57 protein-coding genes and 4 tRNA genes (2 of these 61 only partly in view) are annotated in these 56,061 nt (G+C 64.3%); 22 read left to right on the top strand and 39 right to left on the bottom strand.

Going from position 1 to position 56,061, the window contains the following annotated elements; all coding sequences use genetic code 11:
- Positions 1-713, top strand: the 3' portion of a protein-coding gene (locus AC1DQQ_RS19465; protein ID WP_478031773.1) for a PepSY-associated TM helix domain-containing protein. 496 nt of this gene lie to the left of the window's left edge; only the last 713 of its 1,209 coding nucleotides appear in the window; its start codon lies beyond the left edge, outside the window; its stop codon occupies positions 711-713.
- A 6-nt stretch (positions 714-719) separates the two neighbouring features.
- Here the strand turns inward: AC1DQQ_RS19465 and AC1DQQ_RS19460 are convergent, their stop codons facing one another.
- Positions 720-1,391, bottom strand: a complete 672-nt coding sequence (locus AC1DQQ_RS19460) for an FMN-binding negative transcriptional regulator (RefSeq protein ID WP_478031772.1) — start codon at positions 1,389-1,391, stop codon at positions 720-722.
- A 180-nt stretch (positions 1,392-1,571) separates the two neighbouring features.
- Between AC1DQQ_RS19460 and pdxR the strand changes: the two genes are divergently transcribed.
- Complete coding sequence (gene pdxR / locus AC1DQQ_RS19455) at positions 1,572-3,044, top strand: MocR-like pyridoxine biosynthesis transcription factor PdxR (protein ID WP_478046427.1); 1,473 nt, start codon at positions 1,572-1,574, stop codon at positions 3,042-3,044.
- Here the strand turns inward: pdxR and AC1DQQ_RS19450 are convergent.
- A complete protein-coding gene (locus AC1DQQ_RS19450; RefSeq protein WP_478046425.1) occupies positions 3,029-4,690 on the bottom strand; it encodes an amidohydrolase in 1,662 nt (553 codons plus the stop codon). The genes pdxR and AC1DQQ_RS19450 overlap by 16 nt on opposite strands.
- A 261-nt stretch (positions 4,691-4,951) precedes the next feature.
- On the opposite strand from AC1DQQ_RS19450, the gene AC1DQQ_RS19445 reads away from it, so the two are divergent.
- Both AC1DQQ_RS19445 and AC1DQQ_RS19440 read left to right on the top strand, forming a co-directional pair.
- Positions 4,952-7,213 carry a TonB-dependent receptor gene (locus tag AC1DQQ_RS19445; protein ID WP_478046423.1) on the top strand — a complete coding sequence of 754 codons (2,262 nt, stop codon included), beginning with the start codon at positions 4,952-4,954 and terminating at the stop codon, positions 7,211-7,213.
- Positions 7,214-7,224: 11 nt separating this feature from the next.
- Positions 7,225-9,309 (top strand): S9 family peptidase, encoded by a 2,085-nt coding sequence (locus tag AC1DQQ_RS19440; protein ID WP_478046422.1) that lies wholly within the window; start codon positions 7,225-7,227, stop codon positions 9,307-9,309.
- Between the two features lie 362 nt (positions 9,310-9,671).
- Here the strand turns inward: AC1DQQ_RS19440 and AC1DQQ_RS19435 are convergent, their stop codons facing one another.
- Entirely contained in the window at positions 9,672-10,031 is a 360-nt protein-coding gene (locus AC1DQQ_RS19435) for a hypothetical protein (RefSeq protein ID WP_478040719.1), read from the bottom strand.
- A 111-nt stretch (positions 10,032-10,142) separates the two neighbouring features.
- On the opposite strand from AC1DQQ_RS19435, the gene AC1DQQ_RS19430 reads away from it, so the two are divergent.
- Positions 10,143-10,481: a hypothetical protein gene (locus AC1DQQ_RS19430; RefSeq protein WP_478040718.1), complete on the top strand. Its 339-nt coding sequence runs from the start codon at positions 10,143-10,145 to the stop codon at positions 10,479-10,481.
- Between the two features lie 101 nt (positions 10,482-10,582).
- Here AC1DQQ_RS19430 and AC1DQQ_RS19425 read toward each other — a convergent pair.
- From AC1DQQ_RS19425 to AC1DQQ_RS19410, 4 genes are all read right to left on the bottom strand, one after another.
- Positions 10,583-10,659 (bottom strand) — tRNA-Met (locus tag AC1DQQ_RS19425).
- A gap of 55 nt (positions 10,660-10,714) precedes the next feature.
- Positions 10,715-11,236 (bottom strand): 2'-5' RNA ligase family protein, encoded by a 522-nt coding sequence (locus AC1DQQ_RS19420; RefSeq protein ID WP_478040653.1) that lies wholly within the window; start codon positions 11,234-11,236, stop codon positions 10,715-10,717.
- Between the two features lie 106 nt (positions 11,237-11,342).
- Positions 11,343-13,280 (bottom strand): potassium transporter Kup, encoded by a 1,938-nt coding sequence (locus AC1DQQ_RS19415; protein WP_478031686.1) that lies wholly within the window; start codon positions 13,278-13,280, stop codon positions 11,343-11,345.
- Positions 13,281-13,419: 139 nt separating this feature from the next.
- Positions 13,420-13,863: an Lrp/AsnC family transcriptional regulator gene (locus AC1DQQ_RS19410; protein WP_478031685.1), complete on the bottom strand. Its 444-nt coding sequence runs from the start codon at positions 13,861-13,863 to the stop codon at positions 13,420-13,422.
- Between the two features lie 126 nt (positions 13,864-13,989).
- Here AC1DQQ_RS19410 and ald point away from each other — a divergent pair, with 126 nt between their 5' ends.
- Positions 13,990-15,096 carry an alanine dehydrogenase gene (ald, locus tag AC1DQQ_RS19405; protein ID WP_478046420.1) on the top strand — a complete coding sequence of 369 codons (1,107 nt, stop codon included), beginning with the start codon at positions 13,990-13,992 and terminating at the stop codon, positions 15,094-15,096.
- Between the two features lie 40 nt (positions 15,097-15,136).
- Here the strand turns inward: ald and AC1DQQ_RS19400 are convergent, their stop codons facing one another.
- Together AC1DQQ_RS19400 and AC1DQQ_RS19395 are read right to left on the bottom strand one after the other, a co-directional pair.
- Positions 15,137-15,781: a tetratricopeptide repeat protein gene (locus tag AC1DQQ_RS19400; protein ID WP_478040650.1), complete on the bottom strand. Its 645-nt coding sequence runs from the start codon at positions 15,779-15,781 to the stop codon at positions 15,137-15,139.
- Positions 15,781-16,164 carry a cytochrome c-type biogenesis protein gene (locus tag AC1DQQ_RS19395; RefSeq protein WP_478046418.1) on the bottom strand — a complete coding sequence of 128 codons (384 nt, stop codon included), beginning with the start codon at positions 16,162-16,164 and terminating at the stop codon, positions 15,781-15,783. The genes AC1DQQ_RS19400 and AC1DQQ_RS19395 overlap by 1 nt, the downstream gene beginning before the upstream one ends.
- Before the next feature lie 207 nt (positions 16,165-16,371).
- Between AC1DQQ_RS19395 and AC1DQQ_RS19390 the strand changes: the two genes are divergently transcribed.
- On the top strand, positions 16,372-16,680 hold the full coding sequence (locus AC1DQQ_RS19390; protein ID WP_478046481.1) for a GIY-YIG nuclease family protein: 309 nt from the start codon (positions 16,372-16,374) through the stop codon (positions 16,678-16,680).
- A gap of 47 nt (positions 16,681-16,727) precedes the next feature.
- Here the strand turns inward: AC1DQQ_RS19390 and AC1DQQ_RS19385 are convergent, their stop codons facing one another.
- The 4 genes from AC1DQQ_RS19385 to ccmC form a co-directional block, all read right to left on the bottom strand.
- Positions 16,728-17,255 (bottom strand): redoxin family protein, encoded by a 528-nt coding sequence (locus tag AC1DQQ_RS19385; protein WP_478046416.1) that lies wholly within the window; start codon positions 17,253-17,255, stop codon positions 16,728-16,730.
- Entirely contained in the window at positions 17,252-19,183 is a 1,932-nt protein-coding gene (locus AC1DQQ_RS19380) for a heme lyase CcmF/NrfE family subunit (RefSeq protein ID WP_478046414.1), read from the bottom strand. The genes AC1DQQ_RS19385 and AC1DQQ_RS19380 overlap by 4 nt, the downstream gene beginning before the upstream one ends.
- Positions 19,180-19,614 (bottom strand): cytochrome c maturation protein CcmE, encoded by a 435-nt coding sequence (ccmE, locus tag AC1DQQ_RS19375; RefSeq protein WP_478040646.1) that lies wholly within the window; start codon positions 19,612-19,614, stop codon positions 19,180-19,182. Before ccmE ends, AC1DQQ_RS19380 begins: the two co-directional genes overlap by 4 nt.
- A 106-nt stretch (positions 19,615-19,720) precedes the next feature.
- Entirely contained in the window at positions 19,721-20,443 is a 723-nt protein-coding gene (ccmC, locus tag AC1DQQ_RS19370) for a heme ABC transporter permease CcmC (protein ID WP_478031677.1), read from the bottom strand.
- A 128-nt stretch (positions 20,444-20,571) separates the two neighbouring features.
- Between ccmC and AC1DQQ_RS19365 the strand changes: the two genes are divergently transcribed.
- Both AC1DQQ_RS19365 and AC1DQQ_RS19360 read left to right on the top strand, forming a co-directional pair.
- A complete protein-coding gene (locus AC1DQQ_RS19365) occupies positions 20,572-21,120 on the top strand; it encodes a hypothetical protein (protein WP_478040645.1) in 549 nt (182 codons plus the stop codon).
- A gap of 5 nt (positions 21,121-21,125) precedes the next feature.
- Positions 21,126-21,998, top strand: coding sequence for a hypothetical protein (locus AC1DQQ_RS19360; protein WP_478040644.1), 873 nt, complete (start codon positions 21,126-21,128; stop codon positions 21,996-21,998).
- An 89-nt stretch (positions 21,999-22,087) separates the two neighbouring features.
- Here the strand turns inward: AC1DQQ_RS19360 and AC1DQQ_RS19355 are convergent, their stop codons facing one another.
- Both AC1DQQ_RS19355 and AC1DQQ_RS19350 read right to left on the bottom strand, forming a co-directional pair.
- The gene (locus tag AC1DQQ_RS19355) at positions 22,088-23,140 is read right to left on the bottom strand and encodes a Leu/Phe/Val dehydrogenase (protein ID WP_478046412.1); all 1,053 of its coding nucleotides are present in this window, start codon (positions 23,138-23,140) and stop codon (positions 22,088-22,090) included.
- 103 nt (positions 23,141-23,243) lie between these two features.
- Positions 23,244-23,320 (bottom strand) — tRNA-His (locus tag AC1DQQ_RS19350).
- Between the two features lie 81 nt (positions 23,321-23,401).
- On the opposite strand from AC1DQQ_RS19350, the gene AC1DQQ_RS19345 reads away from it, so the two are divergent.
- The 6 genes from AC1DQQ_RS19345 (at position 23,402) to arsH (ending at position 29,441) form a co-directional block, all read left to right on the top strand.
- Positions 23,402-24,082 (top strand): prolyl hydroxylase family protein, encoded by a 681-nt coding sequence (locus tag AC1DQQ_RS19345; protein ID WP_478046410.1) that lies wholly within the window; start codon positions 23,402-23,404, stop codon positions 24,080-24,082.
- A 293-nt stretch (positions 24,083-24,375) separates the two neighbouring features.
- Positions 24,376-27,018: a TonB-dependent receptor gene (locus tag AC1DQQ_RS19340; RefSeq protein WP_478046408.1), complete on the top strand. Its 2,643-nt coding sequence runs from the start codon at positions 24,376-24,378 to the stop codon at positions 27,016-27,018.
- A gap of 130 nt (positions 27,019-27,148) precedes the next feature.
- Positions 27,149-27,496, top strand: coding sequence for an ArsR/SmtB family transcription factor (locus AC1DQQ_RS19335; protein WP_478046406.1), 348 nt, complete (start codon positions 27,149-27,151; stop codon positions 27,494-27,496).
- The gene (gene arsC, locus AC1DQQ_RS19330; RefSeq protein ID WP_478046404.1) at positions 27,493-27,963 is read left to right on the top strand and encodes an arsenate reductase (glutaredoxin); all 471 of its coding nucleotides are present in this window, start codon (positions 27,493-27,495) and stop codon (positions 27,961-27,963) included. Before AC1DQQ_RS19335 ends, arsC begins: the two co-directional genes overlap by 4 nt.
- Positions 27,960-28,628 carry an aquaporin gene (locus AC1DQQ_RS19325; protein ID WP_478046402.1) on the top strand — a complete coding sequence of 223 codons (669 nt, stop codon included), beginning with the start codon at positions 27,960-27,962 and terminating at the stop codon, positions 28,626-28,628. The genes arsC and AC1DQQ_RS19325 overlap by 4 nt, the downstream gene beginning before the upstream one ends.
- Before the next feature lie 90 nt (positions 28,629-28,718).
- Positions 28,719-29,441: an arsenical resistance protein ArsH gene (gene arsH / locus AC1DQQ_RS19320; protein WP_478046400.1), complete on the top strand. Its 723-nt coding sequence runs from the start codon at positions 28,719-28,721 to the stop codon at positions 29,439-29,441.
- 36 nt (positions 29,442-29,477) lie between these two features.
- On the opposite strand, the gene AC1DQQ_RS19315 is transcribed toward arsH, so the two are convergent.
- The 14 genes from AC1DQQ_RS19315 to lon form a co-directional block, all read right to left on the bottom strand.
- Positions 29,478-31,838, bottom strand: a complete 2,361-nt coding sequence (locus AC1DQQ_RS19315; RefSeq protein ID WP_478046398.1) for a hypothetical protein — start codon at positions 31,836-31,838, stop codon at positions 29,478-29,480.
- A 41-nt stretch (positions 31,839-31,879) separates the two neighbouring features.
- Positions 31,880-32,197 (bottom strand): hypothetical protein, encoded by a 318-nt coding sequence (locus tag AC1DQQ_RS19310; protein ID WP_478031667.1) that lies wholly within the window; start codon positions 32,195-32,197, stop codon positions 31,880-31,882.
- On the bottom strand, positions 32,194-33,387 hold the full coding sequence (locus tag AC1DQQ_RS19305) for a hypothetical protein (protein ID WP_478040635.1): 1,194 nt from the start codon (positions 33,385-33,387) through the stop codon (positions 32,194-32,196). Before AC1DQQ_RS19305 ends, AC1DQQ_RS19310 begins: the two co-directional genes overlap by 4 nt.
- 13 nt (positions 33,388-33,400) lie before the next feature.
- Entirely contained in the window at positions 33,401-33,754 is a 354-nt protein-coding gene (locus AC1DQQ_RS19300) for a hypothetical protein (RefSeq protein ID WP_478031665.1), read from the bottom strand.
- A gap of 19 nt (positions 33,755-33,773) precedes the next feature.
- Positions 33,774-34,343 (bottom strand): RebB family R body protein, encoded by a 570-nt coding sequence (locus AC1DQQ_RS19295; RefSeq protein WP_478031663.1) that lies wholly within the window; start codon positions 34,341-34,343, stop codon positions 33,774-33,776.
- 1 nt (position 34,344) lies between these two features.
- Complete coding sequence (locus AC1DQQ_RS19290) at positions 34,345-34,554, bottom strand: RebB family R body protein (protein ID WP_478031662.1); 210 nt, start codon at positions 34,552-34,554, stop codon at positions 34,345-34,347.
- A gap of 32 nt (positions 34,555-34,586) precedes the next feature.
- The gene (locus AC1DQQ_RS19285; RefSeq protein WP_478031661.1) at positions 34,587-34,865 is read right to left on the bottom strand and encodes a RebB family R body protein; all 279 of its coding nucleotides are present in this window, start codon (positions 34,863-34,865) and stop codon (positions 34,587-34,589) included.
- An 82-nt stretch (positions 34,866-34,947) separates the two neighbouring features.
- Complete coding sequence (locus AC1DQQ_RS19280) at positions 34,948-35,199, bottom strand: RebB family R body protein (protein WP_478031660.1); 252 nt, start codon at positions 35,197-35,199, stop codon at positions 34,948-34,950.
- Between the two features lie 44 nt (positions 35,200-35,243).
- Complete coding sequence (locus tag AC1DQQ_RS19275; RefSeq protein ID WP_478031658.1) at positions 35,244-35,525, bottom strand: RebB family R body protein; 282 nt, start codon at positions 35,523-35,525, stop codon at positions 35,244-35,246.
- Positions 35,526-35,603: 78 nt separating this feature from the next.
- A complete protein-coding gene (locus AC1DQQ_RS19270) occupies positions 35,604-35,906 on the bottom strand; it encodes a RebB family R body protein (protein WP_478031656.1) in 303 nt (100 codons plus the stop codon).
- 197 nt (positions 35,907-36,103) lie between these two features.
- Entirely contained in the window at positions 36,104-37,729 is a 1,626-nt protein-coding gene (locus AC1DQQ_RS19265; protein ID WP_478031654.1) for a helix-turn-helix domain-containing protein, read from the bottom strand.
- A 638-nt stretch (positions 37,730-38,367) separates the two neighbouring features.
- Positions 38,368-38,442 (bottom strand) — tRNA-Val (locus AC1DQQ_RS19260).
- A 119-nt stretch (positions 38,443-38,561) separates the two neighbouring features.
- Positions 38,562-38,834, bottom strand: coding sequence for an HU family DNA-binding protein (locus AC1DQQ_RS19255; protein WP_066585106.1), 273 nt, complete (start codon positions 38,832-38,834; stop codon positions 38,562-38,564).
- Between the two features lie 243 nt (positions 38,835-39,077).
- Positions 39,078-41,474 carry an endopeptidase La gene (gene lon / locus AC1DQQ_RS19250; protein ID WP_478040632.1) on the bottom strand — a complete coding sequence of 799 codons (2,397 nt, stop codon included), beginning with the start codon at positions 41,472-41,474 and terminating at the stop codon, positions 39,078-39,080.
- Positions 41,475-41,568: 94 nt separating this feature from the next.
- On the opposite strand from lon, the gene AC1DQQ_RS19245 reads away from it, so the two are divergent.
- Complete coding sequence (locus AC1DQQ_RS19245) at positions 41,569-43,266, top strand: M1 family metallopeptidase (protein ID WP_478046479.1); 1,698 nt, start codon at positions 41,569-41,571, stop codon at positions 43,264-43,266.
- 41 nt (positions 43,267-43,307) lie between these two features.
- Complete coding sequence (locus tag AC1DQQ_RS19240; RefSeq protein WP_478031650.1) at positions 43,308-43,913, top strand: methyltransferase family protein; 606 nt, start codon at positions 43,308-43,310, stop codon at positions 43,911-43,913.
- Between the two features lie 278 nt (positions 43,914-44,191).
- Here AC1DQQ_RS19240 and AC1DQQ_RS19235 read toward each other — a convergent pair whose 3' ends face one another.
- The 5 genes from AC1DQQ_RS19235 to clpP form a co-directional block, all read right to left on the bottom strand.
- Positions 44,192-44,773 carry a GNAT family N-acetyltransferase gene (locus tag AC1DQQ_RS19235; RefSeq protein ID WP_478031648.1) on the bottom strand — a complete coding sequence of 194 codons (582 nt, stop codon included), beginning with the start codon at positions 44,771-44,773 and terminating at the stop codon, positions 44,192-44,194.
- Positions 44,770-45,015 carry a DUF1272 domain-containing protein gene (locus tag AC1DQQ_RS19230; RefSeq protein ID WP_478031646.1) on the bottom strand — a complete coding sequence of 82 codons (246 nt, stop codon included), beginning with the start codon at positions 45,013-45,015 and terminating at the stop codon, positions 44,770-44,772. Before AC1DQQ_RS19230 ends, AC1DQQ_RS19235 begins: the two co-directional genes overlap by 4 nt.
- 124 nt (positions 45,016-45,139) lie before the next feature.
- Positions 45,140-46,411, bottom strand: a complete 1,272-nt coding sequence (clpX, locus tag AC1DQQ_RS19225; RefSeq protein WP_478031644.1) for an ATP-dependent Clp protease ATP-binding subunit ClpX — start codon at positions 46,409-46,411, stop codon at positions 45,140-45,142.
- A gap of 104 nt (positions 46,412-46,515) precedes the next feature.
- Positions 46,516-46,827, bottom strand: a complete 312-nt coding sequence (locus AC1DQQ_RS19220; RefSeq protein WP_478031642.1) for a ribosomal protein L7/L12 — start codon at positions 46,825-46,827, stop codon at positions 46,516-46,518.
- A gap of 21 nt (positions 46,828-46,848) precedes the next feature.
- Positions 46,849-47,526, bottom strand: a complete 678-nt coding sequence (clpP, locus tag AC1DQQ_RS19215) for an ATP-dependent Clp endopeptidase proteolytic subunit ClpP (protein WP_478031640.1) — start codon at positions 47,524-47,526, stop codon at positions 46,849-46,851.
- Positions 47,527-47,690: 164 nt separating this feature from the next.
- On the opposite strand from clpP, the gene AC1DQQ_RS19210 reads away from it, so the two are divergent.
- Positions 47,691-48,716: an SDR family oxidoreductase gene (locus AC1DQQ_RS19210; protein WP_478031639.1), complete on the top strand. Its 1,026-nt coding sequence runs from the start codon at positions 47,691-47,693 to the stop codon at positions 48,714-48,716.
- Entirely contained in the window at positions 48,713-49,102 is a 390-nt protein-coding gene (locus tag AC1DQQ_RS19205; protein WP_478046397.1) for a DOPA 4,5-dioxygenase family protein, read from the top strand. Before AC1DQQ_RS19210 ends, AC1DQQ_RS19205 begins: the two co-directional genes overlap by 4 nt.
- 89 nt (positions 49,103-49,191) lie before the next feature.
- On the opposite strand, the gene AC1DQQ_RS19200 is transcribed toward AC1DQQ_RS19205, so the two are convergent.
- The 4 genes from AC1DQQ_RS19200 to AC1DQQ_RS19185 all read right to left on the bottom strand — a co-directional run bounded on the left by AC1DQQ_RS19200 (position 49,192) and on the right by AC1DQQ_RS19185 (position 52,665).
- Positions 49,192-49,647 carry a hypothetical protein gene (locus tag AC1DQQ_RS19200; RefSeq protein WP_478031635.1) on the bottom strand — a complete coding sequence of 152 codons (456 nt, stop codon included), beginning with the start codon at positions 49,645-49,647 and terminating at the stop codon, positions 49,192-49,194.
- Between the two features lie 69 nt (positions 49,648-49,716).
- On the bottom strand, positions 49,717-50,643 hold the full coding sequence (locus tag AC1DQQ_RS19195) for a glycosyltransferase family 2 protein (RefSeq protein WP_478046396.1): 927 nt from the start codon (positions 50,641-50,643) through the stop codon (positions 49,717-49,719).
- A gap of 216 nt (positions 50,644-50,859) precedes the next feature.
- The gene (tig, locus tag AC1DQQ_RS19190) at positions 50,860-52,518 is read right to left on the bottom strand and encodes a trigger factor (RefSeq protein ID WP_478046395.1); all 1,659 of its coding nucleotides are present in this window, start codon (positions 52,516-52,518) and stop codon (positions 50,860-50,862) included.
- Between the two features lie 62 nt (positions 52,519-52,580).
- A tRNA-Leu gene (locus AC1DQQ_RS19185) sits at positions 52,581-52,665 on the bottom strand.
- Between the two features lie 528 nt (positions 52,666-53,193).
- Here AC1DQQ_RS19185 and AC1DQQ_RS19180 point away from each other — a divergent pair.
- The 3 genes from AC1DQQ_RS19180 to AC1DQQ_RS19170 all read left to right on the top strand — a co-directional run bounded on the left by AC1DQQ_RS19180 (position 53,194) and on the right by AC1DQQ_RS19170 (position 55,495).
- Entirely contained in the window at positions 53,194-53,805 is a 612-nt protein-coding gene (locus tag AC1DQQ_RS19180; RefSeq protein WP_478046394.1) for a hypothetical protein, read from the top strand.
- 23 nt (positions 53,806-53,828) lie between these two features.
- Complete coding sequence (locus AC1DQQ_RS19175) at positions 53,829-54,494, top strand: hypothetical protein (RefSeq protein ID WP_478046393.1); 666 nt, start codon at positions 53,829-53,831, stop codon at positions 54,492-54,494.
- 248 nt (positions 54,495-54,742) lie between these two features.
- Entirely contained in the window at positions 54,743-55,495 is a 753-nt protein-coding gene (locus AC1DQQ_RS19170; RefSeq protein WP_478046392.1) for a hypothetical protein, read from the top strand.
- Positions 55,496-55,504: 9 nt separating this feature from the next.
- On the opposite strand, the gene AC1DQQ_RS19165 is transcribed toward AC1DQQ_RS19170, so the two are convergent.
- Positions 55,505-56,061, bottom strand: partial view of a peptidylprolyl isomerase gene (locus tag AC1DQQ_RS19165; RefSeq protein WP_478046391.1) — the 3' portion only. The gene runs 97 nt beyond the window's last position; only the last 557 of its 654 coding nucleotides appear in the window; its start codon lies off the right edge, out of view; the stop codon is at positions 55,505-55,507.

Genomic DNA, 56,061 nt, shown 5'->3' with positions numbered 1-56,061 from the left:
GCATCTATCTGACCTGGCCGCTCAAGCGCCCGTATCTGCGCAACTGGAAGAGGACCTGGACCTTCAAATGGTCGAGCCCGCTGCCGCGTCTGTTGCTCGACCTTCACCGGTCGAGCGGCTTGTGGCTGATGCTGCCGCTGGCGGTGCTTGCCTTTACCTCGGTGGCGATGAACTTCTTTGGGGAAGCGTTGATCCCGGCTGTGAAGCTTCTGTCGCCGGCCCGGCCCTCGCCGTTCGACGGCCCTGCATTGGCGGCGCCCGTCGCGCGCACGATCGATTATCGCCAAGTGCTGGCCCAAGGCGCCGCGCTTGCCCAACGCAACCATCTGAGCTGGGCACCGTCGACGCTGCAATACGAACCCGATCGCGGGCTGGTCGGGCTGCGCTTCAGTCCGGGTGGGATCGAGAATTACCGCGCGCTCGGGCCGGTGACCTATTGGTTCGACGGGCGCGATGGCCGCTTGGTGAATGAAGACAATCCGTACAGCGACAGCGCCGGGTTCAAGCTGATGCGCTCGCTCTATCCGCTTCACACTGGCGAGATGATCGGAACGGTCGGCGTCGCGCTCGACCTGGTGCTCGGTATCGTCACGCTCGGCATGTGCGTCACCGGGGTCTATCTCTGGCTCAAGCGCCGCCGTCCGCGCGTTTCCGCCCGTAAGACCCGACGCAAACGCGCCGCCGCGGCACGAGCAGCCAAGACTAGCGCCTAAAGTCCGTTAAGCTTCCAGCCGCTTGCGGTTGATCCGCCGCATCCAGCGGACCAGCGTTGGGTCGGGGTGCCGGTCGAGTATTTCGCGCAACGTCCCAATATTCTCGTCCTGCCCCAATTTGAAGCGCGGCTCGATCCGGGTGACGTCGGCGCGAAAGGCGATGATCGCCTGCTCCATCGCGCGGTAGCGTGGGCCGGCGTCCGCCGGACGCCATCCGGTCTTCTCCTCGGCATCCATTGTCTCGACCAGTTCGAGCAAGGCGGCGTCACCGCCGGCCGGCTCGAGCGTGATCCTGGCCTCGACGCGCACTTGCCCGTAATTCCAGGTCGGCGCCCAGCGTGGGTTGGTGACATGGGCGTTGGACACATAACCCTGCGGCCCGGTGAACAGGATCAGCGCCTCGGGCGATGTCTCGAACGCCGCGACCAACGGATTGCGGCGGCCCATATGACCGATCAACGTGACAACCCGCCCCTCCGCATCGGTCCGCGCGAGCAAGGGCAGCAGATGCGGCTGGCCGGCGTCGGCGCAGCGCGGCAGCACCCAGGCCAGCGGATAGTCGGCGATCAGCGCCGCGATAACTTCATTCTCGATCGCGTAGATCGAGAAGTCGACCAGCGTAAATCCAACCGCTTCGCTGGCCGGTTGCGCCGGATCGGATCCGCTCGGTTCGGTCAAATCTCAACCCCTTTGCCCGGCCGCAGCCGGTATCGATGACGCTCATGCTCCGCGCCTTTGGCCGATGCGACAAGCGCCAAGTCCGACAAATTGCGGGGACCAACCGCCGGCTTGTGCCGCGCTTGGCTTCGGCTAAGCTGGACCCGTCCATATCGGATCAAAATGGAGAAACGGGGACCAATGCTGCGCCCCTGGAAGATCACTCTCGGCGAACGGATCGACCCCGGTCGGCCGACGCCAATCTATCTCCAGATCGTCCACGCGATCATTCACGAGATCGAGCGCGGACGCCTGCCCTCGGGCACTTTCCTGCCCAGTAGCCGCGAACTCGCCCAGCTCTTGTCGGTCAATCGCAAGACCGTGGTCCTCGCCTATGAGGATTTGATCGCGCAAGGCTGGCTGACATCGCACGGCACGCGCGGGACGATGGTCTCGAGCCTCCACGACGACGACAAGCCGGCACTGCCGGCAGCTGCCCGGCGCAACGCGGAAGCGGAGCGAGACCGTCCCGCTTATCGCTTCGAGCCGCCGCCCGAACGCGCGCTCGCCTGGTCGGCGGATCGCGGTATCAAGCTCGACGAAGGGTCGCCCGACGGCCGGCTGTTTCCCGTCGACATATTGAGCCGCGCCTATCGCACCGCGATCAAGCGCAGCGCGCGTGCCGACAGCATGTCGTATCGCGACCCGCGCGGGACGGCGCTGTTGCGCGCGACGATCGCCGACATGCTGAAGGCCGAACGCGGGCTGGCGGTGACCGCTGATCACATCTGCATCACGCGGGGCAGCCAGCACGGCATCTTCCTTGCCACCCAATTGCTGATCGCGCCCGGCGACGCCGTGTTGGTCGAGAAACTGACCTACGAGCCGGCGGTGACCGCGTTCGCGGCGCGCGGTGCGCGGATCGTGCCGGTCGGGCTCGACGATCAGGGGATCGACGTCGAGGATGTCGAGAAAGCGTGCCGCAAGCACAATGTGCGGGCGATCTTCCTGACGCCGCACCATCAATTCCCGACCACTGTCGCGCTGCGCCCCGAACGACGGCTGCGCTTGCTCGAGCTCGCTCGGCAATTCGACTTCGCGCTGATCGAGGACGATTACGACCACGAATTCCATTTCGAATCGCAGCCGCTGCTGCCGATGGCGAGCTACGCCCCGGCGCGCGTGATCTATGTCGGATCGCTGTCCAAGCTGCTGCTGCCGGCGCTGCGGATCGGCTATATCGCGGCACCGCCGCCGCTGATCGACGCCATCGCGCACCAGGTCTCGACGATCGACGGCATGGGCAACAGCTTCACCGAGGATGCCGTCGCCGAGCTGATCGAAAGCGGCGAACTCCGCCGCCATGCGCGCAAGGCGTCGCAAATCTATGCCGACCGTCGCACTGCCTTTGCCGAGGCATTGCGGGGCCAATTGGGCAACAAGGCCGACATTCGCGTGCCCGATGGCGGGCTGGCCTTCTGGCTGCGCTTTCCGGATACCGCCTTGCTCGACCGGATCGAACGCGCGGCTCCCGCTTTGGGTCTCCGTTTCGCCGACTCCCGCTCCTTCGCGACCAGCCCCGACGCCGAGCGCGGGCTGCGGCTCGGCTTCGCCAGTACGACGGAGGCCGAAGCGCGCGCCGCGATCGCTTTGCTTGCTCAGGCGGCGGTGTAACGCTGCTTCCCACCGACAAAGGTGTGCAGCACCTTGGCGTCCTGAACCTTGAGCGGATCGGTCGTCAGCAGGTCGCGGTCGAACACCGCGATGTCGGCGTAGAAGCCGGGCGCGAGCCGGCCGGTGCGATCCTCCATGAACCCCGACCAGGCATTGCCGCGCGTATAGGCGACCAAGGTCTGCTCGGCGGTCACCTTCTGGTCGGGCAGCCAGCCATCGGGATTGGCGCCGTCGATCGTTCGCCGAGTGAGCGCCGCATAGAGCCCGGTCAGCGGATCGAGCGGGGCCACGGGCCAGTCCGACCCGAACGCGACATGCGCGCCGCTGTCGATCAGCGAACGGAAGGCATAAGTACCGTTCAGCCTTTTCTCGCCAATCCTCTTCACTGCCCAGCGTCCATCGTCGATCGCGTGGAACGGTTGGACCGAAGCGACCACACCCTGTTTCGCGAACCGCGCGATGCTCGACGGGCGCAGATGCTGGGCATGTTCGATGCGGAAGCGGCGGTCCTTGGGTCCGTTGGTTCGCGCGACATCGGCGAAAATGTCGAGCATGTCGTCATTGGCGCGGTCGCCGATCGCATGCGCCGCGACGTGCAGCCCGTGCGCGTCGGCCGCGCCGATCCACTCGCGCAGGTTCGCAAGACTCGTCACGCGCACGCCGCGCTGGCCCGGCGCGTCGGTATAATCGTCATAGAACACCGCGGTGCGCGACCCGAGCGACCCATCGGTCAGCGCCTTGACCCCGCCCCAGCGCAGCCAGTCGTCGCCGCGTCCTTCTTCCGCGACGATCTTCGCCATCTTTTCCCAATCGACCAGCGGGACGAAGGCGTAGAAGCGCATGTCGAGCGCTTTGCGCGCATGGAGCCGGCGCAACGGACCCCAGGTGGTCCAGTCTATCTCGGGATTGTGGATGTGCGCGACGCCCTTGCTCAGCCCGTGCCGGATACCGAGCAGCACCGCGTCATCGGCATCGGCATCGCTTGGCGGGGGGATGACGCGATCGACCAACTTGGTCGCATTGTCCTTCAGCACGCCGGTCGGATTACCCTGCGCGTCGCGGACGATCACGCCGCCGGCGGGGTCAGGCGTGTTGCGGTCGATACCCGCGAGTTTCAATGCGACGCTGTTGAGCAGATAGGAATGCAGATCGGTGCGCGGCAATGAGACCGGCGTGTCGGGCGTGGCCGCGTCGATCCACTCGTGCGTGGGCAAGGCGCCCCCCAGCCTCTGCTCGTCCCATGTCCCACCGAGGATCCATTTGCCTGGTCGCGCGCGCGCTGCCGCGCCCAGCCTTGCGGCAAAATCGGCGCGGTCGGTCGCGCTCAGCAAGTCGGGCTGGGTCAACGTCACCGAACCATGGAGGAAATGGGTATGACCATCGGTGAAGGCCGGCATGGCGAACGCGCCGCCCAGATCGATCACGCGCGTCCGGGCCGTCGTCCGCGCCTTCACGGCATCGGCACCGAGCACCGCGATGCGGTCGCCGACGATGCCCAAAGCGGCCACGCGCGACCGTCCGGGTATGCCGGTCCAGAACGACCCATTGACCAGCGCGACGTCGAGCCCGCGATCGGCAGCGAGCGCGCCGACGCGCCACGCCAGCGCGGTGGTGGCGGCTGCGCCCAGGAAAGTGCGGCGATCCATCATTTGCTCCCCTGTCGTTCGCGACCGGACGATGCTGCTCCTTACCGCCGCACAGGCGAAACATCCAAGCTCGCGAGGCCGAGGGGTCCAAGCGTTGGACCCCTCGATATCCGCATTTTGGATGTTTCCGGTTCTCCAACTTGGACCAAGCTGCAACGGTGTAGGGGCGTCGGCGACATCGGGCGAAGCGACAGACAGTCCGAGCGAGGCGCAGCAGGAGACACATAGCGGCCTGTCCGCGCTCGAACAAAGGGGTCCAACGTGCGCATTTCTCGCTCTCTCAGAACCACGTCTGTCGCCACATTGGCGCTCGCTATCGCGCTCGCCGCGCCCGGCATGGCGCACGCGCAATCGGCCGCCGCGGCGCCCGCCAATGCCAATGACGACAGCTACGCCAGCAACGACAAGGACATCATCGTCACGGCGACCAAGCGCGCGGAGAGCCAAAGCCAGATCGCCATGCCGATCAGCGCGATCAGCGGCGATCAGCTCAACAAGATGAACGCCAATAGCCTGTCGGACTATATCAACCGGCTGCCCGGCGTCGTGTTCAACGATTATCAGCCGGGCGTCTCCGAGGTCGTGATCCGCGGCATCGCGGCGACTACCTATCACGAACAGGGCCAGACGACCGTCGGCTATTATCTCAACGAAATCAACGTCGTGGAACCCGGCTTTCCGATCGGCATTCCCGATGTCGACACGTTCGATCTTGACCGCGTCGAGGTATTGCGCGGACCGCAGGGCACGCTGTTCGGGTCGTCGACCCTGGGCGGCCTGGTCAATTACGTCGTCAAGACCGCCGACCCGACCAAACTCGACGCCGCGGCCGAAGGGCTGATCGGATCGACCGCGCATTCCGGCGGCGACCTCAATTATGCCGGCAAGATCATGTTCAACCTGCCGATCATCAAGGACAAGCTGGCGGTCCGCGTGATGGCGTTGCAACGCTACGACGCCGGCTTCATCGATAATGTCGGGCTGACACCTGAGAAGAAGGGCAGCAACGATTTCCGTACGCGCGGCTTGCGCGGATCGATCGTGTTCACGCCGTTCGAGGGGACCAAGATCACGTATCTCGGCGCCTATCAGGACACCAAGCTCGACGATCAGACCTATATCACTTACGCCAACAGCTACAGCCGCAGCACCGGGCGGGTCGAACCGCAAACGACCAGCTTCCTGCTCAACAGCCTGCGCCTAGACCAGGATCTGGGCAACGTCGCGACGCTGACCGTGCTCGGCGCGATCGACGAGAAGAAGAACTACACGCTCTTCACCGATCCTTATGGCTACGTCACTGGCACCTTCACCGGGCCGAACGTGGCCTATGACTATGCCGACGCGAACGCGAACATCAAGACGATCGAAGGACGGGTCGCGTCGAAGGACAATGGTGGGCCGCTCAACTGGCTGATCGGCGTCAGCTATATGCGCGCGACCAAATTCTCCTACGACCAGATGTTCGCGCCGGGCGCCAATGCCTACATCACCGCCAATCCGGCCGGCTTCGCCTATCCAGCCTCGGTGCTGGCACCCAACGATCGCATCTACGGCTATCTGTCGGACACGCTGAACACCGATTTCGGCGTGTTCGGTGAAGCGACGTGGAAGCCGCTCAAGGGTTTCGAGATCACTGTCGGCGGGCGCTATTACAGCACCCGCGCCGAGGGTGACGTGACCAACAAAGCCGGCTTCGTCAGCGGCAGCCCGGTCGACTTGTCGGGCCACACCGATCAGAAGGACCATGGCTTCACGCCCAAGGCGTCGCTGGCGTTCCGCCCCAATTCGCATTTCCTCGCGTACATGACTTATTCCCGCGGCTATCGCGTCGGCGGGATCAATCCCAATGCCGGCCTGCTGCCGACCATTCCCACCGCTTATGCCAGCGACAAGGTCGACAATTACGAAGCGGGCATCAAGACCACCTTGTGGAACCGGCTGACGATCGACGCCTCGATCTACAATATCGACTGGCACGGCATCCAGGCGCGCCTGTTCGGTCCGGCGCCGCAATATTATTCCTACGTCACCAATGCCGGCAGCGCCAACATCGTCGGTGTCGAGTTTGCTGGATCGTTCCGCGTCACGCACTCGCTGACGCTGAGCACCAACGTCACCTATTCGGAGGCCGAGCTCACCACCTTCCTGCCCGATACGTTCGCGGTGGGCGGTGGCTATGTCTCGGGATCAACGCTGCCGGGGTCATCGAAATGGTCGGTCGCCAACACGATCAGCTATGATCGCGATGACTTGCCGGGCAAACCCTCGTTCGAGATCGCGCATCGTTACCTGTCGAAGGCGCCGGTCGCGTTCGGATCGACCAATACGCGCGGCGATTTCAACATCTTCGATGCGCGCGCCTCGTTCACCCTGGCGAGCCATTTCCGGCTGACCGGCTTCGTCAACAATCTGTTCAACGAATACGGCATCCTCAACGCGCCATTCACGTCGCAATTCGCCCCGGCTTATTCGATCGTGCGGCCGCGCACCTATGGACTCCGCATCGACTGGAAGCTGTAACGGTGCGGATCATGATCCGCCGCCTCGTCGCCGCCTTGCTGATCGCGCTGCTCCCCGTACCGATGGTACGGGGCGCCGACGATGCGGCGCCAATCCCCGCGGCGTCGGGCGGACCGATCACTCCCGACGATATCATGAAGCTGCGCGACATGCGCGACGTCGCATTGTCGCCCGATGGTCGCACGGTGCTGTTCACCGTGCAGGCGCAAATGTCGACCTTCGCTTCGCCGCACCAGACGATCTGGGCAGTGCCGAGCGACGGTAGCGCCGCGGCCCGGCCGTTCATCGTCAGCGCGGGTATCGACAGCGCGCCGCATTGGTCGCCCGACGGCAAGTGGATCGCGTTCCTGTCCAACCGTCCCAACCCGCTCGCGACGGACAAGGGAACCAGTTTCGCCTTCTCGACGACGACCGCCGCCGGTCCCAATCCGCCGGTCGCCGGCACGCCGCCGGCGGGCGCGGCGGAGCCGGGAATTGCGTCGACCCAATTGTGGCTGATGCCGGTGAGCGGCGGCGAGGCGATCCCGCTGACCGCGATGCCCGGCGACGTCAACGACATTGCCTGGTCGCCCGACGGCAAGCGGATCGCCTTCCTGAGCGTCGACCCGCAGTCGCCTCAGGAGAAACAGGCGATCGCCGGCGGCGCGAACTGGACCGAGATCGACCGCGACCGCCATTTCAGCCGGCTGTGGGTCCTCGACCTCGCCAGCCACGCCGCGCGCCGTGCCTCACCCGAGGGTGTCAATGTCAGCGCGATGGACTGGTCGCCCGACGGCAAGCGCATGGCGTTGCGCGTCGCCGACACGACCCGGATCAACGATTATTTCTATCATTCGCGACTGGTCCTGTTCGACCCTGCGAACGGCACGATCGGCAAGACCCTGTTGGAGAACGCCGCCGAGGGGCCGTTCTGGTCGGCCGACGGCAAGTCGATCCTGGGCGAAGTGATCCGCTTGCCGGGCTTTATCGGGCTGGGCCTGCGGATCTGCGACCTCGACACGGGCGCGGTCCGCCCGCTCGCTGACGATCATCCCGGCCTGTTCACCAATATCCGCTGGTCGGCCGACGGCAGATCGGTGCTGGCGCTATCGTTCGAGAAGACGCGCTCGGCCATCGTGCGGATCGACCGGCAAAACGGGACGGTGACGCCGCTCGCGGCACTCGACGGCGAATCCAGCGACTTCGACGTCAGCCGCGACGGCCGGCAGATGGTCGCGGCACTCTCCAGCCCCGACCGTCCCGCCGACGTCTGGGCGATCGCCGGCGGCAAGGCGCGCGCGATCACCCGGATCAACAGCCAGGTGGCCGACTGGAAGCTCGGCAAGGTCAGCGAAATCAGCTGGCGCAACAGCAAGGACGGCAAGACGATCTACGGCGTGCTCGTCACGCCACCCAATTATGTGCCCGGCACGCCGACCAAGATGGTGGTCGAGATCCATGGCGGTCCCGAATGGGCGTGGTGGTCGGGCTGGCTCGGCAGCTGGCACGAATGGGCGCAGATGCTCGCGACGCACGGCTATGTCGTGTTCCTCCCCAATCCGCGCGGATCGGACGGCCAGGGCACCGATTTCGCCCGCGCGGTGGGCAACGACTGGGGCGGGATGGACTATCAGGACGTGATGGACGGGGTCGACGCGCTGATCGCGCAGAAAGTCGCCGATCCCAACCGGCTGGGCATCGGCGGCTGGAGCTATGGCGGGTTCATGTCGGCCTGGGCGGTGACGCATGGCGACCGCTTCAAGGCAGCCGTGGTCGGCGCTGGGCCCACCGACCTGGTGCCGTTCGCAAGGATCACCGACACGCCCGACTTCCCGCTCGGTTATTTCGGTGACCTGACCAAGCACATGGCCGACTACGACCGCAGTTCGTCAGCGCGAATGCTCGAGAATGTGCGGACGCCTGTGCTCGTGCTGCACGGTGAAAATGACACGCGCGTCCCGGTAACGCTGGGTCTCGAATTCTATCGCGGGCTGAGGATGCTGGGGAAAGAGTCGCAGATGGTGAAATATCCAAGCGAGCCGCACTGGTTCCACGATTCAGCGCACCAGCGCGATGTCCAGCACCGCGTGCTCGCTTGGTTCGACAGCCATCTTTGATCGCTCAAAGCGACCTTTGTTCCGTGCCCGCTATGATCGGCCATGACGTCCAATGCAGGCGGGACGCTGCTCACCCGCCCTCGGGCCGCGGCGCGCCGGTCTCGCTCTAAGGGCCGTGCGCTTTCTTTTGGAGCGCCGCCAAGGAAGCGCGATAGCGTGCCTGTATCTACCCGCGACGGGCCCGGTTCGGATTTACGAGATCCCTGCCCCACCAGCGCGCAAGGCGTCCGCATTCGCGTGAACGGAGACCTAGCCTAGCGCGAGCTCATGCTCGTGTGGCGCCGCGCCCGCTACGACCTTCGCATCCTCAGACCATGCATGAATATGCCATGCTTAGCATACCGATACCGGCTTCACCCATCTCACTGGTGGCGCAGGGTCTTCTCGAATCCCTCATTCGCTTTCGTCATCTTGGCCAGTTTCCTGAGATGCGTGCGAACATGCCGTTCGAATCGCGCATCGTCATAGATACTCGTCGCCTGGTATTCGTCTTGGCCGATAAGCTCCTTGAGGCGGGTGGCGAACGCAGCCTGGTCATTTGTGCAAGCGGCGCCCTTTAACGCGCGGCAAGTCCATTCCTCGGCAGCGGCCTTGTCATAGTCGTCCCGCGCCTCATAGCCGCGTCTGTCCGCTACCGCCTGGTCGAGCCGCGAGGCCTCGAAACGACGCTCAAGCCATTTGCGGACCAGCTCTCCGTCCCACGGTTTCGACAGATTGGTCATCGCTCTTTCCCAGTCATTCGCAGCAAAGGGCCGGCGTTATGCACTTGCCAATGTGATGCTGCCGTTCGCATCGCTATAGGCTGAACGAGATCAAGGCAGTTAGATCAACATATGGCCCGCAAGCGTTCGAAACACGACCCCTATGATCACCTCCCGCAAGGAGACGAGGCTCCAGCAGCGCCGGTGCTCTGCTGGCTCTGTGGTCGGCCGACCGGCAAGACGATCGTCTGGCATCATCCCGTGCCCAAGAGCCGTGGCGGCCGCGATGTCGTGCCGATGCATTCGATCTGCCAGCAGACGCTGGTCGCCAATTTCACCAATTCCGAACTACAGCGCCATGGGATGGAGGTGACGGGCCTGCTCGACAATCCGAATGTGCGCAAATTCGTGGATTGGGTGGCGAACAAGGATCCGGACTTCACCGCGACAATTGCGAAGAAGCAACGCTGATGGATGAACGAATGGCTGGTAATATTTGATTTTGTTCGGGAAAAAATACCATTCCGGACGTTGCCAGGATGACATCCGAACAAGGGAGCGCTTAGGTCCCTTGGTAGCGGAGGAGGGACTTGAACCCCCGACCCCAGGATTATGATTCCCGTGCTCTAACCAGCTGAGCTACTCCGCCCCGAAAGGCCCGCGTTGCCGCGAGCGGCGGCCTATAAGTAGCGCTCCCGACGCGGTCAAGCGACCATGTGGCGAGAGAGCTTTTCCCAGGGTCCGCCGCGATAATACCAGCTGGCGAAACCGATGATCGCGAGCGGCCGGGGTCGGAAATCGGCCTTGAGCCGGTCGAGCAACGCCCTCGCCTCGCTCGGCTCGACCTTGTTCTGGATCGTGACATGCGGGCGCCACGGCGTGCGGTCCTGCGGCGTCAGCACGTCGACCCAAAGATCGGCGAGCCAGGCGCGGCGGTCCTCCAGCTCGGCGGAGTCGATGCGATAGGCAACGCCGCGGCCGAGCGAGATCGGCCCGGCGATCCGCGCCGCCGGCGCCCCTTCCCGCGCCAGCTCGCCCAGCCGCTGCCGCACTTCGTCCGCCAGCGACGGCGGCAGATGGTGGAACATCGTCAGATGGGCGGGGAGCAGATTGCGCTCGGGCGGGAAATGCGCGCGGCGCTGCGCGTCGAGCCACGCCTGGTCGTCGCGCCCGATCACAGCAGTCAGGATAATCGGCGCTGGTGGGTGCAATTTTCCCTCCGTCATTCCCGCGAAAGCGGGAACCCATCTCCTGCCGTCACACCCACCGTGCAAACTTGGGAGATGGGCCCCCGCTTTCGCGGGGGTGACGGCTATATATCGTCGAGAGGTCTCAGATCTCTACCTGGCTCCCCACCTCGACCACGCGATTGGTCGGCAGGCGGAAGAATTCCATCGCGCTTTCGGCGTTGCGGAGCATCCAGGCGAACAGCTTTTCGCGCCAGATCGCCATGCCGGGCTTGCTCGACGGCAAAAGAGTCTGCCGTGCGAGGAAGAAGCTGGTGTCCATCATCTTGAACTTGTCGCCGCAGCCGGTGACCAACGCCAATGCCGCCGGCACGTCGGGCTCCTCCATGAAGCCATAGCGCAGCACCAGGCGGTGGAAGCCGTGTCCGAGATGATCGAGCTTCACCCGCTCGGCCTGACGCACGAACGGCACGTCGGCGATCTTCACCGTCAGCAGGATGATGCGCTCGTGCAGCACCTTGTTGTGCTTGAGGTTGTGGAGCAGCGCGTGCGGCACGCCATCGGCCGTCGAAGTCATGAACACTGCAGTGCCGGGCACGCGCGTCGCCGACGTGGCGGCCGACGAGATGAACACCTTGATCGGCATCGCCGCCTCGCGCAGCCGCGCCATCATCAGCTGCCGCCCCTTGGCCCAGGTCGTCAGGATGGTGAAGACGATCAGCCCGACCAGGAGTGGGAACCAGCCGCCGTCCGGGATCTTGGTGAGGTTGGCAGTCAGATAGGCGCCGTCGACCAGGAAGAAGAGCCCGAGCAGCGGGATCGCCGCCCATTTCGGCCAATTCCACAAGCGGAACAACACGACCGCCAACAGGCAGGTATCGATCGTCATCGCGCCGGTGACGGCGATGCCATACGCGCTGGTCAGGTTGGAGGAGGTGCGGAAGAACAGCACCAGGATGATGACCATCGTCATCAGCATCCAGTTGATCAGCGGGATATAGATCTGTCCGGCCGTCGCCGCGCTGGTATGCTCGATCCTGAGGCGGGGCACGAAACCGAGCTGGATCGCCTGTTGCGTCACCGAGAAGGCGCCCGAGATCACCGCCTGCGACGCGATCACGGCGGCGGCGGTGGCCAGGATGACCAGCGGCAGCTGCAGCCAGACCGGCGCCAAGAGGTAGAACGGGCTTTCCAGCGCCTGCGTCCCGTCGCGCGTCAGCAGCGCCGCCTGCCCCATATAATTGAGGATCAGCGCCGGGAGCACGAAGCACAGCCACGACATGCCGATCGGCTTGCGCCCGAAATGCCCCATATCGGCATAGAGCGCCTCGGCACCGGTCACCGCCAGCACCACCGACCCCAAAGCGAGGAACGCACGGACGGGATCGAGCAGGAAGAATTCGACGGCATAGGTTGGCGAGAATGCCCACAGCACTTCCGGCGTCTCGGCGATGCTGAGCGCACCGAGCAGCGCGATCGTCAGGAAATAGAACAGCATGATCGGGCCGAAGAACAACCCCACCCGCGCCGTGCCGCTCTGCTGGATCGCGAAAAGGAAGATCAGGATCGCGATCGCGATCGGCAGCACGAAATGCGCCATGCCGGGCTGCGCCACCGCAAGGCCCTCGACCGCCGACAACACCGACACCGCCGGGGTGATCATCGAATCGCCATAGAAGAGCGAGGTCGCGAACACGCCGAGCAGGACGATCCCCGCGGTCCATCTCTTGGTCTGCGCCTTGCTGGAAATGAGCGCGAGCAGGGCCAGGCTGCCGCCCTCGCCCTTATTGTCGGCGCGCATGATGATCGCGACGTACTTGATCGTCACCACCACCATCATCGACCAGAACATCAGGCTGGTGACGCCCATGATGTGGGCATGATCGAGGCTGAGCTTGTGATGCCCGGCGAAGGTCTCGCGGAAGGCATAAAGCGGGCTGGTGCCGATATCGCCGAACACGATGCCGATCGCGCCGACGGCGAGCTTGATCAGCCCGTCATTGCCATGCGCATGCGCGTGCCCGGCGTGCGCGTCATCGGCGTGCCCGTCGGTTACTGCGATGGAAGGAGTGGCTGCGCTCACGGCAGTCGCCGCGCGTTCGCACGAAAGGTCATGATGACCGTATGAAGCCCCTGTTTACGGTGGCGGCGCCCTAGCATTGCACAGGAACGCCCGCAACGACGCATTGGATGCGCTGGCTCGTTATGGGTCAGCCGGCCGCTCACGGGCGACGGATAACCTCGCGAATGACGAAATGCGACGCCAGCCGCGTCACGCCCGGCAGGCGCGACAGCGTCTCGCGGTGGATCCGCTCGAAACTGTCGTCGCGCGTCACCTCGACATGGAGCATGTAGTCGGCCTCGCCGCTCATCAGGAAACAATCGCGTACTTCCGGACATTCTTTAATCTCTGCCTCGAATGCCGCCATCGTCTCCTGCCGCTGGTCGCGGAGCGTGACGTTGACCATGACCACCGCGGGGTGCCCCCGCGCCTCATGCGACAGCACCGCGCGAAACCCAGCGATCAGCCCGCGGTCGCACAAGCTGCCGACGCGGCGATGCGCCGCGCTTCCCGACAGGCCTACCGCCTCGCCGAGTTCCGCACTTGTCAGGTCCGAATTGACGACGAGTTGTTTGAGGATCTTGCGATCGAGATGGTCGAGCATTTTTCTCTCACATGTATATAATCACGCAAACATATCCTGCCAGGGGCCGCATCTGTCAAAAAAATTGCGAACCTCTCTCGGCTTTTCGGCGCTATTTGCATGACAACCCCTTTCAGGAGAGTTCGCATGCGAGTCGGTGTCCCCAAGGAAATCAAGAATCACGAATATCGCGTCGGCCTGACCCCGTCGTCGGTCGCCGAGCTCCACGCCGCCGGTCACGAGGTGATCGTCGAAACCCAGGCGGGCATGGGCATCGATTTCCAGGACCAGGCCTATATCGACGCCGGCGCGCGGATCGTGCCCGACGCCGGGACCGTGTTCGCCGAATCGGACATGATCGTGAAGGTCAAGGAGCCGCAGCCGCAGGAAGTGGCGATGCTCGAACCGCGGCATGTGCTGTTCACCTATCTCCACCTCGCCGCCGACAAGCCGCAGGCCGAGGGTCTGATGAAGTCGGGCGCCACCTGCATCGCTTACGAGACCGTCACCGCGGCGCGCGGCGGCCTGCCGCTCCTGAAGCCGATGTCCGAAGTCGCCGGCCGCATGTCGATCCAGGTCGGCGCGCATTATCTCGAAAAGGAACAGGGCGGCCGCGGTGTGCTGCTCGGTGGTGTTCCGGGCGTGGCGCCGGCCAAGGTCGCGATCCTCGGTGGCGGCGTGTCGGGCATCAATGCCGCCCAGATGGCCGTTGGCATGCGCGCCGACGTTACCATCTACGACATCAACAATGACCGCCTGGCCGAGCTCGACATGTTCTTCTCGAGCCAGATCAAGACGCAATATGCCTCGAAGGCGGCGATCGCGCAGGCGGTGAAGAACGCGCATCTTGTGATCGGCGCGGTGCTGGTCCCCGGGGCGGCGGCGCCGAAGCTCGTCACGCGCGACATGGTCAAGACGATGAAGCGCGGCTCGGTGCTGGTCGACATCGCGATCGACCAGGGCGGCTGCTTCGAGACCAGCCATGCCACGACGCATGAGGATCCGGTGTTCGAGGTCGACGGCGTGATCCATTATTGCGTCGCCAACATGCCCGGCGCGGTCGCGCGGACCAGCGCGTTCGCGCTCAACAACGCCACCCTGCCCTTCGCGCTCAAGCTCGCCAAGCTCGGCGCGGAAGGGGCGATGAAGGCGGACCCACACCTCGCCAACGGCCTCAACGTCTATAAGGGCAAGATCACGCACGAAGCGGTGGCCGAAGCGCTCGACCTTCCGTTCGAGGCCTGGCACGCCTGATCGGGCGAACAAGCCCGCTTTGACGATCCGCCCCGCGCGCTCAGCGTTGGGCGGATTGCTCGCGGGCGATTTCGGCGAGCAGCATGTCAAGCAAGGCCAGCCGCCGCACGATCTCGTCGCGATAGCTGGCATTCTTGGGGGTCAGATCCAGCGCGTGCTTCCATAGCGGTCGCGCCTTGGCGAATTCACCGGCGCGAATATAGGCCAGGCCGAGGAACAAGGGCGGCCCCGGATTCTGCGGCGACAGCATCATCGCGCGGCGATAGGCGAGCAGCGCCGCGGGCGACACCACGCCGCGATCGTGCAGCGCGATGACGTTGCCGAGTTCGCTCCACATCGCCGCATTCCGCGGGGCATAATCGACCCCGCCGGTCAACGCGCGCGCGGCGAAGTCGGGATCGCCATTGGCCAGCGCGACGTCCGAAATCCCGAAATACATCGACTCGCCACCGAAGCGGCCGAAAAAGGTATCGCGCAGCTTCTTATAGGCTTCGCTCGGCGGCAACTTGACCGCATCGGCCGCCACGGGTTGCGCCGCGAGGTCGGGCTGCCCCTGCCAGGCATAACCGGCCGCGCCCAGCATCAGCGCGGCACCGGCCAGCGGCCACAGCGTCCGCGGCAGGCGCAACACGGCAAGCAATGCCGCCGTGGTCAGCCCGATCAGCGCGAGCATGATCCAGCCCATCAGCGCTTCCTCCTGAAGCTCGACCGCGCGATCGCGATTCCGATCGCGAGCAGCACGAACGGCGCCGCCCAGAGCGGCCAGGTCGCGCCGCCCAGTGGCGGGTCATAGCTGATATAATCGCCATAACGCTGGATCAGCCAGGCACGCACCTGCTCCGGACTCTCGCCGCTCTTGATCCGTTGCCGGATCAGCGAGCGCATATTGGCGGCGATGTCGGCATTGCTGTCGGCGATCGATTGCCCTTGGCATTCGACGCAGCGGATCGTCCCCATCAGCGCCTTGGCCTGCGCTTCCTGCGCGGGATCGCTGAGCTGGGTGTCGGCGAGCGGGGCTTGCTGGGCAAGCGCGGGCGTGGCGAAGGAGATGGCCGCCGCTGCTCCCAAGAGGAGTCCCGAAAGGACAACCGTCACCCCGGCCTTGTGCCGGGGTCCACCGGGCCGCAAGCGCGAGCCATTCGATTCCAGCCAACTCGCCCGCCGACTGGTGGATGCCGGCACAAGGCCGGCATGACGGTTGCGATTGTCGGATCGCTCTCCTCCATCGTCATGCCGGGCTTGTCCCGGCATCCACCGTGCCGCAGATTCACGGCCATGCGAGAGCGCGATCCCTGCGTTTACATCATGGCCAGCGGTTTCAACGGCACGCTGTATATCGGCGTGACGTCGAACCTTATCGGCAGGGTCATGCAGCATCGCGACGGGATCTTCGAGGGTTTCACCAAGCGATACGGTGTCAAACGCCTCGTCTGGTTCGACACGGCCGACACGATGGAGGTCGTGATCGCCGCCGAGAAGCGGATCAAGAAGTGGCCGCGCGACTTCAAGAAGAACCTTATCGAGCGCGACAATCCCAGATGGGAGGATCTCGCCGTCGGACTCGGCCTCCCGCCCCTGGGATAGTGGCGCGGTGGATGCCGGCACAAGGCCGGCATGACGGTTGGAGAGACTCATCGCATCCCCCGCCACGTCTTGAGAATGTCGTCGACCTGATCCGGCTGCAAATTGCTGACATATTGCCGCACGATCCGCCCGCGCCCGTCGACCAGGAAGGTCTCCGGCACGCCCGACGATCCCAGGGCGATCTGCACCTGGCTGGCCTTGTCGTTGCCGATCCGCTGATAGGGATCGCCGTTGCGATCGAGAAATTTCTGCACCGCCTCGGGCGTGTCGTTGATCGCCACACCGTCGATCGCCACACCGGCCGCTTTCAGCTTCATCAGCTCCGGTGCCTCGGCGATGCACGGCACGCACCAGCTGGCGAAGACATTGATCAGGCGCGGCTTGCCGCCGCCGAAGCTGGTGCGCGCGACCCCCGGCTTGGCCGGTAGCATTGCGGGCAACGCGAAATCGGGCAGCGGCTTGTCGACCATCGCCGAGCGAACGGTACGGTCCGCCGGCTTGAACAGGCCGAGCGCGACCAGCCCGAACAACGCCGCGAACAGCGCAAGCGGTAGCCAGAGCAGCACGCGCCTCACGCGACTGCCTCCTCATAATCCTCGTAAACAGCGCGCTTGCGGCGCCGGATCCGACCGAAGAACGACAAGACGCCGCCCAGGCCGATCAGGGCCCCACCCAGCCAGATCAGGGTCACGAACGGCTTCCACCACAAGCGGACCTGCCATCCGCCTTTACCGTCGGGCTGACCGAGCACGGTGTAGAGCTGGCCATCAAGCCGCGTCGCGATCGCGCTTTCGCTGGTCGATGTCGGCGGGCTGGCAAAGAAGCGCGACTCCGGCGACAGCATGAACGGTGCGCCCTCGCCGCGGCGAATGCTGAGATCGGCGGCGATCGCCGACCAATTCGGTCCGACCGCCGGACGGATACCGGTCATCGTCACCAGATACGGCCCGACCGACCGCGTCTCGCCCTGGCGCAACACCGCCAAGGTCTCCTTGGTGAAGGCGCTATCGCTCGCCATTCCGGCCAGGCTCACCGCGACGCCCAGATGCGCGACCACCATGCCCCAGGTGAAGAGCGGGGTACGGCGCAAATTCCGCCCCCATAACGGCGCGACGCTCGCTACCGCGAGCCCTGCGGCCAGCACCAGCGCCGCCAGCGGCAGGAGTCCCGCACCCCAGGCGAACGGTACCAGCACGATCAGCGCCGCGCATGATGCCGCGACAGGCCAGGTCATCCGTTTGAGCAGTGCCTGCGGCTCGTCGCGCCGCCAGCGCAACAGCGGCCCGATCGCGATGAACATGGCTAGCGCCAGCGCCACCGGCCCCGCGGTTTTGTCGAAAAACGGCTTACCGACCGACAATTGCACGCCCCAGCCCGCCGCGGCGAGCGGATAGAGCGTGCCGATCAGCACGATCCCCAGGATCACCGACAGGAGCAGGTTGTTGACCACCAGCGCGCCCTCGCGGCTGACCAGCGCGAAGGTGTTACCCTGCCGGACAGTGCCGATCCGCGCGGCGAACAGCACCAGCGCACCGCCGATATAGATCGCCAGCAACGCCAGCAGGAACGCGCCGCGCTTCGGGTCGACGGCAAAGGCATGGACACTGGTCAGAATGCCCGAGCGGACCAGGAACGTCCCGATCATGCTCATCGAAAAGGCGACCACCGCCAACATGATCGTCCAGGCGCGCAAGCCGTCGCGCGTCGCCAGCACCGACACCGAATGGAGCAAGGCAGTTGCCGCCAGCCACGGCATCAGGCTGGCATTCTCGACCGGATCCCAGAACCACCAGCCGCCCCAGCCGAGCTCGTAATAGGCCCAATAGCTTCCGGCGGTGATGCCGATCGTCAGGAAGATCCAGGCGCCGAGCACCCAGGGACGCATCGCGCGGGCAAAGGCCGGCCCGACATCGCGCGTGACCAGCGCACCGACCGCGAACGAAAAGGCGACCGAGATGCCGACATAGCCGACGTACAAGGTCGGCGGATGGAACGCCAAGCCGGGATCCTGGAGCAACGGGTTGAGGCCGTTGCCGTCGGGCGGCGACGGAAACAGCCGCGCGAACGGGTTGGAGGCGAACAGCAGGAAGGCGTAGAACCCCATCGCGATCAGTGCCTGCGCGCCGATCGTCGCGTTGAGCGTCCGTTGATCGAGCCGCCGTTCGAAGATCGCCACCGCCCCACCGGCCAGCCCGAGGATCGTCACCCAGAGCAGCATCGATCCTTCGTGATTCCCCCAGGCGCCGGCGATCTTGTAGATCATCGGCTTGAGCGAATGGCTGTTCTCGGCGACCAGCAGCACCGACATGTCGGACTGGACGAACACCAGGATCAGGCACAACATCGCGAGCCCGGTCAGCAGTCCTTGCGCGATCGCCACCGGGCGTACGGCGCGCGCCATTTCCGCGCGGCCGCCGAGCACGGCGCTCGACGCCAGCACGAGCTGCAACACCGCCATGACGGCGGCGAGCCACAACGCGGCCAGTCCCCCCTCGGCGATCATTGCTTGAGCGACCTCGTCTCGTGCAGCTTGCCGGCCATTTCGGGCGGCTGATATTTCTCGTCATGTTTGGCGAGCAAGTTGGTCGCGACGAAGCTGCCGTCGGGCTGGAATTGCCCCTCGGCGACCACGCCCGATTTCTCGCGGAACAGATCGGGCGCGATGCCCTTGAAGCTCACCGGCGTAGTGGCGGCGCCATCAGTCACCACGAAATCGAGCGTCACGCCGTCGGCGGCGCGCTTGATCGACCCGGCCTCGACCAGACCGCCGAGCCGCACTGCCTTGCCCAGCGGCAGCCCCTGTTTCTTGACGTCGGACGGCGCGTAGAAGAACGACGCCTGGTCCTTCAGCCCCGACAAAGCGAGCCCGCTTGCCCCCGCGATCGCGAGGACCGCCAGCCCCGCGAGCCACAATCGTTGATGTTTTGGCTTCACGTGCGCTCGCGCTCCGCGGCGCGCATCGCGACATAGCTCCACCCGATCAGCGCGATCGTCGCGCCGAGCGTGACGCCATAGGCCGCGGCGACGAACAGCCATTGGTTCATGCCGCCATCCTCCGCATCCGCGCCTCGCGCCGCTCGCGCGCCAGCATCGCGCGCATCCGCATCAGCACGATGCCCGCGAACAGGAAAGTGAAGCCCGACAGCGTGAACCAGAGCGGCCACAACATCGAAGAGTCGATCGTCGAGCTGGTCAGTCCGATGCTTTCGCCCTGATGCAGCGTATTCCACCACACCACCGAATAGCGGATGATCGGCAACAGCACGGTGCCGGCGATGCCATAGATTGCCGGCAGCCGCCCGTCGCCGCCGCGATCGGCATCGGCACGCGCCAGCGCCATATAGGCGAGATAAACGAAGAACAGCAGCAACATGCTGGTCAGCCGCCCGTCCCATTCCCACCAGGTGCCCCAGGTCGGCCGCCCCCAGATCGATCCGGTGGCGAGGCACAGGAACGCGAACACCGCGCCCGGCAAGGCGATCGCGCGCGCGGCGATGCGCGCCAGCGGATGCCGCCAGACGAGATAGGACAGGCTGGCGATCGCGATCCCGCTCCACCCGCCCATGCCGAGCCACGCGGTCGGCACGTGGATATAGAGGATCCGTACGCTGTCGCCCTGCAGATAATCGGCCGGCGTCTGGGTCAGCCCGGCCCAGCAGCCGAACACGGTCAGCAGCACGCCCGACAGCAAGAAGGCCGGCGTCAGCGGACGCGCCAGACGCAGGAAACGCGCGGGATTCGCAAGGGCATGAAGGCTGGCCACGATGGCGCTCGAATAGGGCAAGAATCGCGGGACGTCACTACGGGTTCGCCCGCAATGGCGCAGACCGGTTTTCTCCCTCTCGACGCTGCGCGCACGACCCCCTAAGCATCGCGAGAGGGGAAGATTTCATGCGCAATCCATTGGTCCAAGCCGCGGCATTGGCGCTCGCCTGGCCGTCGATCTGCTTCGCGCAGAACGTGGCTTCTCCGCCCGACCCGCAGACCGTCGTCGTACCCGACCTGTCCCGGTCGAGCGATCCAGAGGTCGTCGCAAACGGCTGGAAATATTTTTTCTTTCAGAAGAACGGCGTCAGTTACGCCGAGGCCTATGACGACCTGACCGACTGTTATCGTTTCCTCCAGCCCAATAGCTGGGCGTCGGTCAAGCTGAACCGTTTCGTACCGTGGAACGACAAGCCGGGCCGCAAGGTCGATTATATTCCCAATCCGTACGGCCTGGTCGGCGACCTGCTCGGCGCGATGGTAGAAGGTACGATGGCGCGTCGCGATCTGCAGGCGAAGATGCGCCGCTGTATGGAGCCGCGCGGTTACACTCGATACGGCGTCGCGGAAGAAGTCTGGGAGACCGTAACCAAGCGTCCGACGGAACAGTCGATCGCCATCCAGGCCAAGATCGCGTCCAGCCCCAGCTTCGGTGGAAAGGTACCGGTGAAATGATCCGAATGTTCCTGGGCCTGATGCTGACACTGCTATACTTCGTGCCGGTCGCTCATGCGCAGTCGGGCGACGAGATGGTCGAGGTCACCGCGGGTAAACCGCTCGAGCTGCGCGCTGATCGAGCCTATATTCTGTTCCGCACAAATTCGGTGGGAGTGGCGCCGGTCTTTCTGCGCATCCCCACCGACGCGGAAATGAAGGAATTCGATGCCGCGAAAAGGGCTGCTTTCGCGAAAGCGGAGCCCAACCTCGTTAAGAAACGAAACGACCTGATCGCGGCCAGGGATGCCGCCGCCAAGGCTGGCGCGACCTTCGACAAGACCATCCCGCCAGCACCTTCTGTCGACGATTTCAACTTCGTCTACGATAAGATTCGCAACGTCCAAACGGTGAAGATGGGTCGCGCGCTGGAAAAGACCGGCGACGGCCGCACCCTGCTGGTCGAAGTCCGGCCAGGGAATTACGTCGTTTACGGCGTCGGTTTCGGTGATGTCTTCCACACCTGCCTATGTCTGGGCAGCGTTTCGTTTTCGGCGCAGCCGGGCAGGATTGCCGACCTCGGCACTATCCTGATCGCGTCGGCATCCGAGAAATCGGACATTCCCCAGCTTGCCGACGAAACCGGGTTTGGTCCCAGTATGATTGGCCATGTTGTCACCTGGGCTGTGGCTATCCGCCCGGCGACGCCGTCCACCGCACCGCCCGCCCAGTTGGCGGGCAAGCCGGTCGCCCCGGTCGACTATCGCGCCACGGGCAAGTTCGTAGCGGGCTTCTCGTTCAGCGTGAACCGACTGGCTCCGATACCCGGCGTGCTCGGCTATGACCGCGGCAAGGTGCTCGATCTCGCCACCAACAAGGTAGCCGAAAACCAATATTAGCACTGGCTGCGTCAGGGCTGTGAAAGCACGCGCCGTAGCGTCGGATACTTCGCCGCCCGGGCTCCCGCTTTGGCGGGAGCAGATCGACCTCAGCCCCGCCCGATCAGCCGCCGTGCGATCGTATCGGCCACGTCCGAGGCCGGCTGGCCGGTGCGGTCGCTTTCGTCCCACACTTCGATCAGGCGCTCGGGGATCCGCGCGATGCGCGCCTCGACCTCGGCGCGGTCGCCCTGGCCGAGATATTCGAGGCCGACATTGATGATGCCGCCGGCATTGATCACGTAATCGGGCGCATAGAGCACGCCGCGCGCGTGGAGCCGCGAGCCGTCCTCGCGCGTCGCGAGCTGGTTGTTGGCGCCGCCCGCGATCACCTTGGTGTTGAGCGCGGCGATCGTCTCGGCGGTCAGGATCGCGCCCAGCGCATTGGGGCTGACGATATCCGCCTCCAGCGCCAATATCTCTTCGGTCGGCACCGTCGCGGCGCCAAGCTCGGCGGCCAATGCCTTCGCCTTGTCGCCATTGACGTCCGCCAGGGTCAGCTTCGCGTCGTCCGCCGCCAGCAACCGCGCCAGTCCGCCGCCGACACTGCCGACGCCCTGGATCGCGACATGCACGCCGGCCATCGAGTCGACGCCCAGCCCACGCTTCGCCGCCGCCCGGACACCTTGATAGACGCCGCTCGCGGTGAACGGACCCGGATCGCCGCCGGCGCCACCCGCAGCGACCGGCAGGCCCGACACGTGCTTGGTGCGCGTCGCGATGATTTTCATGCTCGCTTCGGACATGCCGACATCCTCGGCCGTCACATAGCGGCCGCCGAGCGACTCGACCGCGGCGCCGAATGCCTCGAGCTGGGCTGGGCTGATCGCCTCGCCCGGCGTCGATGCCAGGACGACGCCTTTGCCGCCACCCAGCGGTAGGCCCGCCATGGCATTCTTATAGCTCATCCCGCGCGACAGCCTGAGCGAGTCGGTGATCGCGCGATTGGCATCGGCATAATGCCAGAAGCGCACCCCGCCCGCCGCCGGGCCGAGATGGGTCGAATGCACCGCGATGATCGCGGTCAGCCCCGCTGCAGGGTCGCGAAACAGATGGACGCCCTCATGGTCGTCGAAATCGGGAAGGTCCCAAACGGAAGTCATGCTGGCTCCGGCGTGGCAAAGAAAATTACGAAGCCGCGTAATATTCTTCTAGAGCGGCGATGGCCAGCCCGAATGCGCCGTGGGCGCGAAATGGCTGGAATAATGGGGCGACCGACGGGACTTGAACCCGCAACATCCGGCATCACAAGCCGACGCTCTAACCAATTGAACTACGATCGCCGTAGAACGCGCGCCCCTAGCGGCACCGACCGGTGCAGGTCAAGGCTGACGACGCCGGATGATTTGGTTAGGCTCGGCATCATGTCGTCCGCCGATGTTTCTTCTCCGGTCAATCTCGGTTCCGGTCACCCGTCCGAGCCCGTCATCGCCCATATCATGGCCCAGCCGGGCGTGCAGCGCACCCCCAGCCCCAAGCTCACCCTGTTCCAGCGGCGCGGCTTCGTCACGCCCGATCTGTGTCAGGCGTTGATCGCGTTGATCGATACGCAGCGGCGACCTTCGACGGTTTCCGATTACAATGGCGACTCCGCTTTTCGGACGAGCGAAACCTGCGACCTCGACGCGGCTATTCCGATCGTCGCCGAGCTCGAACGGCTGATTATCGATTTCATCGGCCTCGACCCCGCGCATGGCGAACCGATCCAGGGTCAGCGTTATGCCGTGGGCCAGGAGTTCAAGGCGCACACCGATTATTTCGAGCCAGGCGGTGTCGACTTTCACACCTTCACCTCGGTCGCCGGCAACCGCACCTGGACCGCGATGATCTATCTGAACGAACCCGATGCCGGCGGCGCGACGCGGTTCAAGACCATCGACAAGATCGTCCAGCCCGAGACCGGCAAATTGCTTTGCTGGAATAATCTGCGCCCTGACGGCAGCCCCAATCCGAGCACCATCCATCAGGGCATGAAGGTCCGCGCGGGCACCAAATATGTCATAACCAAGTGGTTCCGCGAACGCCCCTGGGGCTGGGCGTCGTGACATTGTCGAGCATCGCGCGGAAAGCGGGCGCCGGATTTTCCCCGAAAAACGACGCAACCAAAGATAATTAGAGCAGCGTACGTGCTCCCAATCACGTGTTCCCAGTCCGGGACCGTCACAAGACTTTCATCAAACAGCCACGACTGAGTCACGCAAGTGCAACTGCGCCGACGCAATCCACCCATAGGGGCCAACGCGACGATGTGGCGGGCGGGAATCACCGACTCGCTGAACGATCGTCGTGAACGGACGGACGGCACACAGCCGCCGCATCATCCTGTGGAGCTATTTAAATGGGGATCTCGACCTTGCGGAGCACGCTGCTGGCCAGCGCGCTGATCGCGGTTACCGCTACGCCGGCTTTTGCCGCCGAAGACCCGAAGGCGCCGGCGGCGACTCCCGCCGCCGCGCCGCAGGACGCCGCCGCAGCGCCTTCCGACCAGACCGCCAACAACGACGGCCTGGCCGACATCGTCGTCACCGCGACGAAGCGCACGACCAACCTTCAGAAGACGCCGATCTCGATCAGCGTGCTCGACAGCCAGGCGCTGACCGAACGCCACGTCCTCAGCCTGTTCAACCTGGCCGACGGCTCGGTGCCGTCGTTGCGCGTCGCCACGTTCGAAGCGCGCCAGTCGGCGCTGACCATCGGCATCCGCGGCATCGTCCCTTACGACCAGAACCAGACTGCGCGTGACGGTGGCGTCGGCGTCTATATCGACGGCGTCGCGCTCGGAAAGACGCAGGGCCTCAACGCCGCTTTGTTCGACATCGAGCGGATCGAAGTGCTCAAGGGCCCGCAGGGTACGCTGTTCGGCCGCAATACCGAGGGCGGCGCGCTGTCGCTGGTGACCAAGGCTCCGACCGGCGAACTCGGCGGCCGTATCGAAGGCGGCGTGGGCAATTACGGCAGCCGCACCGGCGAAATCCATCTCGACCTGCCGGCCTTCTACAACATCGCGATCAAGCTCGATGGCGTCTACCAGCACCAGGATCCGACCGTGAAGGATCCGCTCGCCGGCTCCACCGGCTGGAACTATTACGATCGCAAGGGCGGCCGCGCCGCGGCGCGCTGGACCCCGTTCGAGGGTTTCACCGCCGATATCGCGTACGATTACGCCAAGGACGAGAATACGCCGAACTTCAGCCAGCTGCTGAACTACAACCCGAACCACTATACCGTCGGCACCTATACCAATCCGCAGACCGGTGTGCTCGGGACGTCGCTTTTCATTCCGGGTACGGGCGCGGCCGCGCCGACCGCTTGCGGCGGCACCATCACCGCAGCCCAGGCCGCGGCGGGGAAGCCCGCCTGTATCGCCCCCAAGGCGCCGCTCGTCGGCGTGCATCCGGAGCGCCAGACCGTTGCCGATGTCGGCGTGCCGCAGCAGCCGAGCGTCGACATCACTCACGGCGTTTCGGCGAACCTGAAGTATAACGTCGCGCCGTGGCTGGAATTGCGCTCGATCACCGCCTGGCGCGGTGTGAAGACCGATCAGTGGGACAATTCGGGCGGCCCGGAGCGCAGCTCCTTCTCGCCGTTCGTCTTGAACACGGCCAATCCCACGGCGCTCAACACGACCGGGACGTTCAGCCGCTACAGCCTGTCGTTCCTGCAGCAGCACCAGTTCAGCCAGGAATTCCAGGCGGTCGGCAGCTCCAACGGCTTCGATTATGTCGTCGGCGCCTATTATTTCACCGAACACGCGACCGAATATGCGGCTACCCCGCTGACCAATCAGTGGAACGCCGACGGCACAGCCTATACGATCCGCAGTCCGATCGTCACCGGAACGGTGACGGGGGCCAATTCGGGTTATCAGCCCTATGCCGCGTCGTGCAACAATACGCTTGCCGCCACCGTGCCGCAGTTCGCCAACAGCTGCCAGTTCATCACGCGTGCCAGCGAAGCCTATGATCACAATTATTCGGTGTTCGGCAATCTGACCTACACGCCGCAAGGCGCTGACTTCCTGCACTTTACCGCTGGTGGCCGCTGGACCAAGGACAAGCGCCGTGGCCGCTTGTACGTGGTCAACAACGCGCCCCAGGCGTTCACCTTCTCGAACGACATCAGCCGCTTCGATCCGATGTTCAACCTGGCGTTCGATGCGACCAAGGACGTTCATCTCTACGCCAAATATTCGACCGGCTTCCGCGCCGGCGGCGCCAACGATCGGTCGCAGAGTTTCAACGCCTTCGGCCCGGAATCGGTCAAGTCGTATGAAGTCGGTGCGAAGATGGAGTTCCTCGACCACCGGGTTCGCTTGAACCTGGCCGGCTACATCATGGACCGCAAAAATACGCAGTTCGACTTCGATCTGTTCGATACCAACGGCAGCAGCCCGACCAACGGCTCGCATATCGAGCAGACCCAGAATGCGGGTACGAGCAAGATCCGCGGCATCGAAGCAGATCTGACGGTACGGCCGGTCGCCGGGCTGACCCTCGCCGCCTCCTATGCCTATACCTATTGGAAGGCGCCGAGCGCGGTGAACTCGATCACCGGCGGTCTGCCGCAGCAGCTCTACATCGTCTACACGCCGAAGAACGCGGCGTCGGGCTCGATCGATTATTCGGTATCGATCGGCAAGGGCGACACGGCGATCAGCCTCCATCTCGACGCCAATTATGCGAGCAGCCAGTACAGCTTCCAGCTCGAGCCGACGAAGACCGACCCGAGCTTCGTCGTCAACGGCCGCCTCGCACTGACCGACATCGCCATCAACGCGAGCAACAAGGTCACGCTGTCCGTGTGGGCACGCAACCTGCTCGACCACACCTATGTCTATCGCCGCTCGGCAGCGAACTCGACGCCGGTCCTCAACTATAACGGGACCACGCTGGTTTCGACCAATTATGGCGGCATCCTGGGCGACTACGGCAATCTCAATGCGCCGCGGACCTGGGGCTTCGAACTCAGCGCGAAGTTCTGATCGCAAGGTCAGGATAAAAAGGGGAAAGGCGGCTTCCGAAAGGAGGCCGCCTTTTTTTGGCGCTGTTCACACGACTGGCACATTCTGCCTTCCTAACATCCGTTATTTCCTATATCGCGGAAATATGGAAATGAAGGCCGCCGTGACCGCCCTCTCCGCCCTCGCGCATCAGGGCCGTTTGTCCGTGTTTCGCATGCTGGTGCAGGCAGGGCATGGGGGTATTCCGGCCGGTGAGATTGCCCGCCGGCTGGACGTACCGCCCAACTCGCTTTCGGCCAATCTGACCATCCTCAGCCATGCCGGCCTGATCGACAGCGTCCGCGACGGACGGTCGGTCATCTATTCGGCGCGATACGAGGCCATGACGGCGCTGCTGGAATATCTGATGGAAGATTGCTGCGGCGGATCGCCGGAAATCTGCGCGTCGCTCGCCGACACGCTCCTCCGCGGCCGCTGCGGCACAGCGGGCGCGGCATGAGCACGGAACCTACCGTCATTTTGCGAGGTGAGATCGTGACCGACATCATCATCTATCACAATCCCGATTGCGGCACGTCGCGCAACACGCTGGCGATGATCCGCAACGCCGGCATCGAGCCGCACGTCATCGAATATCTCAAGACGCCCCCCTCGCGCGCACTGCTGTCGCAACTGATCGAGCGCGCCGGACTGACGCCTCGCCAAGTGTTGCGCGAGAAGGGCACACCTTATGCCGAACTCGGTCTTGGCGACGAGAGCCTGTCGGACGACGCCTTGATCGACGCGATGATGGACCATCCGATCCTGATCAACCGCCCGCTCGTGGTGTCGCCGCTTGGCGTGCGCCTGTGCCGTCCTTCCGAGGTCGTTCTCGACATCCTGCCGGCGCCGCAGCGCGGCTCCTTCGCCAAGGAAGACGGCGAACTGGTTGTCGACGCCGCCGGCCACCGCATTCACTCGTCGTGACGCGGCGGGCAATTCTCGCGGAGGCACTGGGCAGCTTTCTCCTGTTCGCGACAGTCATCGGCTCGGGCATCATGGGCGAACGGCTCGCGGGCGGGAACGTCGCGATCGCGCTGCTCGGCAACACGATCGCGACCGGCGCCATCCTCTTCGTGCTCATCACGATGTTCGGGCCGGTTTCGGGTGCGCACTTCAATCCGGCCGTAACCTTGATCATGCGGCTGCGCGGCGAGATCAGTAGCCGTGTGGCAATGGCCTTTGTCGCGGCTCAGCTTGGCGGCGGTATCCTGGGCGTCTGGGTCGCGCACCTGATGTTCGACCTGCCCATCCTCGAACTGTCGACGAAGGTCCGTGCGGGACCGGGCCAATTGGCGGGCGAAGCAATCGCCACGTTCGGGCTCATCCTGACGATCCTGGGGACCGTGCGGATGCGGCCGACTGCCGTTTCCACAAGCGTGGCGCTTTATATTAGCGCTGCTTACTGGTTCACTTCCTCGACCAGCTTCGCCAATCCGGCGATCACCGTCGCCCGGTCGCTGAGCGACAGTTTCGCCGGAATTGCCCCGGCCTATGTTCCGGGGTTCATCGCAGCGCAACTGGTCGGCGCGATCGCGGCCCTCTTCGTGGGCAGCGCGCTCTTCGCGGGGCCGTCGCACGAGACTTCGTGAACGGCGTCACGTTTTCGCGCCTTGCTCAACGACACCAAGATTTCTTGCGTCTGGCCCTTCCAGCGCCGCCTCTTTCGTCAAGGAGCTCAAATGAGCCACGTCCGCATTCTGCCTGATCCCCATCACCTCCCCGCGCTCGATCCGACCTTCGCGATGCCACGACCTGGGCTCGGGCTTGGCGACGATCAGCCGCCACCGCGTATTCTCTTGCTCTATGGCTCGCTGCGAGAACGCTCATTTTCGCGCCTCGCGGTGGAAGAGGCGGCCCGGCTTCTCCAGTTTTTCGGCGCGGAAATCCGGATTTTCGACCCTTCCGATCTCCCCCTGCCCGATCAGATACCCGGCGACGATCATCCCGCGGTCAACGAGCTCCGCGACTTGTCGATATGGTCGGAAGGCCATGTCTGGTGCAGCCCCGAACGCCACGGCCAGATCACTGGCCTGATGAAAGCGCAGATCGATCATCTGCCGCTCGAGTCGAAGGGCATGCGCCCTACCCAGGGGCGTACCCTCGCGGTGATGCAGGTGTCCGGCGGATCGCAATCGTTCAACGCGGTCAACACGATGCGGCTATTGGGGCGATGGATGCGGATGTACACCATCCCCAACCAATCCTCGGTCGCGATGGCGTATAAGGAGTTCGACGAGGCCGGCCGGATGAGACCGTCCAGTTATTACGATCGCATCGTCGACGTGATGGAGGAACTGGTCCGCTTCACCATTCTACTGCGTCCGCACGCGGTGCAATTGGTCGATCGTTACTCGGAACGGAAGGCCGCCGGCATCACCGTCGATCCTGTCGCCGACATTTGATTGGCGACACCGAAAGCGGTCCCGCTGGCCCGTGCGCTAGGCGCGCGCGGTCATCAGCATCTCGGTCAGCGCTGCGGCGGTATGGCGAAGCTCTCTGCGCCGGGCATATTCGACGATATGCGCCGCGCGGCTCTGATACTCGACGATCAGGTCCCGCAGGCCGAGCACTGGCAGGCCCCAGATGAAGCTCAGCAACGGCCGCTCGCGCACGCGCTTGGCAACGATCTCGATCGCCAGTGGATGATAGGGAGCGAATGGTTCGATCGTCTGCGGATCGGCCCAGAAGATCCTGAGAGTCCCCGGCACGGTTTCGTCGAGGTAGAATAACGGCGCCGGTTGCGCTGCGATATAATTGCGTACCAGTGGCGCCACCAGCTCCATCGCGGTCGCCGCGTTGATATGCGCGCCCTCGAAATAGAGCCCGATCGATACCGTCGCCACTTGCTCCAGCTGGGCATTGACGGCGTCCTGATACTCGGCGTGAAGCCTCGCCCCCAGGCTGCCGCCAATCGCGAGCTGCACGTCATATTCGCTTTGCTGGTTGAACACCGAGGCGTCGTAGACCGTGCGGATCAACGCTTCGATCGCGTCGCGATGCGCCGCGATCAATGCCGCCCGACCGGCGAAATTGGCCTGCAGCCGATCCGACATCCACTGACCGAACCCGATCGCATCGGCCATCGGCGCGGCATTGACCGGCAGGGTGAAGCGGAAATTGGGCGGATAGTCGGCCAGCACCTCTTCGTTTGGCATCCACTCGGCAAAGAAGGCCGCAAATTCCTGCGCGAGGCCGGGGTCGCTGCGCATCTCATAGGCGACCGCGAATTCGTCGAGCAGCACGATCAAGGCATAGCGCAACGCCTCCTGTGCGGGTGGTAATTGCTGCGCCACGAACGCGGTCAGCACCGGCGCCACCACGTTCCAGATGGTGAGCGGGATCGATTGCATCGCATGGACAATGACCACGGCGGCCTCATCGCGATCGAGCAGCTCGGCCAGACGTTCGATCCGCTTGCGCGCCTTGCTTGTCGCGCGCGATTCCCTGGCGAAGAATTCGCGGATCATCGTGACATATTCGTCGACATAATAAGCATAACCGGGGATCGGCATGCCCAGTGTCGGACGGATGATATTGTTGTGCAGTTGCGCCCATTGCTCGCGCAGCTCGATCGTGTCGCGGCGCGGCATGCCGACATCGATCAGCTCGGCTTTGCACGCACGGGTGAACGCATTCTCGTAACTCGGCGGCACGTCGGGCGCCTCGTCGACATTGTCCCACGGGGGCTCGGGCGCGTCGTCGGCGAACGGATCGGGCGGCGCGGGCGGCGGCACCGGCAGCGCCTGGAGCGCGGCGGCGTTGGCCGACAGGATCGAATAGAATTCGTCCTTCATCCGCACCAGAGTTTGCAGCACCTGGTTCGAGACGTCACAGTAGAGCGCGTACCAGTCGCCGGGTGCCAGATTGGGGTCGATCAGGATCTGCGTGTCCCAATCGTTGCGCGCATTCTGCGGCTGGCCGAACAAATAGGCGAGCGCGCGGCCGCCCTTGAGGAAGAAGCGCGTATGCTGGTTGGGATCGACCTCGCTGATGGCGAATTCGAGATCGATCATCGCGCGCTCGAGCCACGCGGAGAGCCAGGCCTGGGCATTGAGGATGCCGGTCAGCGCGCTGCTCGCCAGGACCACTTCATCCTCGGTTACCGGCGTGTTGGAGCGGACGCGATAGGCGACGAGTAACCGCGACAGATAGAAGGGCTCGATCACGTAGAACATCTGCACGCTGGCATCGCCCGCCACGGCACGTTCGAGCAGGGTCAGCGCGTTGCCGATATTGGTCAGCACCGCGGGCGCGGTGCCGGCAGCCTGGATCAGCGCCGATGCCTGGTTGATCGACGGGGCATTGACCTGTTCCGGATTGGCCGGCGGCAGGAACGGCTCGCATACGCGCCACGCAGCCGCGCGGGCATCGGCGACGCGGGTCGCGAGCAACGGCGCCGGAATCCCGGCATTGTACATGTCCTTCGCCGCGTTCAATTCGGCCCGGGCATGGCGCAAGGCGTCGCTCGGCAGCGGAAAGCGCTTGCCGCGATACGGCCGGTCGCGCTCGACCCCGAGCAAACGGGGCGAACCGGCCTGGAAGAAATAGAAACCGGCGAGCGCGGCGGATTCGAAGGCGCGTTTCTCGATGGGATCGTTGCCGAGCCGCTCGGCGTCGCGGACGATCGACTGATATTGCGTCTCGAGCGCCTGCATCGGATGGATCGCACCCGCTTCCCAGCCGAACGCCGCATCATGCTGCGGGACCAGGACGATCGGCACCTGCGACTGCGCGGTGGCCATGGTGGCGACGTGCGCGAGCGCCTGGAGCGCGGCATCGCCGGCAGGTGGAAAGGCCATGCCGCTACTCCTTCATTCGATTCGCGGAGCCTGCCGGGACGTCATTCCGCCTCCCGCTCCGCTTCGCTGGCGCGATTCTCCGCGCGCCCGGCGCGCGCCATCGCGCGCTCGACCTCGATCTGGGCCTGTTCGACGGACTTGCGTTCGAGCCGTTCGGTCTCGCGCATCGCCGTCGAGGCAGCGCGCATGTCGGCCCCGGCCAATGCCGCATCGGCCTGCCGCATCGCGCCGTCGGCATGCCGCATCGCGGCGTGGACCTGGGTCATCGCGATCGCCAGCGCCTGCGCGCGATCGGTTACCGGCCCGTCCCGATCGGGATCGTCCGGCATATCCTTTTGCCAGCGCTTCTTGTCGCTCATTTCTTGACGCTCCCTTTGCGCCGGCGGATGACCTTGGGCCGCGTCACCGTGCGCGACGCGACGCGCGATGCCGGCCTTGGCGTTGCCGGCGAGGCTGGCTTGGCCGGCCGGGAAGGACTGGCCGGGCGCCCCTCGGTGTCCTGCACGCGCAAGGGGCGTTGCCAGGCGAACTGGGCGAGCGTGATCACGCCGGTCGGGCCGAGCCGGATGACGGCTTCCTGGGTCGGAGCGACGATCGGGAACAGACAGGTCGCGCCGTCCTGGCCCATTGCGCCGCGCCCGATCCCCTGCAGCCGCACCAGCTGCTGGGCGCGGTCGAGATAATCGCGCACGATCAATTGCGCGGCGAGGCCTTCCTCGTTCGCGAAGCCGGTATTGGCCACGATCTGCTGCACGCCCTGCGACACGCGCAGGAAGCCGAGCTGGCGGCCGTTCATCAGCCAGTCGATGATCGCCCCTTCGACCTCGAGCGGCGACACGAGTCCGGCAACCTCGGGGCAATCGAGCGCCTGAAACATCAGCGGCGCGATCGAGTAGACCGCCCGCAGCGCGCGCTCGCGGCGGTCCGCCGGGGTATCGCCGGGTTCCCCGACGACGGCGATATGATCGATGAAAGTGCGGAAATAATCGACGAATTCGGGCGGCGAATAGGCTTGCGACACCGCGAAGCTGGCGGCTTCGAGGCGCAGATCGGGCGTCCCCGGGTCGGTGATGTACGGGCTGCGGGCGAGACCGAGCAGTGCAAGAGTGTCGTCCAGGTCCATCGCCTGGAACATCGGTGCCGGCGCGACCTCGAGATTGTCGAGCAGGGTCGCGACCGCCGCCAAGTCGCTCTGCGTGGCCAGGCTGTGCCGCGCGAGCATCTTGACCAGGTCGGGATTGGCCGGCTTGACCTCGCCGATCGCGGCGCGGGCGAGCAATTGCAGCTCGGCCGGGTTCATCGTCATCAGCTTGACCGGCGCGACCATCAGCCCGATCGCATCGATCAGAATGTAGCGCGTCGCGTGGAGGCCGGGCTGCACCGCGGCGACCAGCGCGCTCTCGTCGCGGAAATGATAATGCGCATCGGGCGTGCCGATCGCATAATCGAGCCATTGCAGGCCGCCGTCGATCAGCCCCAGCACCCGACGGCCGGTCTCGGACAGACCGAAGGCGCCGTTGAGTGGTTTGTTGGCGATCTTGACGGTCATGGCATCACCGCTTTCAGATGTGCTGGCCGGCGGGGAAGGTCTTCAGGATTTCCCCCGCGGCGGCGCCGATCGCGCTGAAGTCCGCGATCGCGTTCGTCATGATCGACTGCGCGCTGTCGAGGGTCGGCTTGTATTGCTCGACATTGCCTGTCGCGAGGATCTGCGCGAGCGCGACGCCCGCCGCGGTGGTCGCCATCGTCGACACGTTGCGCAACGCATCGGCCGCGTCCTGCACGGCGAGCGCGGTCGATTGTGCGACCGACTGATACGCCTTGCCCGCGCCGCTGGTCAGTACCACGCCCTGGGTAAGCGTGGCGGTCTGCGTCTGCTGGAGGATGTCGACGATGAGCGGATTGACCTGAGCCATGATGTCTTCCTGCTATTGTCTATTTGGCGGCGCGTGCGCGCGTCCGCACGGGTGCCGGTGTCTTGGCGGGGCGGCTGCGCTTCGCCTGCGCGGGCGTCGGTGACGGTGCGGGGGATGGGGCCGGCGCGGGCGGGTTGAGCGCGGCGAGCGCCGCATTGATTTGCTTCGCCAGTGACTTCAGCACGGCCGTGGCGGAGTTGACGTCGGAGCTCTGGGCCTCGGCCGCGAGCACATCGATCGCCGCGCCGGCATCGACGCCCGCGACCGCGATCGCCTCGGCATCGGTCAGCCCGCCCGGGGGTACCGGCAATGGCTGCAGACCCGATGGGGGAACCACATACGGCACCAGCGGCGGCAGGATCGGGAAAGGCGTCTGCAGCATCTTGGCGCATGCCGAGGTGACCGCGGCCGACCCGACCATGCTCGACGATTGCTGTCGGCTGATGGCGTTGTACATCGACATGCCCATCGTCTCGGCCATCACGACATCGAGCATCGCCGCCGACTGGGCCGGGGCATGACCGCTGTTCAGTGTGACGACGTCCGCGACGGACTCGACGATCTGATCGTTCACCAAATACTCAGGCATCTTATGTCGCCCCTAGTTCGAAAATGACCGCCACGACCTTGACGGTCGCGGCCTCGCCGATCAGTTGCCCGCGCTGCTGCGCGGTCACCGCATTCCCCATCGCCACGCCGATGCTATTGGCCATCGCGATGTACGTCATGGCCATCGCGGCGGACGGGGCTTCGCCGATCGTCAACACCGTCCCGGGTACGAGGCCGTTAAGCATGGCCATCGGCGCCGCGCCCGGGGATCAGTCGATCGTGTTCAGAGCAGGCCGCGGCGGAAAATTCCCGTGGTCGCGGTCCCTGTCGAGCCGATGTCGACCGAATAGAGCGTCTGCAGCCCCTGGGTTGTCGACGCCTGCGAGGTGACGAAGCTCTGTTGTTGCTGGTTGGACGCATTGTGCGCGGCATTCGACAACGCCTGGCTGGTCGCGACGAACAGATTGCCCGTCGCCATCGACGGCGAATCGCCGATCAGCAGCGTGTTCGCCTGGGTGATCGAATCGGTGATCGCGCTGTTCACGTGGCTGGGAAAGGCCATTGGGAAGTCCTTTTCGGTGATGGCGGACGTGTGGTGCCGCCGGTTGATCGATCATGCCGAGCACTGCTGCCGGCAACTCAGCTCAAGTCTTCGGTCCGGCGCCGCCGGTCTGGATCGCGTACAGCATGGCGACGCCTGCCGTGGTCGCGGCCTGCGCCGCCATGTTCATCTGCTGTTGTGCGAGCGTGGCATTATGAGCGGCGTTGGCCAGCGCCTGCGCCGTCGCCTGATAGAGGTTGCCCATCGCAACCGCCGGAGCGGACCCCAGCGTTTCGACATTGGCCTGCGTGACGGAATCCGTGATCTGGTTGTTCACGGCTGTCGGATACGCCATCTTCTACCTCTGCCTTCGACTGAACGACACGTCGCCGCCCAACATCACACCAGGCTGCCCGATTTCAGGATGTCCTCGGTCGCGACGCCGGTCGACGCGGTATCGAGGGCGTACAAGGTCGCGACGCCCATCGTCGTCGCGGCCTGGCCGGTGACGAAGCTCTGCTGTGCGGCATTGGTCGCATTGTGCGCGGCATTGGCGAGTGCCTGAGCCGTCGCTTGGTATAGATTGCCCATCGCGATCGCCGGCGCATCGCCCAGCACCTTTACGTTGGCCTGGGTGACGGAATCGGTGATCTGGTCGTTGACGAAGGTTGGAAATGCCATGTCTTACTCCCCAAGAATAGTGACGAGCGGCGAAGCCGGGCGTCGTGAAATTAACCGGCCTCGGCGCGGTCACATGCCTCAGACGAGGCTGCCGGGACGCGGGCTGTTGGCGGCCGAACGGAAGATGTCTTCGGTGGCGACGCCGGTCGATGCGGTGTCGAGTGAATAGAGCGTCGCAACGCCCATGGTCGTCGCCGCCTGCGCTGTGACGTAGCTCTGCTGCTGCGCATTGGTCGCATTGTGCGCGGCATTGGCCAGCGCCTGAGCCGTCGCCTGATACAGATTGCCCATCGCGATCGCCGGGGCGTCGCCAAGAACCTTGGTGTTCGCCTGGGTGATCGAATCGGTGATCTGGTCGTTCACATGAGTTGGGAAAGCCATCGGAACCTCTTTCTGCAATGGGGCCGCGGCGATCGGTTGGTCGATCGATCGGACGGCGCGATGGTGTTCCGATCGCGCGGCGATTACTTGGACGAACCCGAGAATGTGTGCGGCGGATACGTAGCCCGGCGAAGCGCGACCCCGCTTGAAACGCTGTCGTCGGTCAGCGATTGCGCCGACTCGGCCAACGTTTTCGATCACTCGGCTGGATCGCTCGCCGACTCGGACAAAAACGATGACAAGGTAGCCAGCGGCGCGACTCGGTGCGCGGCGCGGCGGAACTCGCGCGGGCTCTGTCCGACGATGCGGCGAAAGCTGCGCTCGAAATAGCTCAGATCGGCGAATCCGACTTGAAAGGCGACGTCGGTGACGCTGGCGGCCGGGTCCGCCGCCAGCTGTTCGCGCGCCTTCAGAATACGGATGTGGCGGAGCAGCGATTTAAACGGTGCGCCGACAACGCTCCGGAACAGAGCACTCAGATGCGACGGACTGACGCCCGCCAGTGTCGCCAGTTCGGTCAGCACCACCGGTTGGTCATAGCAGCGGCCGAGATGCGCGAGCGCCCGCCGCAAGGCGACATGGACGTCATACGAGTCGCCCTCCTCCGGGCTAACCGCCCGGCGGGCCCAATGGTCGAGAGACGACACGTCCGCCTCTGTCTGGGCGATCGAGCGCAGGGCTGGCGCCGCAATATCGGGCAAGGCTATGTGCGGCGCGTAAAGCCGAATATCGACGTCACGGATCGGCGTCGCGCCGGTCATCGTCGCGACACGCGCGACCACGCGCTCGACTTCCGACAGGTTTTCCGGCCAGCCATAAGCGCGGCAGGTGTCGATAAACACGTCGGTGCGCTTGATATCGACCTGATAGCCGAGCCGCGCGATAGCGTCACAAACGAGGGCATCGATATCCTCGGAGCGATCGCGGATCGGGGGAATCGTCGCGATGAGAAAATCCAACTCGGTCGCCAAGGTGCGGGAAAAGCGCCCTGCCGCAACCTCGTCGCGCAGGTCGGCAGTCGTCGAAGCGATGATCCGAATGCTGGAAAGCGGCGTCGCCGTCGGCCGTTGCGCGATGCGCGAAGGGAAACTCAGCAGCAGCGCGTCCTGCAGCGGCGCGGCAAGTTCGTCGACATTGGCAAGAAACAGCGTGCCGCCGTCCGCCGCCGCCAGCCACTCGGGCGGCAGCCCGTCGGGACGAGCGCAATCGACCTGCACGAACGCCCCGTCCGCGCGGGGGCCACAACAATGGATCGCCGTCGCCAGCTGGAATTTTTCCGTACCGAATTCGCCGCGCAGCGTTACCGGCAAGGGACTCGATGCGGCGATCTCGATGAAGCGATCCAGGTCGCGCAACGCACGGCTCAGCCCGACAAGCCGCAGCGGCTGGCCCCAGCGCTCGCGCGACCAATGTTCGAGCTGATACCGTTTGGCGAGCCTGCCGCATTGCTGGGCGAATTGAGCCAGAAGAACGGGCAGCGGACCATCCAGGTCGCGCGGATCCTCAAACTGCGTCCGGAGTGTGCCGATTGACCGGCCGGCAAAGGTGATCGCGAACGGAAGGAAAGGCGCCCCCGCCCGATCTTGTCCGGCCGCGCGTGCGTGACTGTCGCGCGCGGCGGCTTGCCAGCGCGATGCCAATCCTTGCCGTCCCCGCTGCTGGCGCAAAACCCACATGCCATCGAGCTCGAGTTCGAGCGACACCAGTCGCGCCTGGATGACAAGCGCGCGGGTCAATCCCTCGAGCAGTTCCGGAAGGTCGCGGAACGATCGGTTGACGCTAGCGACAAGTTGGTCACCGAAATGTTCACTCGTAAATGCCACGAGCGTCTCCGAAATGAGTTCGACAACGCTCGTGGACTACGAGTAAATCGCGCTGGGTTATTGACCCGCAGTTAGCCCACTGCAATAGTGAATTATCTCAGTAATGAACCATTTAGAATGGTTAACATGCCTTTTCGAAATGCATTAGGGCATCGAAAATGCGCCGCAACGATGGGAAAGAACTAGCGTTCCGGCAGACTACAGGTACGTCAGATCGACGCTGCCTGATAAGGTTGGCTTCGTATCTTTAAGCGAACTCGTGGCGGCTAGCTGCCGCAGGATCTGATCCATCAACGAAACGAAGGGTGCAATGTCAGCTCTACCCGGCATGCATCTCAGAATTTCAACGCAGCGTTAGGTTGGTGTATTCGCACCTGCCCGCGATTTTCGAACCAGTGCGACGATCACAACGCTTCCTGAGCCATCGGCATGAACGCAGGGCAGCTATCGGTTACGGCGCATCGGAAGCCAATGATCGGATGTCGGCCAAACCCCGGCTTTCGAAGCGGCGGCGAGAGAAGATCAAATTTATAGCGGAACGCGACTTTTGTTTCGCTTGGAGTGTCAGGCGATCGCGCCCTTGTTCTTCATGCGTTTTCATGGGCCACGCCACGTTTCCAGCTAAGTGTCTGAAAACATGGTGGGCGCGACAGGGATTGAACCTGTGACCCCACCCGTGTGAAGGGTGTGCTCTACCGCTGAGCTACGCGCCCGATCGCGAGCCGATCCCGGCATCGCAAAAGGAAGGGGGCGACGTTTAGCGCCGCCCCGTTGTCATCGCCTTAAGACGATCCGTTCGATCTTGTCCAGCCCCCGAAAGGACCGGCCGGGATCAGTTGACCGAATCCTTCAGACCCTTGCCGGCCTTGAACTTGGGCTGGGTCGATGCCTTGATCGTCATGGGCTCGCCGGTACGCGGATTGCGGCCGGTCGATGCCTTGCGCTTCGAAACCGAGAAAGTACCGAAACCGACCAGGCGAACCTCGTCGCCTTTCTTGAGCGCGCCGCCGATCACGTCGAACACGGCCTCCACGGCCTTGCTGGCATCGCCTTTGCTGAGGCCTGCCGTGTCGGCAACGGCGCTGATCAGCTCCTGCTTGTTCATCGTCCTCGAAACCCCCGTTTAGAGTGCGTTACACGTTTGCTACTGGAATAAGACTCGCGGCCCGAGGCCGGGCGCGCAGTAACGCTGCTCCGGGCGAACGAGTCAAAACAAATCCGCCGCAACCTCGACCGTAACGATCGAATTTGCGGCGGATCGTTTCGTCGCGTCCCGTTTCAGCACGCATCACTTGGTTTCAGCAGAGCTAAAACGGCCGCGGTGCCGGCCCAGCAGAGCCGCAAACGATTAATGCGGGAGCTCCCCTGCCTGGGCGATGTTCGCCGGCGGCTGCGCCGCCAGTTCGTCGGCCTCGGTCCAGTCGATTGCTTCGAGCGGCTGGGTCAATGCGAGCCGCAGCACTTCGTCGACATGCTCGACCGGGATGATCTTGAGTCCCTTGCGGATATTCGCCGGAATCTCGACGAGGTCCTTCTCATTGTCCTTGGGAATCAACACCGTCTCGATGCCGCCGCGCAACGCCGCCAGCAGCTTTTCCTTCAAGCCGCCGATCGGCAGCACGCGGCCGCGCAACGTGACCTCGCCGGTCATCGCGATCTCCCGCCGCACCGGCACGCCGGTCATCGTCGAGACGATCGAGGTGACCAGGCCAATGCCGGCCGACGGACCGTCCTTGGGCACGGCTCCTTCGGGCAGATGGATGTGGATATCCTTGCGCGCGAACAGGCTGGGCTTGATGCCGTAAGACGGCGCCCGCGCCTGGACGAAGCTCATTGCCGCCTGGACGCTTTCCTTCATCACGTCGCCCAGCGTACCGGTCGTCTTGACCATGCCCTTGCCCTGCACGGTGACGCTCTCGATCGTCAGCAATTCGCCGCCGACCTCGGTCCAGGCTAGTCCGGTGACCGCACCGATCTGGTTTTCGGTCTCCGAAAGGCCATGGCGATACTTCAGCACGCCCGCGAACTCGTGGAGGTTCTCCGGCGTGATCGTCACGCTCTCGACCTTGCCTTCGAGGATCTGGCGCAAGGCCTTCCTGGCGAGCTTGGCGATCTCGCGCTCGAGCGTGCGAACGCCCGCTTCCCGCGTGTAGCGCTGGATCAGCGCGCGCAGGCCTTCATGGGTCAGCGTGAATTCGCCTTCCTTGAGCCCATGCGCCTCGACCTGCTTGGCGATCAGGTGGCGCTCGGCGATCTCGACCTTCTCGTCCTCGGTATAGCCTTCGAGCCGGATGATCTCCATGCGATCGAGCAACGGCTGCGGCAGGTTCAAGGTGTTCGCGGTCGTCACGAACATCACGTCCGACAGGTCGATGTCGATCTCGAGATAATGGTCGTTGAACTTGCTGTTCTGCTCAGGGTCGAGCACCTCGAGCAGCGCCGAGGCGGGATCGCCACGGAAATCCTGGCCCAGCTTGTCGATCTCATCGAGCAGGAATAGCGGGTTCGACGCGCCGGCCTTTTTCAGGTTCGACACGATCTTGCCCGGCAGCGAGCCGATATAGGTCCGCCTGTGGCCGCGAATCTCGGCCTCGTCGCGCACGCCGCCCAGCGACTGGCGGATGAACTCGCGCCCGGTCGCCTTGGCGATCGACTTGCCCAGGCTGGTCTTACCGACGCCGGGAGGGCCGACCAGGCACAGGATCGGGCCCTTGAGCTTGTTGGTGCGCGCCTGGACCGCGAGATACTCGATGATCCGGTCCTTGACCTTCTCGAGCGCGTAATGGTCCTCGTCGAGCACCGCCTGCGCCGCGGCGATATCCTTCTTGAGCTTGGACTTCTTGCCCCAGGGCAGACCCAGCAGCACGTCGAGATAATTGCGCACGACCGTGGCCTCGGCCGACATCGGCGCCATCGTCTTCAACTTCTTGAGCTCGGCGGTCGCCTTGGTGCGCGCTTCCTTGCTCAGCTTGAGCGTCGCGATCTTCTGCGTCAGCTCGGCGATCTCGTCGCCATCGCCCTCGTCAGCCTCGTTGCCCAGCTCGCGCTGGATCGCCTTCAACTGCTCGTTGAGATAATATTCGCGCTGGGTCTTCTCCATCTGGCGCTTGACCCGCGACTTGATCTTCTTCTCGACCTGCAGGACGCCGAGTTCGCCTTCCATGAAGGCATAGACCATCTCGAGCCGCTTCGACTGGTCGAGTTCGACCAGCAACGCCTGCTTTTCGGCGACCTTGATCGCGATATTGCCGGCGATCGAATCGGCCAGCCGCGACGGCTCCTCGATCTCGCTCAGCTGCACCGCGGTTTCCGCCGGCAGCTTGCGGTTGAGCTTGGAATAGGATTCGAACTGATCGACCACCGAGCGCATCAGCGCCTGGATCTCGACGCCCTTCACGGCCTCTTCCTCGACCCGCGCGATCTCGGCGGTGAGGTGGTCGCCGCCGCCCGACAATGCCGTCAGCGTGGCGCGCGCCTTGCCCTCGACCAGCACGCGGACGGTGCCGTCGGGAAGCTTCAGCAACTGCAGGATCGTCGCAACGACGCCCATGTCGTACAGGTCGTCGCGCTGCGGATCGTCCTGCGCGGGGTCGAGCTGCGCGACTAGGAAAATCTCCTTGTCGGCGGCCATCGCGCTTTCCAGCGCGGCTACCGACTTGTCGCGGCCGACGAACAGCGGCACGATCATGTGGGGAAACACCACTATGTCGCGCAGCGGCAATACGGGGAAGGATTGGACGGTCATGGATACTCCGGAGGCGCCCAACCAGGGCGCTTTTGTCTTTCTATATGGGAAGCGTGAGCATTCCATCAATCTCCCGCGCCTGTTCGTCCCCGGAATGGTGGGGATAAGCCTGATCGCCGCCGCCGCGGCGGGCGCCGCAACGCTGCCCAAAAAGGGCGAACCGCCGCTGACGGCGCAGACTCAGCGATCGGGCGGGCCGGTCGATCCAGACCAGGCGAAACTGCAGTTCGATACCGCCGATCTGTCGTTCGAGGTGCTGCCCGACACCGAGCAACTCAAGGCCGTGGCGGTGGAGAGTTTCACCCCCAAGGCGCCGGCCGACAAGCTGGTGATCGATCTCGACAAGAATCTCGGACCGAGCGCGATCGCGATCGACGGGCAGAAACTGCCGGCGAGCGCCTGGTCCAATCCCGATGGGCGGCTGACGATCAAGCTCCCGCGAACCTATGCGGCGGGTGAGCGCGTCACCGCGACGATCGTGTACGGCGGCGTCCCGCACGTCGCGGTCAACGCGCCGTGGGACGATGGCGTGGTCTGGTCGAAGACCAAGGACGGGCGGCTGTGGTTCGCCACGACGAGCGAAGGCTATGGTTGCGACATATTGTGGCCGTGCTTCGACTTTCCGGAAGGCGAACCGGCCAAGGTCGCGCTTCACATCACAATTCCCAAGGGGCTGAAGGCGCCGTCGAACGGCGTGTTCAAGGGCGTCGACACCGGGGCCGACGGACGCGAGACGTGGAACTGGGAGATCAAGCATCCCAACACCTATGCGATCGCGCTCAATGTCGCGCCCTATGAGGTGATCTCCGCTGACTATAAAAGCCGTTTCGGCAACACGATTCCGATGTTCTACTGGTATTTGCCGGGCGAGGAAGAGCAGGCGAAGAAGCTGTTCGCCGAATTCGCGCCAACGCTCGATTTCTTCGAAAGCAATGTCGGCCCCTACCCGTTCGGCGACGAGAAGCTCGGCGTGGTCGAGACGCCGCATCTCGGCATGGAGCACCAGACGATCAACGCGTACGGCAACGCCTATAAAAAGGCGCCAGAGGGCTTCGATTGGCTGTTCCAGCACGAATTCAGCCACGAATGGTTCGGCAACCAGGTGACCGCCGCCAATTGGGACGATTACTGGATCCACGAAGGCTATGGCGAGTATATGCAGCCGGCCTATGGCCTGTGGCGCGAGGGCTATGCCCGCTATGCGACGATGTTGGACGAACAGCGCAACAAGATCGTCAACGCCGTACCGATCACGCGCGGCCGCTGGATCACCGAGGAAGAGGTGTACGAGCCGACCAAGGGCGGTCCGGGCGGCGACATCTATTACAAGGGCGCGTGGATGCTCCACACCTTGCGCTGGCTGATCGGCGACAAGCAATTCTGGGACGTGACGCGGCTCGAAGTCTATGGCCGCCCCGATCCCAAACCAGGCAATTTCATTCCGCGCTTCAGCTCGACCCGCGAGTATGAGGACAATGTCAGGAAGGTTACCGGCAAGGACCTAGACTGGTTCTTCGACATCTATCTGCGCAAAGCCGATCTGCCCGAGCTGGTCGAAGCGCGCAGCGGCGACAAGCTCAACCTGTTCTGGCTGACTCCCGACAACCTCCCCTTCCCGATGCCGATCGAGGTGCTGGTCGACCACAGGTTGATGAAGGTCGACATGCTCGACGGCACCGCGACGATCGACGTACCCGCCGGCGCGCATGTCGTGGTCGACCCCTATGCCCGCGTGCTGAAACGATCGCGCGCGGTTGAGGATTATCGCGCAGGGCTCAAGCTGAAGCAGTAAGTGTGTTGCCATAACAATACAGTTGGAGCATGATAGGCCCGATGCCGCACGCTTTCCCAAACGACGCAGTCGCCCTGCCCGGGCTTGCCGCGATCATGCTCGGTTTCCTTGCGTTCTTCATCGCGCTGATGGCGGCGCGGCATCGGGCGACAAAGGTCGGCACCACGCCCTTGTCGCAACGCGCCTCGATCACCTGGCTCTGGATCGTCGTCCAGGGAATCGGCATCGGCGTGTCGGGCTTTGGCCCCGTCCGCGTCGAACTCGATCCGCTGTCGGTGAAAGCTATCATCGAGGCGCTCGTGGTCCTTGCGCTGATGTTGGGCGCCGTATGGTTGTTCCATGCCTCCTCGCGCGCGATGGGCAAGAACTGGGCATTGGTTGCCCGCACGCTGACCGACCACACGCTCGTCCAGAGCGGCCCGTTCGCGGTCGTGCGCAACCCGATCTATGTCGCGTTGTTCGGGTTCATGATCGCGATGGCGATCGCGTTCGGCCACACGCGCAATTTGATCGTCGGCGTGCCGCTCTACGCGCTCGGGACCTGGATGCGCGTCGCGCATGAGGAACGGCTGCTGAGGACGCAGTTTGGGGCGGCGTATGATGACTATGCGGCGCGGGTGAAAAGGTTCGTGCCGGGGGTTTTCTAGGCAGACTTCCCCTCTCCCCTTGTGGGAGTTTGGGGTCGGCCCTGCCCCCGGCAGGGCCTAAACAATACGGGGTATTGTTTACCCCAAACTGGTTGCGCAGACTTGGGTCGCGCCCTTGCGTGGCCCTAGTCGAAGCTGGGTGAGGGGTAAGCGGTCGCTCTCGCGACCGCGCGAAGCTGCGCTTCGCTTCCCCTCATCCAACTGCGACTAGCGAGCGAGCTCGCAAGTCTCCGTATCCTTCTCCCACAAGGGGAGAAGGTTTGGAACGCCGATCAGCCTTACGGCCTCGGATTCAACATCGACCAGAATTTCGGCCCGCCCTTGGGCACGTGCCATTCGTCGATCACCTCGAACCCGAGCGACTGATAGAGACTGACATTGCGCGGCGTCGCGGTTTCGAGGAACGCTGGCATGCCGTCCTCGCGCGCCTTGGCGAGCCCCTGGCGAATCGACGCCGAGCCCAGCCCCTTGCCCTGATACGCGGGATCGACGCCGGCGATGTGCAGATACCAATAGGTCCCCGATGGATGATGCGCGTCGATCGCGTCGCCCACGCGCATCGCTCGCACCAGCGAGGACCCGAAGGCGCCGATCAACGGGAACAATTGCTTGAGCATCTCGAGCTTGCCGATCTCGGCCTGCCCTGGCCGCCGCCACAAGGTCGCCGCTTCACCGCTCCCGGTCACCAGCGGCATGCCGCCGGCATCCTCGTCGAAGATCAGCCGGAACATGCGCGGCAGGCGCTTCACTCGCTCGGCGCGGTCGGGAAAAATGTACGACGTCGCCGGATCGTCGGCGAAAGCGCGCGCGAGCGTCAAGGCGACGGCGTCGCGATCCGCCCTGGTCGCCACGCGAATCATGCCGCTTTGCAACCTTCGGCCTTGAGCACCCGCTTGGTCGATGCCGGATAGCGTTCGAGCATCGCCGCCGGACGGATCGGCCGCGGCACGAAATTACCGCCACAATTGGGACAGACGCCGCCGAGCACGCCCTCGGCGCACTCCGCGCAGAAGGTGCATTCGAACGTGCAGATGCGGGCGTCGGGGCTGTCGGCCGGCAGATCTCGGTCGCAGCATTCGCAATTCGGTCTCAGGTCGAGCATCGCCCCCCTCCCCCAATGAGCTTGTGCTCCTGCGCAAGCAGGGGCCTAGAGCCAAGAGCGGAACGGCAAATAGCCCTGGGCTCCTGCTTTCGCAGGAGCACAGGCTCTGGACCGCACGGTCGGATCAGGCGGCGTCGCCGGCCTTTTCCTTTTCCTTCTTGGCATAGACGCGGATCGGATCCTTACGGCCCTCGACCACGTCCTTGTCGATCATCACTTCGTCGACGCCGTCCATGCCGGGCAGGTCGAACATCGTGTCGAGCAGGATGCCTTCCAGGATCGAGCGCAGTCCGCGCGCGCCGGTCTTGCGGTCGATCGCCTTGCGCGCGACCGTCGATAGCGCATCGTCGGTGAAGCCCAGCTTCACGTCCTCCATTTCGAACAGCTTCTGATACTGCTTGACCAGCGCGTTCTTGGGCTCGGACAGGATCTTGACCAGCGCCGGCTCGTCGAGATCCTCCAGCGTCGCGATCACCGGCAAGCGGCCGACGAATTCGGGGATCAGGCCGAACTTCAACAGATCCTCGGGCTCGACCGACTTCAGCACTTCGCCCGTGCGACGCTCGTCGGGTGCCGCGACATGCGCGCCGAACCCGATCGACTTGCCCTGCAGGCGATCGCCGATGATCTTTTCGAGGCCGGAGAAGGCGCCGCCGCAGATGAACAGGATGTTGGTCGTGTCGACCTGCAGGAATTCCTGCTGCGGGTGCTTGCGGCCGCCCTGCGGCGGAACGCTCGCGGTCGTCCCTTCCATCAGCTTGAGCAATGCCTGCTGCACGCCTTCGCCCGACACGTCGCGCGTGATCGACGGATTCTCGGCCTTGCGGCTGATCTTGTCGATCTCGTCGATATAGACGATGCCGCGCTGCGCCCGCTCGACATTATAGTCGGAGGCCTGGAGCAGCTTGAGGATGATGTTCTCGACATCCTCACCGACATAGCCGGCTTCGGTCAGCGTCGTCGCATCGGCCATCGTGAACGGCACGTCGAGGATTCGTGCCAAGGTCTGCGCGAGCAACGTCTTGCCGCACCCGGTCGGGCCGACCAGCAGGATGTTCGACTTGGCGAGCTCGACATCGGCGCCCTTGGCACCGTGGTTGAGCCGCTTGTAATGGTTGTGCACCGCGACCGAGAGCACGCGCTTGGCCTGTTTCTGGCCGATCACATAGTCATCCAACACGTCGCAGATTTCCTGCGGCGTGGGGACGCCACCGTCCTTCTTGGAGACCAATGCCGACTTCGTTTCCTCACGGATGATGTCGTTGCACAGCTCCACGCACTCGTCGCAGATAAACACGGTCGGGCCGGCGATGAGCTTCCTCACTTCGTGCTGCGATTTCCCGCAGAACGAGCAATAAAGTGTGCTCTTCGAATCGCCGCCATCTAACTTTGGCATTCAATCACCTCGTCACGCGCGGATACGGGCGCGTACCGTTTTCGGGCGCATATGTTAGCGCACCACCGTAAACCCACAATAAAAATCACGTCGCCTTAACCGCGTTACCGCGACGGCAGGACGGGTCGCCGCATTTCGTCGACCGCGTCCTTGGCCTCTTTCAGTCCCGATCCCGTCGCTTCGCGGACCAATTTGATCGCGTTGATCACCTGACCATTGGCCAGCAATCGTTCGACCTCCACGCGAGTTTCGCTCGATAATTCCAGCTTTTGCCTGGCCGGAACCGCCACCCGCTGCACGCGCGGTCGTGGCGCCGCCATCAAATCGTCCGAGCGACCGCGCGGCCGCATCGCCATGACCGCCAGGACCAGAAAGACCAGTCCCGCCAGAATCAGCAGGGGCAACGGAATGAACATTCCCCAGCCCCTGCCGCAACCTCAAGCCGCCTGCGCCTGGTCGTCGGCCGGCGCCGGACGCTTGTCGAACACTTCGTCGACCAGGCCGAATTCCTTGGCCTCATCTGCTTCCAGGAACTTGTCGCGGTCCATCGACCGCTCGATCACGTCGAGCGGCTGGCCGGTATATTTGGAATAGAGGCCGTTCATCCGCTCGCGGATGCGCAGGATTTCCTTGGCCTGGATCTCGATGTCCGATGCCATGCCCTGGGCGCCGCCCGACGGCTGGTGGATCATGATCCGGGCGTTGGTCAGCGCGACCCGCATGCCGGGCTCGCCCGCCGCGAGCAGGAAACTGCCCATCGACGCCGCCTGGCCGATGCACACCGTGCCGACGCGCGGACGAATATATTGCATCGTGTCGTGGATCGCCATGCCCGCCGTGACGACGCCGCCCGGCGAGTTGATGTACATGTAGATGTCCTTCTTCGGATTCTCCGATTCGAGGAACAGCAACTGCGCGGTGATCAGCGAGGCCATATGGTCCTCGACCGGGCCGACCAGGAAGATGATCCGCTCACGCAACAGCCGCGAATAGATGTCGAAGCTGCGCTCGCCGCGGTTCGACTGTTCGATGACGATCGGCACGAGGCCGCCGGTCACGGGGTCGACGCGGAAGCCGGGAGGAGCGAATTGGCCGGTTTCGAAGGGATTGTGCATGCGAAGTCTCTCGGGTCCTTATGCCTTGCTTGCACCCTACATCGGCGCTCGCCCGGCGGGGCGCAAGGGGGCGCAACGGTGAACGGCGACGCGGCGCGATTTTCCGCGTCTTGCATCGCCATCGCGGCAGGCCCACGTCTCCCATATGAGAGGGAGCGGCTGAGATGAGCATCATTCTGGTCACGGGTGGGTCGGGCTTTGTCGGCGGGCACGTCATCCTGCAATTGCTCGAGGCGGGGCACGATGTGCGCACGACGGTGCGATCGCTGACCAAGGAACAAGCGGTGCGCGATACGCTCGCCCGGGCCGGGGCGAAGTCTCTCGACCGGCTGACCTTCGTCGCTGCCGATCTCAACCAGGATGCCGGCTGGGCCGAGGCCGTCGACGGATGCGACTATGTCCAGCACGTTGCCTCCCCCTTCCCGCTCGCCCAGCCCAAGGACGAGAACGACCTGATCCGCCCCGCGGTCGACGGTACGCTCAGGGTCCTGAGGGCCGCGCGCGACGCCGGCGTCAAGCGCGTCGTCCTGACCTCGTCCTTCGCGGCGATCGGCTATGGCCATGGCGACCAGGCCGCCGCTTACACCGAAACGGATTGGACCAACGTCGATGGCCCGGCGGTCCAGCCCTATATGAAATCCAAGACGCTGGCCGAGCGCGCCGCCTGGGACTTCGTCGAGCGCGAAGGCAACGGCCTCGAACTCGCCGTGGTCAACCCGGTCGGCATTTTCGGGCCGGTGCTCAACGAGGACCTGTCGACCTCGATCGAGATCATCAAGCGCATGCTCGAAGGCGGCCTGCCCGGTGCGCCGCGGCTCTATTTCGGCGTGGTCGACGTGCGCGACGTCGCGGGGATGCAGATCAAGGCGATGACCGCGCCGGAAGCGAAAGGCGAGCGCTTCCTCGCGGTCGCCGGCGATCCGGTATCGATCTACGACATGTCGGTGATCCTGCAGCAGGGAATGGGCGAAAAAGCGGCGAAGGCGAAACTGCGCCAGATGCCCGACTGGCTGATCCGGGTGATGGCCTTGTTCAATCCCCTGGCGCGCGAGGCGGCACCCCGTGTCGGCATCCGCTCCGCCGCGAGCAACGCCAAAACCCGCGAGCTGCTGGGCTGGCAATTCCGGTCCAACGAAGAGGCGATCGTCGCGTCGGGCGAAAGCCTGATCAAGCTGGGGATCGTGCGATGAACGACAATGCGCCCTGGCATGCGCACATCTATTACGACGCGTCCGAGCGCGYCGCCGCCGAAGCTTTGCGCGCAACCTTCGCCGACATGATGGTCGACGACGTCGCGCCGATCCTGTTCATCGGACGAATGACCGATGGCCCGGTCGGCCCGCATCCGATCGCGCAGTTCGAGATCCATTTCTCTGCCGTTGCCGGTGCGCTGGTTGCTCGCGCGATAGAAACAACCGGCCTACGCGCCCTGGTGCATCCGCTGACCGACGACGATGTCGCCGATCATACCACGCTCGCGCACTGGATCGGCCAGCCGCTCGATCTCGACATCAGCGTGCTCGACCCGCCGGGGCATAACCAGGGAGTCGCGCGGTTCGGGATCAGCGATTTTTGAGGACGAGTAACGGTGTCTGCCGACGACCCGATAGCAGACATTCACCGTGTGGTGGCGGACGCAGCCACCACCCGTGGCAAACGGTTGCGTCAGGCGGCGGAGCAATCGACCTTGGGTATTTTTATAGATTGTCCGTCGGAGATAAGCCCAAGCGATGGCGGACGATTTCGAGCAATAAACACTGGAATCAATTCGCCGAATCGATAGTCTCTGTAAGCGTGGAGCCGGCCATTGCCATCGGTCTTAAATGAAAATCCCCCGACGGCATTGATAACGTATCCCTCTTTGCCGGGTTCTACAGACATCCTAATAGGCCCTACCGCACCGCCATCGACCGATATCACTCCCGGACTGACGCGGATAAGTGGGGAGGTGTTTAGACGGTAGCAGCCGTTCAACGTCGAGATCGGTGGCAATGCAGGGGCCACCAGCGCGATTAGGCCAACGACAAACGCAAGGCCGGGCAAAAGAACAAGCGCAAGTCCACGCCACAGCGCGAACTGCGTCGCCCGCTCTCTTGCCAACGCTGCTTCGCTATCAGTCACATTCAATTGTTGCATGGGTGGGATTGACCGTCCAGCCGCACCAATGTCTGCTTTCCACTAATAGCGGACTCAGCCACCTGGTGCCGGATGCCCCAAATACGCCAGCCGCCTAACCTCGCGCCGCCCACGCACCACGGTGTCGAGGATTAGGCCCGCGAAGAAGCACAATGCCGCGAGGATGATCAGCCCGGTCGCCATAATCGCCGTCGGCAGACGCGGCACCAGGTGCGTATGATAGTACGTGATCGCCAGCGGGATGCCGAGCACCAGCGCCAGTAGCGCGAGCAGCCCGCCGATCGCGCCGAAGAACAGCAACGGCCGCTCGATCCGGTACAAAGTGACGATCGTGTTGAGGATGCGGAAGCCATCCGAATAGGTCGACAGTTTCGACGCCGATCCCTCGGGCCGCGCGAAATAGCGCGTCTCGACCTCGCCGACCGGCATGCGCAGTTCGAGCGCGTGGACGCTGATCTCGGTCTCGATCTCGAACCCGCCCGACAGCACCGGGAAACTCTTCACGAACCGTCGCGAGAATACGCGGTAACCCGATAGAATATCAGTGAAACTCCGGCCGAACAATTTGGCGAGCATGCCGGTCAGCAGCTTGTTGCCCATGACGTGGCCGCGGCGATAGGCGGCATCGTGCTGGGTCACCCGGCTGCCGACCACCATGTCGAGCTGCTCGTCGATCAGCCGGCGGACGAGCTGTGGTGCCGCCTCCGCATCATAGGTCGCATCGCCATCGGCCATCACATAGATGTCGGCATCGACATCGGCGAACATGCGGCGGACGACATTGCCCTTGCCCTGCATGCGCTCGGATCGCACGATGGCGCCAGCCGCGCGTGCGACCTCGATCGTGCGATCCTTGGAATTGTTGTCGTAGACGTAGATCGCCGCGCTTGGCAGCGCGGCGCGGAACCCCGCCACCGTCTGGGCGATCGCGGCGTCCTCATTATAGCAGGGCAGCAGGACTGCGATACGTGGTTCTGTCATCCCGGCCGGCGCCCCCAAAACCTTCTCCCCTTGTGGGAGAAGGATACGGAGACTTGCGAGCTTGCTCGCTAGTCGCAGTTGGATGAGGGGAAGCGAAGCGCCGCTTCGCGCGGTCGCGAGAGCGACCGCCTATCCCTCACCCAGCTTCGACTAAGGCCGGCTTCGCCGACCCAAGTCTGCGCAACCCTCTCCCACAAGGGGAGAGGGATAACAATGTCACTTCTTCGCCGGAGCCTTCTTCGCGGCCGGCTTCTTGGCGGGGGCTTCCTCGGCGGGTTCCGCCTTGGCGGCCGGAGCCTTCTTGGTCGCGGCCTTCTTGACCGGTTCCTCGGCCTTCAGCTCGTCGGCGGGCGCCTCGACCTTTTCATCGGTCTTGGACGGCGCCTTCTTGGTCGCCGCCTTCTTCACCGGCTCCTCGGCCTTGGCGGCATCAGCCTTGTCGGCCTTATCCGCCTTGGCGGCGGGAGCCTTCTTGGCCGCGGCCTTCTTCGCTTTGGGCTTGTGATTGTCGTGGTCGTGATGATGCGTGCCGGTCGCGAAACCGTCTTCCGACTCGATCGCTTCCTCGAGCTGGGCGCGAGTCACTTCGCGGTCGGTGACGTCCGCGGTCGAGAACAGGAAGTCGACGACCTTGTCCTCATAGAGCGGAGCGCGCAGCTGGGCGGCGGCCATCGGCTCGTTGCGGATATATTCGACGAAGCGCTGCTGGTCCTGCGGCGAATATTGCATCGCCGCCTGGCTGATCAGCCGGCTCATTTCCTGGTTGGTGACCTCGATGCCGTTGGCCTGGCCGATTTCCGACAGCAGCAGGCCGAGGCGCACGCGGCGTTCGGCGATCGCCTGGTAATCCTCCCGCTCGGCTTCCATCTCGGCCAGCGCCGCCTCGGGATCGGGCTCGTGCGTCGCTTCGTGCTTGAGCTGCTCCCAGATCTGGTCGAACTCGGCGGCGACCATCGACGGCGGCACCGGGAAATCATGGCCCGCAGCGAGCTGGTCGAGCAGCTTGCGCTTCATGTGGGTGCGGGTCAGGCCGTTGAGCTCCTGCTCGATCTGGCCCTTGAGCAAACCCTTGAGCTGCTCGAGATCGTTGAGGCCGAGCGACTTGGCCAGGCTGTCGTCGATCTTGGTCTCGCCCGCGGTCTTCACCGACTTGACGGTCAGGTCGAACGTCGCCGGCTGGCCCTTCAGCTCCTCGGCGGGATAATCGTCGGGGAACGTGACCTTGATGGTCTTCTCGTCGCCCGCCTTGACGCCGACGACCTGGTCCTCGAACCCGGGGATCAGCCGGCCGGAGCCGATCTCGACCGCCATGTCGGTGCCGGTGCCGCCTTCGAACGCGACGCCATTCTTGTCCTTGCCGACGAAATCGAGCGTGACGAGGTCGCCCTGCTTGGCCTTGTAGCTGTCCTTGGTGTCGTCCCAATTCTTCTGCTGCGCAGCGAACTTCTCGAGCTGCGCCTGAATCTCTTCCTCGCCGGCCGGGACGGTCAGGCGATCGAGCTTGATCGCGTCGATCGCGGGCGTGGGCACGTCGGGCAGGATTTCGAGTTCGACCTTGAGCTCGGCATCCTTGCCCTTCTCATAGTCGTTCTCGAGCTTGACCGAGGGCTGCATCGCGGGACGCAGTTTTTCCTTGCCGATCAGGGTCTGGATGCCTTCCTGGATCGCTGCGTTGAGCGCGTCCTGGGTCAGCGCCTCGCCGTGCATCTTGCGGACCAGATTGGCGGGTACCTTGCCGGGCCGGAAGCCGGGCATGCGGACCTGCGGGGCCACGCGCTTCACCTCGGCGTCGACCTTGGCGTCGATCTCCTTGGCGGTGATCGTCAGCGTGTAGGCGCGCTTGAGCCCYTCGTTCAACGTCTCGACAGTCTGCATTTCAGGCCTTCATCTTTCCGGAAAATCATTTGGTGGCCACCCCGCCCCAAAGGCGCGGGGACTGGTGCGGGCGAAGGGACTCGAACCCCCACATCTTGCGATACTGGAACCTAAATCCAGCGCGTCTACCAGTTCCGCCACGCCCGCCAGAGGACCGCCGGTCGGCGGCGTCTATAGCAACTGCGGCACCGGGAGCAACCCGCTTGGCAGCCAGAGGTATAACAAAGGCGTCAAAGGTTCCATTTGCGGGCGCCTATTAGCGCGATTGCAGCCACGCCGCTATCGTCAGAACCGTCACTGGCCGACGATCTCCCCGTCGCGCACGATTACGGACGCCTCTATAGCGAGCCGCTCGGCAACCGAAGGCGCTGCAGAGACGTTGATGGGACGAAAGGAAACCCATCATGGCCACCAATCCCCCGCCCGAGACGCCGCCTCCGGAAGCGCCTCCCGAACCTAGCCAGCCGGGCCAGCCCTCGACACCACCGCCCGAAGTCTCTCCGCCCACGCCCGATATAGACATCCCCTCCCCCGGTGAAATCACTCCTGGGCCAGCCGATCCGCAATAACAACGAACAAGTACAAAGCATAAGGATTGCGCCGTACCGATTCGGCGAATAAGGTCGCGCGTATCGGGGCATATACGCGTGGGGACGTGTTGTGGGGGGGAAATCGTTGCTGGCGGCCGCTCTGGCCGCCATTTTGCCGATGGCTGCGGTCAACGCACAGACCATTGGCATCAGTCAGGCCGTGGAAACGGCGACTACAGTTCCAATTCCATTCGTTCTTCCCGCCGGCACACCCATCGTGGTGGCGATGGCGGACGACCTGTCATCGACGGTCAACAAAGTCGGTGATCATTTCAAGGTGGTCGTCGCGTATGACGTCGTCGATCGCGGAATCGTGGTCATTCCGAAGGGCACGGCCGGCATCGGCGAGGTCACGTTTAGCAGCAAGAAGGGCGGGTTCGGCCGCGCCGGCTTGCTCGGCATAGCGCTCAGGACACTCGACCTGAACGGAAAATCGGTCGAACTTGACGGCCGGTACCGCGAAGAAGGCAAGGACAACGGTGGCGCGGCCGGCGCGGTGGTCTTCACCGCCGGCATCTTGGGCGCCGTGGTCACCGGCAAGAACAGCACCATTCCCAAAGGGCGCGAATTGAAGGCGCATACCGGCGAGGACATCAGCTATTCGAGCGCGGCCCGTGCCGTGGTGCCGACCGCTGCCGCACCCGCTCCAGCCGCCGCCAGCGCCCAGCCGGCCGCGCTCGCACCCAAGATTAATTGACCAAAAACAGGAGGGTCCATCCAATGAAACTATCTCTCTCGATCGCAGCCGCGGCTGCCATGACTGTTGCGCTGAGCGTATCGGCCGCCGCGCAGGATACGCCGGCTGCCGCTCCTGCCGCGGAACCGGGCTGCGAATTGCACGTCTTCCCGAGCCTCGAAGGCAAGGCGATGACTACGGGCTGGTTGTCCGGCTTCGGCATGATCGGCGCGATCGCCGACGCGGCGAAGAACAAGAACCGCAACATCAGCGAAGCCGAATATCTGAAGGAAGCGCTCGGGCCGCGGCTTCAGGTGCAGGCGCTCAAGGGCATCGACCTGCCCGCGCAGCTGAAGCTGCCGCCGTCGAAGATCGTTTATGAAACCGCGATTGCGGACCGCAACATCACCACCAAGGCCGCTACTCGCCTGAGCTCGTCGACCGCCCCTTGTTATGCCGAACTGATCGTCACGCAGAACTTCTACACGAAGAAGGCGATTTATGGCCGCTCGCTGAACAACCGCTTCATCTTCAAGGACTTCCGAACCGGCAAGGACAAAGCGGCGCTGGTCAAGGGCCGCGGCGGGAACGGCCTGTCGGCCTTCCCGCCCAAAACCACCGACGAGACCGAGGCGGCCGAAACCGATCTGCGTACGGCATTCTCGAAGAACTTCGTCGAATTCGCCAAGGGCGTCACGCCGGCAAAATAAACAACGTTCGCCCCGGGGTCGCCGCCGTTCGGACAGCGGCGGCGGCCAGCGGCTTTACAAGGGAGGCCCCGATTAAGAAGCTGATCGGCCTGTGCATCGCCGTAGCGCTGGTTTCGGCTGGCACTCCCGTCGCGGCCAAGAAGGACGCGGATGCCAAGGCGCCCCCGGCGCTGGCGGAAGCGGACCGCGCTGTCCCCGGCGGGCGTCTGGTTCTCTCGAACCTCTATCAGCGCGAGATCGAAACGAGCGTGTTCGTCGATCCGGTCGCTCGCTCCGCCTATGGTGGCACAGGATGGTACGGTGGCTGGGGATGGATCCGCGGCATCGAGAACAACAATCAAGACGTGATCGCCGCGCGACTAGTGACAGCGGCGGAGAGATATGCGGTGCCGGTGCGCGCGGCGCTGAGCGATTTCGACACCGATGCGCTGGCGCTGGCGACGACCAAGGCCGCGCTGGCGAAACCCGATTGGTTCCAGGCGCGCGACATCATCGGCAGCAGCGACGTCTTCGCGATCAGCAAGGCTGATTTCCTGGCGCAGAATACCGCCGCGCAGATCGCCTACGTCCGCTACCGTTACGACCTGTCGCCCGATTTCACTCAGATCCGCGTGCTGGCCATGTTGAGCATCGAGCGCCAGCAATTGGGCAAGGACGGCAAGCCCGCCGGCCAACCGGTCGCGATCTATCGCCAGAACATCATGAGCATCGCGCAAATGCGCGCGCCATCCTACGAGGCGCGTGACAATGCCAAAAGATGGGCCGCGGACAATGGCAAGCTGGCCAGGGCGGCGCTGACGACCGCGTTCGGCCAGTTCGAACGGCTGATTCCCCTCGCGCTCGGGTTCAGCCAGACCCAGATTACGGCCTTCGACGACAAGAAGAGCGCCAAGGCCTTCGCCGGCGGCTATTACGGGACGCTGATCGCGCGCGACGCGGATCAGCCCGACGCGGTGTTGATCTGGAAAACCGGGCTCGTCCACGTCCAGCCGGTAGGCTGATCCCGCCGATTATTTGATGCGCCGTGCGGTGAGCACCTTCACCGGCGCCGCGGGCACTTCCCCCTTGAACGACCCGCGCACCGTCGCGTTGGGATCGACCGGCGCGTCGAAAATCTTGAGCACCACGTCCATGCCATCGACCACGCGACCGAACGCGGCGTAGCCGAGGTTGGTCTTGGTCGCGTCGTCGGGCTTGGTCGGATCGGCATCGAACGACGGCTGGTCGCCAACGCTGATCGTGAAGTCGCCGCGCGCCGATCCCGGCGCCAGCCGAGCGGTCGAGAGCGTGCCGTTGAGATGTTTCAGCCCGGTGATCGTGGTCGGCTCGTGCTTGATCGGCGGTAGCGTCCGCTTGGGATCGCCATTGGTCCCGAACTGCACGAAGCCGAATTTATCGGCCACCTTGCAGGTGCGATAGAAAGTGATGCCGTCGAGCTTCTTCTGGTCGACATAGCGGAGGAAATTGGCGGCGGTGACGGGTGCTTTCACCGTCTCGACCTCGACCGTGAAGCTGCCGGCGGTGGTATCGATTCTGACCCGTGGCAGCGGCGCCATGGCGGGCACTG

The sequence above is a fragment of the Sphingomonas sp. P4_G3 genome (assembly GCF_056401105.1).
The sequence above is the reverse complement of the archived record's forward strand: the minus strand, read 5'-3'. Positions and strand labels throughout refer to the sequence as shown.

Bases quoted from the DNA above. Each gene is read 5' to 3' on its own strand.
- pdxR (WP_478046427.1), top strand. From the start codon at position 1,572: ATGCTGCGCCCCTGGAAGATCACTCTCGGCGAACGGATCGACCCCGGT.
- AC1DQQ_RS19450 (WP_478046425.1), bottom strand. From the start codon at position 4,690: ATGGATCGCCGCACTTTCCTGGGCGCAGCCGCCACCACCGCGCTGGCG.
- AC1DQQ_RS19440 (WP_478046422.1), top strand. From the start codon at position 7,225: ATGATCCGCCGCCTCGTCGCCGCCTTGCTGATCGCGCTGCTCCCCGTA.
- AC1DQQ_RS19435 (WP_478040719.1), bottom strand. From the start codon at position 10,031: ATGACCAATCTGTCGAAACCGTGGGACGGAGAGCTGGTCCGCAAATGG.
- AC1DQQ_RS19430 (WP_478040718.1), top strand. From the start codon at position 10,143: ATGGCCCGCAAGCGTTCGAAACACGACCCCTATGATCACCTCCCGCAA.
- AC1DQQ_RS19420 (WP_478040653.1), bottom strand. From the start codon at position 11,236: ATGACGGAGGGAAAATTGCACCCACCAGCGCCGATTATCCTGACTGCT.
- AC1DQQ_RS19410 (WP_478031685.1), bottom strand. From the start codon at position 13,863: ATGCTCGACCATCTCGATCGCAAGATCCTCAAACAACTCGTCGTCAAT.
- ald (WP_478046420.1), top strand. From the start codon at position 13,990: ATGCGAGTCGGTGTCCCCAAGGAAATCAAGAATCACGAATATCGCGTC.
- AC1DQQ_RS19400 (WP_478040650.1), bottom strand. From the start codon at position 15,781: ATGGGCTGGATCATGCTCGCGCTGATCGGGCTGACCACGGCGGCATTG.
- AC1DQQ_RS19390 (WP_478046481.1), top strand. From the start codon at position 16,372: ATGCGAGAGCGCGATCCCTGCGTTTACATCATGGCCAGCGGTTTCAAC.
- AC1DQQ_RS19380 (WP_478046414.1), bottom strand. From the start codon at position 19,183: ATGATCGCCGAGGGGGGACTGGCCGCGTTGTGGCTCGCCGCCGTCATG.
- AC1DQQ_RS19365 (WP_478040645.1), top strand. From the start codon at position 20,572: ATGCGCAATCCATTGGTCCAAGCCGCGGCATTGGCGCTCGCCTGGCCG.
- AC1DQQ_RS19360 (WP_478040644.1), top strand. From the start codon at position 21,126: ATGTTCCTGGGCCTGATGCTGACACTGCTATACTTCGTGCCGGTCGCT.
- AC1DQQ_RS19355 (WP_478046412.1), bottom strand. From the start codon at position 23,140: ATGACTTCCGTTTGGGACCTTCCCGATTTCGACGACCATGAGGGCGTC.
- AC1DQQ_RS19345 (WP_478046410.1), top strand. From the start codon at position 23,402: ATGTCGTCCGCCGATGTTTCTTCTCCGGTCAATCTCGGTTCCGGTCAC.
- AC1DQQ_RS19340 (WP_478046408.1), top strand. From the start codon at position 24,376: ATGGGGATCTCGACCTTGCGGAGCACGCTGCTGGCCAGCGCGCTGATC.
- AC1DQQ_RS19335 (WP_478046406.1), top strand. From the start codon at position 27,149: ATGAAGGCCGCCGTGACCGCCCTCTCCGCCCTCGCGCATCAGGGCCGT.
- arsC (WP_478046404.1), top strand. From the start codon at position 27,493: ATGAGCACGGAACCTACCGTCATTTTGCGAGGTGAGATCGTGACCGAC.
- arsH (WP_478046400.1), top strand. From the start codon at position 28,719: ATGAGCCACGTCCGCATTCTGCCTGATCCCCATCACCTCCCCGCGCTC.
- AC1DQQ_RS19315 (WP_478046398.1), bottom strand. From the start codon at position 31,838: ATGGCCTTTCCACCTGCCGGCGATGCCGCGCTCCAGGCGCTCGCGCAC.
- AC1DQQ_RS19310 (WP_478031667.1), bottom strand. From the start codon at position 32,197: ATGAGCGACAAGAAGCGCTGGCAAAAGGATATGCCGGACGATCCCGAT.
- AC1DQQ_RS19305 (WP_478040635.1), bottom strand. From the start codon at position 33,387: ATGACCGTCAAGATCGCCAACAAACCACTCAACGGCGCCTTCGGTCTG.
- AC1DQQ_RS19300 (WP_478031665.1), bottom strand. From the start codon at position 33,754: ATGGCTCAGGTCAATCCGCTCATCGTCGACATCCTCCAGCAGACGCAG.
- AC1DQQ_RS19295 (WP_478031663.1), bottom strand. From the start codon at position 34,343: ATGCCTGAGTATTTGGTGAACGATCAGATCGTCGAGTCCGTCGCGGAC.
- AC1DQQ_RS19290 (WP_478031662.1), bottom strand. From the start codon at position 34,554: ATGGCCATGCTTAACGGCCTCGTACCCGGGACGGTGTTGACGATCGGC.
- AC1DQQ_RS19285 (WP_478031661.1), bottom strand. From the start codon at position 34,865: ATGGCCTTTCCCAGCCACGTGAACAGCGCGATCACCGATTCGATCACC.
- AC1DQQ_RS19280 (WP_478031660.1), bottom strand. From the start codon at position 35,199: ATGGCGTATCCGACAGCCGTGAACAACCAGATCACGGATTCCGTCACG.
- AC1DQQ_RS19275 (WP_478031658.1), bottom strand. From the start codon at position 35,525: ATGGCATTTCCAACCTTCGTCAACGACCAGATCACCGATTCCGTCACC.
- AC1DQQ_RS19270 (WP_478031656.1), bottom strand. From the start codon at position 35,906: ATGGCTTTCCCAACTCATGTGAACGACCAGATCACCGATTCGATCACC.
- AC1DQQ_RS19255 (WP_066585106.1), bottom strand. From the start codon at position 38,834: ATGAACAAGCAGGAGCTGATCAGCGCCGTTGCCGACACGGCAGGCCTC.
- lon (WP_478040632.1), bottom strand. From the start codon at position 41,474: ATGACCGTCCAATCCTTCCCCGTATTGCCGCTGCGCGACATAGTGGTG.
- AC1DQQ_RS19245 (WP_478046479.1), top strand. From the start codon at position 41,569: ATGGTGGGGATAAGCCTGATCGCCGCCGCCGCGGCGGGCGCCGCAACG.
- AC1DQQ_RS19240 (WP_478031650.1), top strand. From the start codon at position 43,308: ATGCCGCACGCTTTCCCAAACGACGCAGTCGCCCTGCCCGGGCTTGCC.
- AC1DQQ_RS19235 (WP_478031648.1), bottom strand. From the start codon at position 44,773: ATGATTCGCGTGGCGACCAGGGCGGATCGCGACGCCGTCGCCTTGACG.
- AC1DQQ_RS19230 (WP_478031646.1), bottom strand. From the start codon at position 45,015: ATGCTCGACCTGAGACCGAATTGCGAATGCTGCGACCGAGATCTGCCG.
- clpX (WP_478031644.1), bottom strand. From the start codon at position 46,411: ATGCCAAAGTTAGATGGCGGCGATTCGAAGAGCACACTTTATTGCTCG.
- AC1DQQ_RS19220 (WP_478031642.1), bottom strand. From the start codon at position 46,827: ATGTTCATTCCGTTGCCCCTGCTGATTCTGGCGGGACTGGTCTTTCTG.
- clpP (WP_478031640.1), bottom strand. From the start codon at position 47,526: ATGCACAATCCCTTCGAAACCGGCCAATTCGCTCCTCCCGGCTTCCGC.
- AC1DQQ_RS19210 (WP_478031639.1), top strand. From the start codon at position 47,691: ATGAGCATCATTCTGGTCACGGGTGGGTCGGGCTTTGTCGGCGGGCAC.
- AC1DQQ_RS19195 (WP_478046396.1), bottom strand. From the start codon at position 50,643: ATGACAGAACCACGTATCGCAGTCCTGCTGCCCTGCTATAATGAGGAC.
- AC1DQQ_RS19175 (WP_478046393.1), top strand. From the start codon at position 53,829: ATGAAACTATCTCTCTCGATCGCAGCCGCGGCTGCCATGACTGTTGCG.